General features: G+C 72.8%; 49 protein-coding genes, 1 tRNA gene and 2 pseudogenes (1 of these 52 cut by a window edge). 23 read left to right on the forward strand and 29 right to left on the reverse strand.

Annotated features, from left to right (window positions below; translation table 11 throughout):
* Positions 1–77: 77 nt before the first annotated feature.
* Positions 78–2243, forward strand: coding sequence for a TerD family protein (locus tag IO36_RS11225; protein ID WP_037618902.1), 2166 nt, complete (start codon positions 78–80; stop codon positions 2241–2243).
* Positions 2244–2339: 96 nt separating this feature from the next.
* Here the strand turns inward: IO36_RS11225 and IO36_RS11230 are convergent, their stop codons facing one another.
* The 4 genes from IO36_RS11230 to IO36_RS11235 form a co-directional block, all read right to left on the reverse strand.
* Complete coding sequence (locus tag IO36_RS11230) at positions 2340–2906, reverse strand: DinB family protein (protein ID WP_051900306.1); 567 nt, start codon at positions 2904–2906, stop codon at positions 2340–2342.
* A 185-nt stretch (positions 2907–3091) separates the two neighbouring features.
* Positions 3092–3448, reverse strand: a complete 357-nt coding sequence (locus tag IO36_RS46775) for a hypothetical protein (RefSeq protein ID WP_158997302.1) — start codon at positions 3446–3448, stop codon at positions 3092–3094.
* A 373-nt stretch (positions 3449–3821) separates the two neighbouring features.
* The gene (locus tag IO36_RS49320) at positions 3822–4073 is read right to left on the reverse strand and encodes a DUF6578 domain-containing protein (RefSeq protein WP_425535520.1); all 252 of its coding nucleotides are present in this window, start codon (positions 4071–4073) and stop codon (positions 3822–3824) included.
* 447 nt (positions 4074–4520) lie between these two features.
* Positions 4521–4596 (reverse strand) — tRNA-Arg (locus tag IO36_RS11235).
* 312 nt (positions 4597–4908) lie between these two features.
* Between IO36_RS11235 and IO36_RS11240 the strand changes: the two genes are divergently transcribed.
* The 4 genes from IO36_RS11240 to IO36_RS11255 all read left to right on the forward strand — a co-directional run bounded on the left by IO36_RS11240 (position 4909) and on the right by IO36_RS11255 (position 11070).
* Positions 4909–6516: a dynamin family protein gene (locus tag IO36_RS11240; protein ID WP_037618904.1), complete on the forward strand. Its 1608-nt coding sequence runs from the start codon at positions 4909–4911 to the stop codon at positions 6514–6516.
* 212 nt (positions 6517–6728) lie between these two features.
* Positions 6729–8807, forward strand: coding sequence for a YfjP family GTPase (locus IO36_RS11245; protein WP_051900307.1), 2079 nt, complete (start codon positions 6729–6731; stop codon positions 8805–8807).
* Positions 8808–8940: 133 nt separating this feature from the next.
* Positions 8941–9408 (forward strand): single-stranded DNA-binding protein, encoded by a 468-nt coding sequence (locus IO36_RS11250; protein ID WP_037618906.1) that lies wholly within the window; start codon positions 8941–8943, stop codon positions 9406–9408.
* Positions 9409–9666: 258 nt separating this feature from the next.
* Entirely contained in the window at positions 9667–11070 is a 1404-nt protein-coding gene (locus IO36_RS11255; protein WP_245173213.1) for a Cys-Gln thioester bond-forming surface protein, read from the forward strand.
* 195 nt (positions 11071–11265) lie between these two features.
* On the opposite strand, the gene IO36_RS11260 is transcribed toward IO36_RS11255, so the two are convergent.
* Entirely contained in the window at positions 11266–12057 is a 792-nt protein-coding gene (locus IO36_RS11260; RefSeq protein ID WP_037618909.1) for a YcnI family copper-binding membrane protein, read from the reverse strand.
* Between the two features lie 31 nt (positions 12058–12088).
* On the reverse strand, positions 12089–12685 hold the full coding sequence (locus tag IO36_RS11265; RefSeq protein ID WP_037618910.1) for a hypothetical protein: 597 nt from the start codon (positions 12683–12685) through the stop codon (positions 12089–12091).
* Between the two features lie 128 nt (positions 12686–12813).
* Here IO36_RS11265 and IO36_RS11270 point away from each other — a divergent pair, with 128 nt between their 5' ends.
* Positions 12814–13773, forward strand: a complete 960-nt coding sequence (locus tag IO36_RS11270; protein ID WP_037618914.1) for a D-2-hydroxyacid dehydrogenase family protein — start codon at positions 12814–12816, stop codon at positions 13771–13773.
* A 161-nt stretch (positions 13774–13934) separates the two neighbouring features.
* Positions 13935–14246, forward strand: a complete 312-nt coding sequence (locus IO36_RS11275) for a chaplin (protein ID WP_037618919.1) — start codon at positions 13935–13937, stop codon at positions 14244–14246.
* A 78-nt stretch (positions 14247–14324) separates the two neighbouring features.
* On the opposite strand, the gene IO36_RS11280 is transcribed toward IO36_RS11275, so the two are convergent.
* From IO36_RS11280 to chpG, 8 genes are all read right to left on the reverse strand, one after another.
* Positions 14325–15191, reverse strand: a complete 867-nt coding sequence (locus IO36_RS11280; protein WP_037618920.1) for a tyrosinase family protein — start codon at positions 15189–15191, stop codon at positions 14325–14327.
* Complete coding sequence (locus IO36_RS11285) at positions 15175–15726, reverse strand: tyrosinase family oxidase copper chaperone (RefSeq protein ID WP_387709759.1); 552 nt, start codon at positions 15724–15726, stop codon at positions 15175–15177. The genes IO36_RS11280 and IO36_RS11285 overlap by 17 nt, the downstream gene beginning before the upstream one ends.
* Before the next feature lie 149 nt (positions 15727–15875).
* Positions 15876–16394 (reverse strand): hypothetical protein, encoded by a 519-nt coding sequence (locus tag IO36_RS11290; RefSeq protein ID WP_037618921.1) that lies wholly within the window; start codon positions 16392–16394, stop codon positions 15876–15878.
* A gap of 118 nt (positions 16395–16512) precedes the next feature.
* Entirely contained in the window at positions 16513–17151 is a 639-nt protein-coding gene (locus IO36_RS11295) for a vitamin K epoxide reductase family protein (RefSeq protein ID WP_078943119.1), read from the reverse strand.
* Entirely contained in the window at positions 17151–17648 is a 498-nt protein-coding gene (locus IO36_RS11300) for a DUF5949 family protein (RefSeq protein WP_037618923.1), read from the reverse strand. The genes IO36_RS11295 and IO36_RS11300 overlap by 1 nt, the downstream gene beginning before the upstream one ends.
* A gap of 165 nt (positions 17649–17813) precedes the next feature.
* On the reverse strand, positions 17814–18053 hold the full coding sequence (locus tag IO36_RS11305) for a chaplin (protein WP_037618925.1): 240 nt from the start codon (positions 18051–18053) through the stop codon (positions 17814–17816).
* Positions 18054–18139: 86 nt separating this feature from the next.
* On the reverse strand, positions 18140–18442 hold the full coding sequence (locus tag IO36_RS11310) for a hypothetical protein (protein WP_037618928.1): 303 nt from the start codon (positions 18440–18442) through the stop codon (positions 18140–18142).
* A 195-nt stretch (positions 18443–18637) separates the two neighbouring features.
* Positions 18638–18877 (reverse strand): chaplin ChpG, encoded by a 240-nt coding sequence (gene chpG / locus IO36_RS11315; RefSeq protein ID WP_037618930.1) that lies wholly within the window; start codon positions 18875–18877, stop codon positions 18638–18640.
* Positions 18878–19196: 319 nt separating this feature from the next.
* Here chpG and IO36_RS11320 point away from each other — a divergent pair, with 319 nt between their 5' ends.
* The 9 genes from IO36_RS11320 to IO36_RS11360 all read left to right on the forward strand — a co-directional run bounded on the left by IO36_RS11320 (position 19197) and on the right by IO36_RS11360 (position 30332).
* Positions 19197–20414, forward strand: a complete 1218-nt coding sequence (locus IO36_RS11320) for a hypothetical protein (RefSeq protein WP_037618932.1) — start codon at positions 19197–19199, stop codon at positions 20412–20414.
* 40 nt (positions 20415–20454) lie between these two features.
* Entirely contained in the window at positions 20455–21654 is a 1200-nt protein-coding gene (locus IO36_RS11325) for a glycosyltransferase family 4 protein (RefSeq protein WP_037618934.1), read from the forward strand.
* Positions 21651–23090, forward strand: coding sequence for an exopolysaccharide biosynthesis polyprenyl glycosylphosphotransferase (locus tag IO36_RS11330; protein WP_037618935.1), 1440 nt, complete (start codon positions 21651–21653; stop codon positions 23088–23090). Before IO36_RS11325 ends, IO36_RS11330 begins: the two co-directional genes overlap by 4 nt.
* A 4-nt stretch (positions 23091–23094) precedes the next feature.
* Positions 23095–24525: an O-antigen ligase family protein gene (locus IO36_RS11335; protein ID WP_078943120.1), complete on the forward strand. Its 1431-nt coding sequence runs from the start codon at positions 23095–23097 to the stop codon at positions 24523–24525.
* A 434-nt stretch (positions 24526–24959) separates the two neighbouring features.
* On the forward strand, positions 24960–26675 hold the full coding sequence (murJ, locus tag IO36_RS11340) for a murein biosynthesis integral membrane protein MurJ (RefSeq protein WP_037618938.1): 1716 nt from the start codon (positions 24960–24962) through the stop codon (positions 26673–26675).
* Entirely contained in the window at positions 26659–27423 is a 765-nt protein-coding gene (locus tag IO36_RS11345) for a polysaccharide deacetylase family protein (RefSeq protein WP_245173215.1), read from the forward strand. The genes murJ and IO36_RS11345 overlap by 17 nt, the downstream gene beginning before the upstream one ends.
* Positions 27420–28532, forward strand: coding sequence for a glycosyltransferase (locus IO36_RS11350; protein WP_037618943.1), 1113 nt, complete (start codon positions 27420–27422; stop codon positions 28530–28532). Before IO36_RS11345 ends, IO36_RS11350 begins: the two co-directional genes overlap by 4 nt.
* A 16-nt stretch (positions 28533–28548) precedes the next feature.
* Positions 28549–29205 carry a YveK family protein gene (locus IO36_RS11355; protein WP_037618944.1) on the forward strand — a complete coding sequence of 219 codons (657 nt, stop codon included), beginning with the start codon at positions 28549–28551 and terminating at the stop codon, positions 29203–29205.
* Complete coding sequence (locus IO36_RS11360) at positions 29202–30332, forward strand: GNAT family N-acetyltransferase (RefSeq protein ID WP_037618946.1); 1131 nt, start codon at positions 29202–29204, stop codon at positions 30330–30332. Before IO36_RS11355 ends, IO36_RS11360 begins: the two co-directional genes overlap by 4 nt.
* A 487-nt stretch (positions 30333–30819) precedes the next feature.
* Here the strand turns inward: IO36_RS11360 and IO36_RS49130 are convergent.
* Positions 30820–31911: pseudogene (locus IO36_RS49130) on the reverse strand (glycoside hydrolase family 26 protein); the annotation flags it as partial.
* Positions 31912–32453: 542 nt separating this feature from the next.
* Here IO36_RS49130 and IO36_RS11370 point away from each other — a divergent pair.
* The gene (locus IO36_RS11370) at positions 32454–33848 is read left to right on the forward strand and encodes a carboxylate--amine ligase (protein WP_037618948.1); all 1395 of its coding nucleotides are present in this window, start codon (positions 32454–32456) and stop codon (positions 33846–33848) included.
* Entirely contained in the window at positions 33848–35119 is a 1272-nt protein-coding gene (locus tag IO36_RS11375; protein ID WP_051900312.1) for an FAD-dependent oxidoreductase, read from the forward strand. Before IO36_RS11370 ends, IO36_RS11375 begins: the two co-directional genes overlap by 1 nt.
* Positions 35120–35392: 273 nt before the next feature.
* Here IO36_RS11375 and IO36_RS43015 read toward each other — a convergent pair whose 3' ends face one another.
* From IO36_RS43015 to IO36_RS11390, 3 genes are all read right to left on the reverse strand, one after another.
* Positions 35393–36541, reverse strand: a complete 1149-nt coding sequence (locus tag IO36_RS43015; protein WP_245173217.1) for a chaplin — start codon at positions 36539–36541, stop codon at positions 35393–35395.
* A 106-nt stretch (positions 36542–36647) separates the two neighbouring features.
* Complete coding sequence (locus IO36_RS11385) at positions 36648–36905, reverse strand: chaplin (RefSeq protein ID WP_037618949.1); 258 nt, start codon at positions 36903–36905, stop codon at positions 36648–36650.
* A gap of 313 nt (positions 36906–37218) precedes the next feature.
* Positions 37219–37632 (reverse strand): rodlin, encoded by a 414-nt coding sequence (locus IO36_RS11390; protein ID WP_037618951.1) that lies wholly within the window; start codon positions 37630–37632, stop codon positions 37219–37221.
* Between the two features lie 250 nt (positions 37633–37882).
* Here IO36_RS11390 and IO36_RS11395 point away from each other — a divergent pair.
* Positions 37883–38281, forward strand: a pseudogene (locus IO36_RS11395) (rodlin); the annotation flags it as partial.
* 75 nt (positions 38282–38356) lie between these two features.
* Complete coding sequence (locus IO36_RS11400) at positions 38357–38791, forward strand: rodlin (protein ID WP_037619437.1); 435 nt, start codon at positions 38357–38359, stop codon at positions 38789–38791.
* On the opposite strand, the gene IO36_RS11405 is transcribed toward IO36_RS11400, so the two are convergent.
* From IO36_RS11405 to IO36_RS11415, 3 genes are all read right to left on the reverse strand, one after another.
* The gene (locus tag IO36_RS11405; protein ID WP_051900315.1) at positions 38788–40404 is read right to left on the reverse strand and encodes a vWA domain-containing protein; all 1617 of its coding nucleotides are present in this window, start codon (positions 40402–40404) and stop codon (positions 38788–38790) included. The two genes, IO36_RS11400 and IO36_RS11405, sit on opposite strands and share 4 nt — an antisense overlap.
* Positions 40405–40614: 210 nt before the next feature.
* Entirely contained in the window at positions 40615–41478 is an 864-nt protein-coding gene (locus IO36_RS11410; protein ID WP_037618952.1) for an ABC transporter permease, read from the reverse strand.
* Entirely contained in the window at positions 41475–44159 is a 2685-nt protein-coding gene (locus tag IO36_RS11415) for an alpha/beta fold hydrolase (protein WP_037618953.1), read from the reverse strand. Before IO36_RS11415 ends, IO36_RS11410 begins: the two co-directional genes overlap by 4 nt.
* A 116-nt stretch (positions 44160–44275) precedes the next feature.
* Between IO36_RS11415 and IO36_RS11420 the strand changes: the two genes are divergently transcribed.
* Positions 44276–44710 (forward strand): GNAT family N-acetyltransferase, encoded by a 435-nt coding sequence (locus IO36_RS11420; protein WP_037618955.1) that lies wholly within the window; start codon positions 44276–44278, stop codon positions 44708–44710.
* Between the two features lie 66 nt (positions 44711–44776).
* Here IO36_RS11420 and IO36_RS11425 read toward each other — a convergent pair whose 3' ends face one another.
* The 6 genes from IO36_RS11425 to iolC form a co-directional block, all read right to left on the reverse strand.
* Positions 44777–46186: an APC family permease gene (locus IO36_RS11425; RefSeq protein WP_037618957.1), complete on the reverse strand. Its 1410-nt coding sequence runs from the start codon at positions 46184–46186 to the stop codon at positions 44777–44779.
* Positions 46187–46562: 376 nt separating this feature from the next.
* On the reverse strand, positions 46563–48065 hold the full coding sequence (mmsA, locus tag IO36_RS11430) for a CoA-acylating methylmalonate-semialdehyde dehydrogenase (protein WP_037618959.1): 1503 nt from the start codon (positions 48063–48065) through the stop codon (positions 46563–46565).
* Positions 48066–48079: 14 nt separating this feature from the next.
* Positions 48080–49996: a 3D-(3,5/4)-trihydroxycyclohexane-1,2-dione acylhydrolase (decyclizing) gene (iolD, locus tag IO36_RS11435; RefSeq protein ID WP_037618966.1), complete on the reverse strand. Its 1917-nt coding sequence runs from the start codon at positions 49994–49996 to the stop codon at positions 48080–48082.
* A complete protein-coding gene (iolB, locus tag IO36_RS11440) occupies positions 49993–50835 on the reverse strand; it encodes a 5-deoxy-glucuronate isomerase (RefSeq protein WP_037618969.1) in 843 nt (280 codons plus the stop codon). The genes iolD and iolB overlap by 4 nt, the downstream gene beginning before the upstream one ends.
* 7 nt (positions 50836–50842) lie before the next feature.
* Positions 50843–51700, reverse strand: coding sequence for a Cgl0159 family (beta/alpha)8-fold protein (locus IO36_RS11445; RefSeq protein WP_037619440.1), 858 nt, complete (start codon positions 51698–51700; stop codon positions 50843–50845).
* Positions 51701–51780: 80 nt separating this feature from the next.
* On the reverse strand, positions 51781–52731 hold the full coding sequence (iolC, locus tag IO36_RS11450; protein ID WP_037618970.1) for a 5-dehydro-2-deoxygluconokinase: 951 nt from the start codon (positions 52729–52731) through the stop codon (positions 51781–51783).
* Positions 52732–52861: 130 nt separating this feature from the next.
* On the opposite strand from iolC, the gene IO36_RS11455 reads away from it, so the two are divergent.
* Both IO36_RS11455 and IO36_RS11460 read left to right on the forward strand, forming a co-directional pair.
* Positions 52862–53848, forward strand: a complete 987-nt coding sequence (locus IO36_RS11455) for a sugar phosphate isomerase/epimerase family protein (protein WP_078943121.1) — start codon at positions 52862–52864, stop codon at positions 53846–53848.
* Positions 53849–54204: 356 nt separating this feature from the next.
* Positions 54205–54405, forward strand: coding sequence for a helix-turn-helix transcriptional regulator (locus tag IO36_RS11460; RefSeq protein ID WP_037618973.1), 201 nt, complete (start codon positions 54205–54207; stop codon positions 54403–54405).
* 53 nt (positions 54406–54458) lie between these two features.
* On the opposite strand, the gene IO36_RS11465 is transcribed toward IO36_RS11460, so the two are convergent.
* Positions 54459–55502 carry a zinc-dependent alcohol dehydrogenase family protein gene (locus tag IO36_RS11465; protein WP_037618976.1) on the reverse strand — a complete coding sequence of 348 codons (1044 nt, stop codon included), beginning with the start codon at positions 55500–55502 and terminating at the stop codon, positions 54459–54461.
* 42 nt (positions 55503–55544) lie between these two features.
* Positions 55545–56872, reverse strand: the 3' portion of a protein-coding gene (locus IO36_RS11470; RefSeq protein ID WP_078943122.1) for an MMPL family transporter. 1198 nt of this gene lie beyond the right edge of the window; only the last 1328 of its 2526 coding nucleotides appear in the window; its start codon lies off the right edge, out of view; its stop codon occupies positions 55545–55547.

Genomic DNA, 56872 nt, shown 5'->3' on the forward strand with positions numbered 1-56872 from the left:
CACCGCACAACCCCGAGCACCAGACGGCCGGGTGGAGGTGTCGGAACACCCGAGTCGCATCGTTCTGGGGGGACTTCATGCGCGAAATGATCAAGGGATCGAACGTGTCGCTCGCGGCGTTGAGCGAGAACACCGACGCAGTGATCGTCAGTCTGGGATGGGCGAGCCCGACCGGCGAGGGCGACGCCGACGTGTCCGTCCTCCTGCTGGGCGCGAACGGCAAGGTCCGCGACGACGGTGACTTCTACTTCTACAACAACCCGGTCGCCGCGGACGGAAGCGTGCAGCTGCTGGGCAAGACGCCCGCGGTGGACGGCAACGAGGACCGGATCGGCTTCGACCTGACCGCGGTGCCCTCCGAGGTCGAGCGCATCGTCCTGGCCGCGAGCCGTTACGACGGCGCCTGCTTCGGGGAACTGGAGCGCGTGAGGCTGGCGTTGGCGGACGGCGGGGGCGAGGAGCTCCTCCGCTTCGCCATCGACGACGCCGACACGATGAGCGCGATCATCTTCGGGGAGCTGTACCGGCGTGCGGAGGAATGGAAGTTCCGCGCCGTCGGCCAGGGCTACGCGTCGGGCCTCGCGGGTCTGGCCACGGACTTCGGGGTCGACGTCGACGACGACGCGGCGGCCGAGCACGTACCGGACGAGGCCGCCGAAGACACCCCGACGGACCCGTACCCGAACCCGAGCCCGAACCCTACGGAGGCGGCGCCACCGGCCGACGGCCCAGGACGGCAGGACGGCGGCGACCCCGTACCCCGGAACGGCGGCGTCCCCGTAGCCCAGGACGGCCTGCCGTCGGTCCCCTCCCCGCGCCCCGCTCCCCGTCCAGCCCCGGCCCCAGCCCTGGCCGCCGCCCCGCTCCGGCCCGGCGCCGGGGACCGGCCGGAGAGAGCGGCCGCGCGGCCCCGTACGGCCAAGAAGAAGATCACCCTGCCCAAGGCGGCCAGAAGGACGCTGGCGGAGAACGAGTCGTGGAGGGACGCGCGGCTCTTCCCGGCGTCGGCGCTGAAGAGCGACCGCGAGCGCGAGACGCGGGCGACCTCGGTCCTGCTGTCCGTGATGGCCCAGGTCCCCGAGTTCGGCCGGCGGCTCACGGCCGCGTTCGGCGCCCCGGCCGGCCGCATGGAGACGTTCACCGAGGTCACCCTGCCGCACGGCGACAGCCCGCGGCGCCCCGACGGGGTGATCCGGGTGGAGCGGGCCGGGAAGCTGTGGACGGCGCTCGTCGAGACGAAGACCAACGGCAGCGCGCTCCGGGCCGAACAGGTCCAGGCGTACATGGACATCGCCGCGCGCCGTGGCTACGAGGCCGTGATCACGCTGTCGAACGACGTGGCGCTGGAGGGCAGCCCGCTCGTCGAGGTCAAGATCGACAAGCGGCGCAAGCACAAGGTGGCCCTGTGGCATCTGTCCTGGGCGGAAGTCGCGCACCAGGCGCAGCTGTTGATCCGGCACGAGGGCGTCGGCAACGGGGCGCACGCCTGGCTCCTCCAGGAACTGCTGCACTACCTGCGCCACGAGAACTCCGGCTGCCACGGCTTCCAGAACATGGGGCCGGCCTGGGTGCCGGTGCGCAACGGCATCGACGACGAGACCCTGTGCCAGGGCGACCCGCGGGCGCTGGAGGTCGTGGAGAGCTGGGAGCGTCTCGTCCGCCAGGTCTGTCTGCGCCTCGGCGGCGAACTGGGACAGAAGGTGCTGCCCGTCCAGCGCGCCAGGCGCGGGGTCGACCCGAACGCGCTGCGGGGCCGTCTCGCCGACCGGCTCTGCCTCGACGGGAGGCTGCAGTCGGAGCTGCGCATCGAGGGGACGCCCGGAGTCCTGGCGATCAGCGCGGACCTGCGGACGGGCAAGCTCCGTACGTCGATCGAGATCCCGGCGCCGGAGCAGGGCCAGCCGCTTTCGTGGGCGAAGCGCCTGGTCCGGCGGCTGGACGAGGCCCCGGCGGACCTCCATGTCGAGACGCTCGTCGAAGGGGAGGCGGCCGGCCGCCGCGGAACGCTCGAACGCCTCCGTCCCGAGCCGGCCGACCTGCTGCCCAAGGACCCCGCGTCCCGGATCGCCGGCTTCCGCCTGTCCCTCCTGAAGGGCATGGGCAGCACCCGGGGAAACGCGGAGTCGAGCTTCATCCGCAGTGTCGACGACGCGGCCCATCGCTTCTACAGCACCGTGGTGGTCCACCTGGACGGCACGACACCACGGCGAACACCCGCCAAGGACGGGGCCCGTACGGGTTGAGCCCGCCGGGCTCCCACGAGCTCCCGGATCCCCCTGGCCTGAAAGGGCGCCTCGAAGCCACCCTGGCGCCCCTGGCAGGACTCGCCGTGCCGTCGGCTACCCCATGGACTTGGCGCCGTCCAGGGACTCTCGGATGATGTCGGCGTGCCCGGCGTGCTGGGCGGTCTCGGTGACGATGTGCAGCAGCACCCGGCGGGCACTCCATCGCCCGCCCGGCTCGGACCACGGGGCCTTCGGCAGTGGTTGTGCGGCGTCCAGGTCGGGCAGGGTGACGACCAGTTCGTCGGTCCGACGGGCCACCTCGGCGTAGTCGGCGAGCACGCCGGTCAGCGTCTCGCCCGGCAGCATCCGGAACTCGTCGGCCCGCCGGGCCCAGTCGGCCTCGGTCATCTTGGTGAAGTCGGGCATCGCCGACGGGCCGTCCAGGATGAACCGCACCCAGGTTCGCTCGACCGCAGTGACATGTTTGATCAGGCCGCCCAGACACAACTGACTGGCGGTGGTCCGGCGCCCGGCCTGCTCGTCGGTGAGGTCTCGGGTGGTGAATCGCAGGAAGTGCCGCTGCTTGGCCAGCGCTTCCAGCAAGTCGGCGCGCTCGCCGGTGACCGGCTCACGGGCCGCGTCGTGGGTGGCCGATTCGTCGACAGTCACGGTCTCGCTCATGGTTGCTGCCTTCCGTGGTTCGTGTTCCGCCGGGCAGGAAGGACGCTAGAGCCAGTAGAGGTCAGATCCTGACCTAAATGAACTGAAAGGGTGAAGCAGCGATCCGCTCGTTCTGCGCCCCGGTTTGCCCTGAATTCCCAGTCCGGCCTGGCACGAACGTGGCACAGCGAGGCCACCGGGCATCCCTACGCGTTTCCCTCGCAGTCGGCACTGATCCTGAGTTCATGCAGCATTTTTTCCATTTTGCCGTCTGCGCCGACGAGGGGTGCGCTAATACGTGTGACGAAAACCGCCCAGGTTCCCCGGGTGAGGAGGCTCTCGTCAGTACCTCCGGCGCCGGCCTGCTTCCAACCGTGTGCCCGCAGTGCCGCTGTCACATCCTCGCGGGAACGAAGAGCACTCTTCGTCGACACGAAGCCGTCGAGAGAGACGGAGCAGTAATCTCCGGCGGGTTCCTCTTTACCGGCTCCTCTGAACCCGTCAGGCGCTTTCACGTTAGCCACCGCTTGCAGCAGCTCCGTACGAACGGTCTCGTATTCCATGCGGCGGTGAGCGGCCAAAGGGTCGGCGCTCACCTTTGATCGGCCCGGGGAAGGCTGGGAGGGCTGGGAAGTCTGAGTGGTCCCGCATCCTGCGATCAGTCCGATGAGTCCGATCAGTGGAAGAAGGCAGACGAGGCGGGGTATGGCATGACGCATGCCCGCGATCATAAGCTGCTGGTCAGGGCACCGAGGGGCATCAAATGCGAGACAAGGATCATGAAGGGTTCAACCGTGTTGAAGCCGCCGCCAGTTGCCCCTTCACGGAGAGCGAATATGCACCGCGACCTCGGCACGCTTTGAGGTGTACCCGCATCTTCATCAGGTCGATCGAGGCACCCTCACGGCCACGACGAGCCTCCGCTGAACCCGCTCGTCACCGATCCCGGGAAACTGGGCCTCCCTGCTCCTCTGCGGTCCGCTCAGCCGCCACGATGCAGCCGCTGAATTCGACGTGCGGGCGAGTCACCGCCCATCCATCCGCTTCTCGGACCGGCACCAATTCGATTGCGCCGGGCACCGAATGCCGCACGTTCGACGTCCTGTCGGGAGAAACTTCGTACCGGCAGTGCACTTCCGTGTCGGTGAGCACCCGCAACCGGGTCGACGCATGCGCATTCCCGGCCATGATGCTCCTCGCGGAAAGCAATCTCCGCAGCACTGGATCTGCCAGTCATCGACCCACCCGCCGGTTCCGTCATCCGGCCGGCCTGGCGCGGCGCGCGGAAGGCCGTTTCCGCCCCCGCACGTCCTCGCCCCGCCCAGGTGGCCTGCTTGGCCGGCAACAGCGTCCCGGTGCTTCTGGCGACCTACGCGCGGTGCGACGGAGGCAGCCACCTGACTTGAAAACGCGCCTCGAAGCCGCCGGAGGCCGTCCCGACCCGCCCGACGCGGGCTGAGGCTCCCCGGCGAAAATTTCGCCACGTATACGGCAGAGCCGCCCGCGAGAACCCGGTGACAGCCGGACGGCCCCGGGCCTCTCCCTTGATCATCGGGAGGGCGTTCGGGACATAGCTGCATCGAGTGAAACCTGCTCCGACCAGCAAAAAGCCCTCCCATGAGGGAGGGCGGAGACTGGCGCCCCCGGCAGGACTCGAACCTGCGGCCAAGCGCTTAGAAGGCGCCTGCTCTATCCACTGAGCTACGGGGGCCGGGTGTGTCGGCCTGTGTGTCGTGGTGCCCGGGTGTGGGCGGATCCGTGACCTTGCCGGGGACAAGGATAGGGGTCCCGCATCCCTGCCCCTCCTACTGCGCCTCCGTGGCTCGATGTGGAGGTTCAGTGAAGCGGTCCTGATAATCGCAGGCGGGTACGAATCGTGCACCGCTTTTGGCGTCCTGAGCATCGGGTGTTGTGCACTCGTTATGCCTGCGCCCCAGTCATCCCTTCCGCCCCGTCTGTCCTGTCGGCGCGCAGACATACCCATATGCTTCAGAAAGACTCCAAAATTGGGCATTCTTCGCATGTGGTGACCTTGGACGTACGGCCCCAGCTGCTCGACGCACTCTCCGCCCTGCGCGAGCGTGTCGCCGCCGCACGCTTTCCGCTGCCCCTGGCCGGGGCTCCACGCGCGCGTGCCAACCGCGACGAACTGCTCGCACAGCTCGACGACTATTTGGTGCCCCGGTTGAGGGAACCCGAAGCGCCGCTTCTCGCCGTCATCGGCGGGTCCACCGGCGCCGGCAAGTCGACCCTCGTCAACTCCCTTGTGGGACGTCGGGTCAGCGAAGCGGGCGTCCTGCGCCCGACGACCCGTACCCCGGTGCTGGTGTGCCATCCGGAGGACCATCACTGGTTCAGCGGCATGCGCGTGCTGCCCCAGCTCACGCGTGTGTGGACGCCCCATCAGGAGTCCGGCGACGATCTTCCGGCCGTCACCGGGCGCGGTGAGCGGGTGCTGCGCATCGAGACCGCCGACACGCTCCCGCGCGGCCTCGCCCTCCTCGACGCGCCCGACGTCGACTCCCTGGTGGCCGACAACCGGGTGCTGGCCGCCGAGCTGATCTGCGCGGCCGACATCTGGGTGATGGTGACGACGGCCGCGCGGTACGCCGACGCCGTGCCGTGGCATCTGCTGCGGACCGCCAAGGAGCAGAAGGCGACCCTGGTGACGGTCCTGGACCGGGTGCCGCATCAGGTGGTGTCCGAGGTCTCGCGGCAGTACGGCGCTCTGCTCGCCAAGGCGGGACTCGGCGAGGCTCCCCGCTTCACGGTGCCGGAACTGCCCGAGTCCGCGTGGGGCGGCGGCCTGCTGCCCGCCACGGCCGTCGCACCGCTGCGTACGTGGCTCACGCACCAGATCCAGGACCCAGGGGCCCGCCACGGCGCCATGGCCCGTACGGCACACGGTGTACTGGACTCCCTGAAGGCGCGGATGCCGGAGCTGGCCAGTGCCACCGCCGCGCAGTACGCCGCCGCGACCCGGCTCACGGCGGCCGTCGACGGGGCGTACGACAGCGAGTACACCCGGGTACGCGGGCGTCTCCAGGCCGGGGCGGTGCTCTCCGGGGACGCGCTCAAGCGCTGGCGCGCCTACCCCCTCGACTGCACCGCCGAGGAGCTCTTGGACGCGCTCGTGGAGAGCCTGTCCGCGCTGCTGCTGTGCTCCGTCGCGGCGGCCGACGAGCGGGTGGACGACGCCTGGCGCCGTGAACCCGCCTCGGGCGCGCCGGAGCTGACGGGCCGTGATCCGGCCCTGGAGAGCGCCGAGCACCGGATCGGCCTGGCGGTGCGGCGCTGGCGGCGCGTCCTGGAGGAGTACGCCGAGGACGAGGTGCGCGACCTCGACAAGAGCGTCGCCCCCGACTCCTCGGTGGTGGCCGCGCTGGTCGCCACCGCGCTCCTGGGCGGCCGCAGGGCGCGCAACGCGGGCGAGCGGCTGGCCGAGCGGATCGGGGCGCACGGCGCGCTGCGGCTGCGCGACAAGGCCGGCCGGCTGCTCACGGAGCTCGTCGACACGGCCCTGCAAGCCGAACGCGAGCGTCGTCTCGCGCCGCTCGAAGCGCTCGAAGTCCATCCGGAACCCCAGGCCGAGCTGATCGCCGCGCTGTCCGTACTGCAGAAGGAGAGGTGACCGCGGTGACTGCCGTCACTGACCACACGGATCAAGCCGACCGTCCTGGAGACGGACGTTCTGGAGACGGACGCTCCGGAGAGGGGCGCTCCGGGAACGGACGTTCTGGAGACGGGCGCAACGGAGAGGGGCGCTCCGGGGACGGATGCTCTGGCGACGGGCACGCCGAGGGCACGCCTCCCGGGGACGGGCGTCCCGGGGACGGTCGCCGCGTGCCCGAGCACTCCGACGACGGCGCCCGCGATAACGCCTCTTCGGGTGCGGCCGCCTCGGGCGCCGAGAGCGAGGGGACCGCCGGCGTCGACGCGGCCGCCAGGAGCGCCCGGGACGCCCGCGCGGAGGGCGGACCGCCCGGCGGTACGGCACGGAGCGGCACCCGGCCCCAGGACGGCACGGAAGGCGCCGACGGCACGGGCGGAGCCCGAGGAGGCGGCAAGGAGGGCGGTACCGGCAAGACCGGGCGGAGCGACGGCGCCGCCGGACAGGGCGCCGCGCGGAACACCTCGGGAGCCGAGCCGCACGCGCGCGGGGAGGCCGAGGACTCCGCGCGCGCGGAGGACGGCCCCGTCTGGGACGACGGCCTCATCGCGCGCCGGGTGACCGAGACGGCCGCCGCCCGCTACCAGACGCCGCAGGCGGAGACGAAGGCCGCCGTCGCGTCGGTCCCGGCCCCCCTCGCGTACGACGCTCCGCTGGGCTCACGCCTGGACGCGCTCCGCGAACTGGTGGGCCTCTCCCGGGCGCGCCTCGACAGCGGCACCCTCGCCGAGGCGGGCCGGGTCCTGGACGAGGCGGCGGCCCGGCGCAAGCTGTCCGGGGAGCACACCGTCGTCGCCATCGCCGGGGCCACGGGCAGCGGCAAGTCGCAGCTCTTCAACGCGCTCGCGGGCGTGGCGATCTCCGAGACCGGCGTCCGCAGACCGACGACGTCGGCGCCGATCGCCTGCACCTGGAGCGACGGCGCGGCCACCCTCATCGACCGGCTCGGCATCCCCGGACGGCTGCGCAGACGCCCGCTGCAGAGCGCGGAGGCGGAGTCCCAGCTGCGCGGCCTGGTCCTGGTCGACCTGCCCGACCACGACTCGGCGGCCGTCCAGCACCGCGCGCAGGTGGACCGTGTCCTCGGGCTGGTCGACGCGGTCATCTGGGTGGTCGATCCGGAGAAGTACGCGGACGCCGTCCTCCACGAGCGCTATCTGCGGCCGCTGGCCGGGCACGCGGAAGTCACGTTCGTGGTGCTCAACCAGGTGGACCGGCTCCCCGGCGACGCCGCCGACCAGGTGCTCGACGATCTGCGGCGGCTGCTCGACGAGGACGGCATCGCGCTCGGCGAGTACGGCGAACCGGGCGCGACCGTCCTCTCGCTGTCCGCGCTCACCGGTGCCGGTGTCCCCGAACTGCGCGAGTGCCTGAGCCAGTTCGTGGCCGAACGCGGGGCGGCGGCGCGGCGGATCTCCGCCGATCTCGACCTGGCCGCCGCGCGGCTCCGGCCCGTCTACGCGACGGGGCGGCGGGTCGGGCTCAGCGAGGAGGCGCGGGACGAGTTCTCCGACCGGCTCGCGGACGCGGTCGGCGCCGTGGCGACCGGGGAGGCCGCCGAGCGGTCCTGGCGCCGCAACGCCAACCGGGCCTGCGGCACGCCCTGGCTGCGGCTGTGGCGCTGGTACCTGGAGCGGCGCGAGCCTCCGACCGGGCGGCTGCCGGTGCGCGCTCCCGTGGACGAGGAGGCCACCGCACGCCAGCGGGTCGAGCAGGCCGTGCGCACGGTGGCCGACCGGGCCGCGTACGGGCTTCCGGCGCCCTGGGCGCAGGCGGTGCGCGAGGCGGCCGTGCGGGGCGCGCAGGGGCTGCCCGAGGCGCTGGACGACATGGCGGCGCGTGCCACAGCGCCGGCGGGAAGGCCGCCACGGCCGGGCTGGTGGCCCGTCGCGGTGCTGGCACAGGCCGCGATGACGATCGTGCAGGTCGTCGGCGGGCTCTGGCTGGTGGGCCAGATCATCGGGGTCATGTCCCCGAACCTCGGGGTTCCGGTGCTGCTGATGCTGTCCGGCATCATCGGCGGCCCGGCCGTCGAATGGGCCAGCAGAATGGCGGCCCGCGGCCCGGCCAGGCGCTACGGCCTGGAGGCGGAGAGACGGTTGCGTGAGGCGGCCGCCGCGTGCGGCAGGGCCCGGGTGCTGGATCCGGTGGCCGCGGAGCTGCTGCGGTACCGCGAGGTGCGGGAGCAGTACGGGCGGGTCATCGGGGTGGCGACGGCGGGGACAGCGACAGCGGGTACCCCGGTCGGGTGACGCGGATTTCCACAACTGCCCGGCGGCCCACAGCGCCGAGCGGGTCCGGCCCGGCGGCGGCAGTCTGAATTCCGCGGCGGTCGCAGCGCATGCGACCGCCGCGGCAGACGTATCCGCACGGGAGGGATTCACGATGAACGAGACGATGGTGTGCGCGGTGGGCAACGTGGCGACACGGCCCGTGTACCGGGACTTGGCGAACGGCGCGTCGGCGCGGTTCCGGCTGGCGGTGACCTCTCGGTACTGGGACCGCGAGAAGAACGGATGGACGGACGGGCACACCAACTTCTTCACGGTGTGGGCCAATCGCGCGCTCGCCACGAACGTGGGCGCCTCGGTGTCGGTGGGCGATCCCGTCATCGTGCAGGGCAGGCTGAAGGTGCGCACGGAGACCCGCGACGGACAGAGCTGGACGTCGGCGGACATCGACGCGGTGGCGATCGGCCACGACCTCTCTCGCGGCACGTCGGCCTTCCGGCGCCCGTCCAAGGAGGGCGAGCCGGCTCCGGACCGGCGCCCCGAGCCCAGTTGGGAGACCGACCCGGATGCCGAGCTCGGAGGTGTGTCCCAACCGCTGCCCGAACCGGCCGGGGTGACGTGATGTCAGAGAGTGCCGTGATCTGACCGAACTGCGGCTTATCGACAAATAAACGGCGAACAGCTCTCGTGGATTTGTCGATAGGCGCAGCTCACGGACGTGATCGCGATAACGATTCCGAGTCAGATCGGTTATCGGATGACATGACTGGGGGGAGCGATGCGGGGCTTCCTTAGGATGCCGAACACAGCTTTCGGGGCTTCTGATTCTGCTGGCGGGACCGTCCCCCATGTCAAAGGGTCCTGCGTGAAGGGGAATTCTGTGTCTTCTGCGTTCTCTGTGTCGTCCGCACGAGGGCGAGGAGCAGCGCGTCTCGCCGCCGCGGCCCTGGTGTGGGGGCTCGCCGCCGCGGGGACGCTCGTCGGCGCCGGCCCGGCCGCCGCCGACCAGATACCGCAGAGCCAGGGCGGAGCGACCGCGACCATAGGGGACCTGAAGACGTACGGGTCGGCGGTCATCCACGAGAACGGCGAGGACTCCTGGGTCTCGGCAGGTCTGTTCGAGATGACCGTCGAGAACGGCGGCATGCTGCAGACGTATTGCATCGACCTGCACAATCCGACGCAGCGGGACGCCCGGTATCAGGAGACCTCCTGGAGCGGCACCTCGCTGAGCGGCAACAAGGACGCGGGCAAGATCCGCTGGATCCTCGAGAACTCCTATCCGCAGGTGAACGACCTGGCGGCGCTGGCCGAGAAGGCCGGTGTCTCCGGCCTCACCGAGCAGGACGCGGCGGCCGGCACCCAGGTGGCGATCTGGCGGTACTCGGACGGCGCCGACGTGGACGCCGCGGACCCGCGGGCCGAGAAGCTCGCGGACTACCTGCAGAAGAACGCACGGGACCTGGCGGAGCCCGAGGCCTCGCTGACGCTCTCCCCGGCCGCGGTGTCCGGCCACCCCGGTGAGCGGCTGGGCCCGGTCACCGTGCGCACCAACGCGAACAGCGTGACGGTGACCCCGCCCACGGACATCGCCGCGGGCGGAGTGAAGGTCGTCGACCAGCACGGCAAGCCGGTCACCTCCGCGACGAACGGCAGCCGCCTCTTCTTCGACGTGCCGAACGACGGCGCGGACGGCTCCACCTCGCTCACCGTGCAGGCATCCACGACCGTTCCGGTCGGCCGCGCCTTCACCTCGGAGACCCGCAGCCAGACCCAGATCCTCGCCGGCTCCAGCGAGTCCACCGTCTCCGCCGTGGCGAGCGCGGACTGGGCGGCGAAGGGCCCGATACCCGCGCTGTCGGCCCAGAAGGACTGCGCCAAGGGAGGTGTGGACATCACGGCCGCGAACAAGGGTGACCAGGCGTTCACGTTCGAGCTGATGGGCGTCGAGCACACCGTCGCGGCGGGCATATCCGAGACCCTCACCATCCCGCTGCAGGAGGACCAGGCCTACGACTTCACGGTCGGCGGCTCGGACGGCGGGAAGCGGTTCAAGGGAGTCCTCGACTGCAAGACTCAGGGCGGCGCGAGCGGCATCTCGGCCCAGACGTTCAGCGAGCCGAGCCCGGCCTCGGTGGGCGGCACCGGCGCGGGTACCGACCTCGCCGAGACCGGCGGCACCTCGCTGACGCCGATCATCGCGGGCGCGGCCATCGCCCTCGTCCTGATCGGCGGGGCCGTGGTGGTCCTCTTCGGGCGGAAGCAGACGCCGCCTCAGATCTGACGGCACGACACCGGGTCACCGGGTCACCGGGTCACCGGGTCACCGGGTCACCGGGTCACCGGGTCACCGGGTCACCGGGGAGGGTCCAGGCGTGCGCCTCGTGAAGTGAGCCGGTGAGTGCCCGGGGAAGCGTAAAAGCCGACCGCCCCGACGACTTGAGTCGACGGGGCGGCGGGACAACGGCGGTGACGGCGGCTAGGAGCGGGTGCTCCGGACGCGGACGACGGCGAAGGCCGCCGCGATCAGGCCGAGCACACCGACGATCAGGCCCGCGGTGCCCAGAGCACGGGCGGTCGAGTCGCTGCTGTCGGCACTCGCGGTCGACTTCGCCTCGGCCGAGCCGGAGCCCGAGTCCGAGTTCGAATTCGAGGACGAGTTCGAGGACGAGTCCGAGTCCGAGCCGGACGCCCCGGTCGCGGACGAGCCGGGCTCCTCTCCCGAGCCCTTGGCCGTGAGGGCCAGCACCGGCGCCGGGCTCTCCGGCTCCTCCTCGCCCTTCTGCGGCTGCTCGATCCAGCGGGCCACCTTGCCGTCCGAGTAGGTCTGGAGGGTCTTGAAGGTCAACTGGTCGACGTCGTCGGGGAGCTGGCCGAAGGCGACCTGGAAGTCCTGGAACTCGCCGTGGCGGATGCGGCCCCCGGTCCAGGTGATCTCGGAGACGGTGTCGGTGATCGTGCCGTCGTCCGTCTTGACGGGCTTCTTCAGCTTGACGGTCGTCGCCTTCGCGGTCCAGCCCGCCTGCGGGGTGACCAGAACACCCAGGAGGGGGTGGTCGGTGGGAAGGAAGATCTGCACCTTGGTGGTGCTGGCGGTGTCCTCCTCGTTGGGGACGCGGAAGCTCAGGAGACCGTCCGTGGCTCCCTTGGCGTAGCTCTCGGGGTGGACCGTGACGTGCGCGAAGGCCGCGCCGGAGGCGGCCAGGACGCCCGCGGTGGCGAGGGCGAGGGCGGTACCGGTGCGGCGCAGGGTGGTGCTGATCGGGGACATCCGGGGAACTCCGTACTGAGGCGGGAAGTGGTCAGGGCGCGGGAGCGAGCCCTGCCGGCGGTCCCCGGCGCGAGACGGCGTGGCGGAGCAGTGTCCGGCCGAGCGGCCAGGGCTCGGCGGGGGTCCGGCCCCCGGCGTCCGCGGACGGCCGTACCGGAAGGAGCCCCGTGCGGGTCCTCCACCACGCGGCGAGTCCCGGTACGAACGTCACGGCCCGGCGCAGCAGGGACCACAGGGCGGCCTCGCCGCGTCGCAGCCACCAGGTCGCGAGCACGGCGGCGGCGACATGCGCGGCCGTGGCGTGCGGGGTGAGGGCGTGGACGGAGGACTGCGCCATGTGCATTCCGTGCATTCCGTGCATGGTCATCGTCATGCGGGGCCGGGCCGCCTCGAAGCCGAGGTGGAGTCCGGCCTGGGCGACCAGCATGGCGGCGCCTATGCCGGACAGGGAGCGTTCGCGGCCGCCGAGCGGGCAGGACGCGGCGAAGACGGCGAGGAGTCCGGCGCCCTCCGCCCAGAGCGGCGGCGCCTGTCCGGTGGCGAGCAGATGCCCTCCGGCGGCCAGCAGGACGCACAGGACGGCGAACACCGCCGCGCGCAGGGTCCGTACCGCCGGCGACGCATTCATGGTGCCCAGATACTGCCATGGGCGGTGGGCGGCCGTCGCGGCTTCCCCCTGCGGTCCGCGTCACGCCCGCCCGGCCGGGCCGGCCGCCGCTCGGGTAGGGTCCGGATGAGCCTGGAAGGAACCCGTACATGCGCCTGCGTTGTGCCGTGCTGGACGACTATCAGAGTGTCGCGACGGAGATCGCCGACTGGTCACCGCTCGCGGACGCCGTGGAAGTCACCGGTTTCGACCGGCACTTCGAGGACGTGGACACGCTGGCCGCCGCGCTGGCGGACTTCGACATCGTGGTCACCCTCCGCGAACGTGTGGCGTTCCCGGCGTCGTTGCTGGCCCGGCTGCCCCGGCTGAGGCTGCTGATCGCCTCCGGGATGCGCAACTCGGCGATCGACTACGCCGCCGCCGAGGCGCACGGGGTGACGGTGTGCGGCACGCCGAGTTCGGCCACGCCCCCGGTCGAGCTGACCTGGGCCCTGCTGCTCGGCCTCGCGCGGGGCATCGTCACCGAGAGCAACGCCCTGCGGGAGAACGGACCCTGGCAGAGCACCGTGGGCGCCGATCTGCACGGCCGTCGGCTCGGCCTGCTCGGGCTGGGCCGGATCGGCGGCCGGGTGGCGCAGGTGGGCCTCGCCTTCGGTATGCAGGTCGGTGCGTGGAGCCAGAACCTCACCGTGGAACGGGCCGAGGAGGTGGGGGTGGAGCTCGCGGCCTCCAAGGAGGAACTGCTGGCGGAGAGCGACTTCGTCTCCGTGCATCTCGCGCTCGGCGACCGCACCCGGGGACTCGTGGGCGCCGCCGAACTGGCCCTGCTCAAACCGACCGCCTTCCTCGTCAACACCTCGCGCTCGGCGATCGTCGACCAGGAGGCACTGCTGGCCGCGCTGCGCGAGGGGCGCATCGCCGGGGCGGGCGTCGACGTGTTCGACTCCGAGCCGCTGCCCCCGGACCACCCGATGCGCTCGGCTCCCCGGCTGCTGGCCACCCCGCACCTCGGGTACGTGTCCCGGTCCAACTACGAGGCCTATTACGGGGCGGCCGTCGAGAACATCCAGGCGTTCCTGGACGGCAAGCCCTTGCGCCGTCTCGGCTGACCTGCCGCCCCCGGCAGCCGTACGAACGGCCGCTCGTGGGGCCCCTGTTCGAAGAGTGATCCCCTGGCGGAACGCCCGTGACCAGGGGTGGACGGACGCGTTGAACGGGAAGTGCGGTCGCGTCCGAGCCATCGCACTCGTCGAGTCTTAAGGAGAACGTGATGTCTCGCATCGCGAAGGCCGCCGCAGTCGTCGTGGGCACGGGTGCCGTGGCCCTGAGCGGGGCCGGCATGGCCATGGCGGACGCCGGCGCCCAGGGCGGGGCCGTGGGTTCCCCCGGTGTGCTGTCGGGCAACGTCATCCAGGCCCCGATCAACGTGCCGGTCAACGTGTGCGGCAACACGATCAACGTCGTCGGCCTGCTGAACCCCGCCTTCGGCAACACCTGCGTCAACGGCGGTGGCCACCTGAAGCACCACCACGCCAAGCCCACCCACACCACGCAGCACAGCACGCACGGCTACGGCAACTGAGCCAGCGGAAGCGAGGCCCCCGGCGGAAAGTCGCTGCCGGGGGCCTCGTCGTGTCCGGTACGCCGGTGGTGGACGGGGCTACGCGTACCGGTAGATGTGGCTGTGGTCCTCCATCGACGCGGGCGTCACGCCCCACGGCGGCATCTTCTCGCGCCGGGCGACGATGCGCCGGTACTGGGAGTCGCGAGGCCCGGGCGCGCGTTCGGGCAGATAGCGGCCGCCCGGGTGCCGCTTCTGCCAGCGGGACCACTGGAGATCGACGAAGGCGTGGTGCAGCCAGAAGACGGGATCGTTGACGGAGGCTCCGCCCAGCATGTGGCCGCCGACCCAGCGGTGGACGCGGTTGTGGTTCTCCCAGGTGGCGTTGCCCGTCCCGTGCCCCCAGCCCTCGAGACGGTTGCGGAAGCCGCGGGTGACCGTCGAGTCGTAGGGGGCGGTGTCGTAGACGGGGTCGGCCAGGGCGGCGTTCAGCGCGGTCCGGGTGGGCAGCTGGATCGGCTTGCGGGGGCGGCCGAACTCGCGCATGAGGAAGGCGCCGTCGGTCACCCCCTCCTTGATCGTCCACTTGCCCTGCGCGTAGGCGAAGGGCCCGGTCATCACCTGCCGGTCCGAGCTCCGCCCGTTGCCGCCCAGCAGGTCCTTGGTCCAGGGGGCGGAGGTCGGCGTGCGGTCCCGGGTCCAGTCCCAGTACGGCACGCTCACCCCGGAGTCCACGCGCTGCAGCGCCTGTTCCAGGTCCAGCAGGAAGCACCGGTGCCAGGGCAGGAACGAGGGCGCCATATGGGCCGCGCGCAGTCCGCCGTCGCCGTCGGAGACGTAGTAGTCGATGTGCCGGCGCACGAACTCGTCGTACTCCCCGCGCCGTTTGACCTCCAGCATGGCGACGACGAAGCGGCGCCGCTCACTGCTGGTGAGGGCGCTGACGTTCTTACGCGTGTACACCATGGTGGTGGCCGCCCCCCTCCGTACCGAGTCCGCGGGAACCGGTCCCCCGCCCGCCGCCCGTGCCGCCCGCCTTGTCGTCCATGCCTCTGAGCTGCTCGGCGGGGCCGAGTTGGTCGACGGCCGCGCGGGCCGCCGCCAGCGGTGTCGGGTACGACTCGTAGTGGTCCACCATGCTGAGATAGCTGCCGTCCGCGCGGCGCATCAGATGCAGCGGCCTGCCGTCCACCGTTACCTGCCACTCCCCGCCCGCGTACGCGGCGCGGCCGTCCGAGCCGCCCCGTGTGCCGAGGATGTGCCGGCCGCGGTACACCTCGTCGAAGGAGAGGTCCCGGGGGCGGCGCGGCGGCCGGGAGGCCGCGACGACGGGGGCCAGCGCCGCGCCGACGGCCGACACGAGTAGTCCCCGCATCGCGCCACGCCGGGTCAGGGCAAGTCCGCCCGCCACGCGCCCCGCCGTCCGGCCGCCCGCCGGGGCGGCGGGCACCCGTTCCCGCCCGCGCCTCGGTACTCTGCCCGACATCCAGCTGGCGAACATGCTTCTCTCCTCCACGGGTTCAGGCTGCTTCGGTCTGCTTCATCCGACGTGCGACTGCGTCAAGGGCGTGACGGTCCAGGCGACGAATGTCCGGAGGCGTGGGCCCGGTCCGGACTCCCGGGCCCACGCCTCCGACGGGTGGGGGACGGCTAGGAGCCGGCGCCCATCTCCAGGTTCGCCACCGGCACGGTCTCCAGCAGCGGTGTGAGCACGGCGGCCTGAGGCGTCTTCAGCCCGGGCAGGCCGAAGCGGTGCGGGTCCGGCGCGCCGAGCGGGCTGTCCAGGGACACGCCGGGGGTCCGCGTCCGCAGGCCGGCCGCGGGCGCGTTGAGTCCGAGGTGGTCGGCTCCTTCGCCGAGAAGGTGCGGCAGCGGCGTACGGACGTCGGCGCCCGGGAGTCCGCCGCTCAGCGGCAGCTGCGGAACGATCCGTTCGGGGAGCATCCGGCCCTCGACGTACCGCGGCCCGTCCAGCCGGCCCGGCAGGGGCAGCGGCAGCTGACCCGCGATGCTGGGCGTCCTGAGGCCGAGGGACTGCTCGACCCCGTTCAGCGGCACCGGGATGGGGACCGTGTCGGCCGCGACGGCCGGGGCAGCGGCGGCGGCGCCCGTCGCCGCCGCCACACCGGTCAGAACGGCGGCGAGGGTTCCTCGTGTGGTCGGCTTCATCTCAGGTACGGTCCCTTTCGCAATGCCGATGGCTCGGCTTCCGTACCGGGTAACGACTCGGGAACGTCATCAGCTCAAGATTCCCTCGACGGATTCATTAGTCGTTCCATAGGGAGAATCAGCTCGTCCAGAAATCCCACCAGCGGGTCAGGATGAGCATGCCGACGATGCCGATGTGCAGGACCGGCAGAACCCAGGTGAACTCCGCGAAGAATGTCCTGAGCCAGTCCGGGGCGGGCAGGAACGCGTTGCGCACGGTGAACGACGTGACGTACCAGAACATGATGATCGTGGCGACCCAGGCCAGACAGCACCACAGGCACAACGCGTTGATCCGGTACAGCGACTGGAACTGGAGCCAGCTGACGAATCCGACGCCGAACAACGTGCCCGCGTCGAAGACCAGCCAGTACCAGCCCGGGAATTCGGCCCGCGCGAGCAGGCTCATGCCGACGCAGATCACCACGCTGTACGTCACCAGGCCGAGCATCGGGTTGGGGAACCCGAAGACCGAGGCCTGTTCGCTCTTCATGACGCTGCCGCAGGAGACGACCGGGTTGAGGCTGCACCCCGGGACGAAGTTCGGGTTCTCCAGCAGCTTGAACTTGTCGATGGTGATGACCCACGCGGCGAGCAGCCCGGCCGCTCCCGTGATCACCAGCATCAATGCGAAGGCGCGGCCGCTGCCCGCGGTGTGCCCGCGGCCGCCCGTCCCCGCTCCCGCGCCGCCCGTCCCCCGTTCCGCGGCGGCCGTCATCAGGCCCGCAGGCTGCGTGCGGGCAGCAGCACGTGGGCCGCGCTGAGCAGGGTCTCCTCGTCGCCCGCGAAGGCCGTCAGGTCCTCGGGCGCGACGGGCTTGCCGGGCTGGGCCACGGGCCAGGCGCGGGTGGCGAACAGGAAGTAGGCGTAGCCACGCTCCCCCACCGCCTCGAGCCACTCCGGCGGGGCGATGCACTGGGCGTTGAGGTACGGCATGTTGACGACGGCCTGGCCGGCCTCGACGAGCAGCGTGAGCGGCAGGCGCGGCTGCTGCGATCCGTCGACGAGCGTGTCGCCCACGGGAATCCCGTTCTCGGCCAGCAGCTGCCGGATGGCGGCCGCGGACCCTTCGGGACCCCCTTCGCCGTCCCCCAGCGAGTAGGCGAGGAGATAGGGCATGTCGCCGTCGGGGGTTTCTCCGCTGAATGCCATGACGGCGAGCGTGCCGAGATCGGCGACCCGCAGAGGGCGCATTTCGCTTGAGGTTGAGGTCACCGCGGAACCTTATCGATGCGCCCGTTCGGGTTCCGCGCGGAAATCACCCGACCGGGCGACGTCCGAGAGCGTGACCACACGAACGAGGTACCCGGCTCGAACAGCGGGAAGGGCCGATTCCGTACCTTCGGAATCGGCCCTTCCCGGCACGTCGGCGGTATCGCGTCAGTGGTTGGCGCAGACGTTGCCGAACGTCGGGTTCAGCAGGCCGACGATGTTGACCGTGTTGCCGCAGACATTGACCGGGATGTGGACCGGAATCTGCACGACGTTGCCCGAGAGGACACCCGGGGAATTGAACGCGGCACCCTCGGCGCCGGAGTCGGCCACGGCACTGCCCGCGGCGGCACCCGCGGCCATTCCGGCGGTGGCGAGAATGAGAGCGGCCTTCTTGGCGGTGTTCATGGTGAACCCTTTCATCGGAGATCTGTTTCAGAGCCTAGGGAAATGCCCGCGGGCCTCATGGAAGGACACGCGCGGAATGCGCACGACTAATGCTGCAGGGGAAGTCCGCCGAGGAGCTGGGCGGGAGCGGCCGCGGAGTTGAGCGTCTTCGTCGCGCCGTTCACACCGCTCAGCACGGAGCCCTTCTTCTCGGTGTCGAGCGCGTCCGACTGGTGCTGGAGCGGAAGAACGTCCTGCACACTGAGCGAATGCTGGCTGGTGACGGTCTCCAGGGCGCCGTTGAGGCTGGACGGCGTGAGGCCCGAGGTTCCGGCGGCGAACGCGGGCGCGGCGGCTCCGGCGACGACCAGGGACCCGGCGACTACGGCGGCGGCCTTGAGGGACTTCATCGTGTTCCTTTCTTCGGCGACCGATGTCACCGGAGGGAATTCCTCTTTGCGCTGCCTAACGAGCCCCGAACGCGACGGAAACTCCGCGTGCAGGAAATTTCTGCACGCGGAGCCCCGGCTCCGCAGGACCGTTCACATGCGGACCGGCCGCCCCCCGTTGCGGAGGACGGCCGGCCGGAAGGGTCCGCGATGACGTCAGTGGTTGACGCAGGTGTTGCCGAACGCGGGGTTCAGCAGGGCGATGACGTTGACGGTGTTGCCGCAGAGGTTCACCGGAACGTGGACCGGAACCTGCAGGACGTTGCCCGACAGCACGCCGGGGGAGTGGGCGGCCGCGCCCTGCGCGCCGCTGTCGGCGGCGGCGATACCGGCGGTGCCGGCAACGGCGGCAGCGGCAACGGAGGTCAGGGCCAGGCCCTTCGCGATACGCGACATGGAGAACTGCTCCTTGGAATTCGACACAACATCCGGGCGGGATGCCCGGCTCCGGGTTCAACGCGCGGCGCGCACGCGGGTTCTGCCTCCAAAGGAGTGATGTCTCGACCGGTCCGGCTTCACCATTCCGACACACATCACAGCTTTCGGTGACAAAGCGGGACAACGGCTAGAGTCGGGCTCTCCGAGGACGTCTGGAAGCGGGCGTCGAGGGACGCCGGGGCTCGCGGGGAGCCGACGCGCACACGTCTGATTCGTCTGATTCTCGGATGTTCGTTCGCTGGTCCAGAACGTTTTCCCCGAAAGGGCACCGCCGGTCATGCGTACTTCCCCGACCTTGCTGCTGCGCCGTGCGATCGTGGGCTGCTCGGCCCTCGCCGTCCTCTGGGCGCCGGCCGATCCCGCGTCCGCCCGCACCCCCGCCGACGCGGCGCACACCGCCCGCACCCCCGCGCAGGAAGCGCACTTCGCGTACGCCGCGCACACCGGCGGAACGCCCGTGGCGCAGGCGGAGACGCTCGCGTTCACACAGCGGTACCGGGCGCTCCAGCACGGCGGCATCGTGCGGGCCGCCAACTCCTCGATCAGCTGCGCCGGTTCGGCCCGGACGGCACTGCCCCGCGGCTCGGTGAGAACGGCCGGGCCCGCCCGCGCCGCGGCACCCACCTGCGCCTCGGTCCGCCGGGGCGCCACGGCCGCGAACGGCGACTTCGACATGGCGTACATCGACGTCGACCACGACCCGAACACCTACAACTCCAGTCGCGCGGAGGTCCGTCTGCCCAAGGGCGCGCACGTCACGTACGCGCGGCTGTACTGGGGCGGCAACCTCCGGGTCGGCGAGCAGAAGCCGCCGCGGGACAACGGGCGCGTGCTGATCGCCGAACCCGGCGGCGCGTACAAGGACCTGCGCGCGGACCGCGTGGTCGGACACCGGGTGGCCCGCGGCGCGGACGCGTTCCAGGCGTCGGCGGACGTCACCCGGCTGGTGCGGGCGAGCGGTTCGGGGCTCTACACAGTGGCCCAGGTCAACGTGGCGAAGGGCCGGTCCGCCGCCGGCGCCTGGGGCGGCTGGACGCTGATGGTGGCGTACGAGAAGAGGACGGAGCCGCTGCGGCGGCTGACGGTGTGGGACGGCTTCGGGCTGCTCGGCCCGGGTGAGGAGCGGGTGATCCCGCTGCGGGGGCAGGGACTTCCCGAGGTCCTGCGGGGCCGGGTGGGCCTGGTCGCGTACAACGGCGACCGCGGCCGCCGCGGCGACTCGCTGTCCGTGTCGACCGGCCGCGGTGCCCCGACGGCACTGGGTGACGCCGCCAACCCCCGTGACGACGTGCTGAATTCGACCATCAGCGAGCCCGGGACCGCCGCCGTGCGGCGGGTGCCCGCGTACGCCAACACCCTCGGCTACGACTCGGACGTCCTCGAACTCGGCAAGGGGATCCGCCGCGGGGGTGACCAGTTGGCCTTCCGGATCGTTTCGCAGCGGGACGCGGCCTGGGTCGGAGCACTGTTCGCCGCCGTCGACGCGAAGCAGTGACGCGCGCCCCGGCGCGCCGCCCGTCAGCGAGGAACCGCGCATGCATCAGCCAACAGGGACTCCGCCGCGGGTCCTTCATGTCACGCAGCCGGTCGACGGGGGCGTGGCCCGGGTGGTCGCCGACCTCGTCGGGGCGCAGCTCGCCGCCGGAACACGGGTGAGCGTCGCCTGCCCGGACGGCAACGGCTTCGCCCGGGAGGTACGGGCGCTCGGCGCGGACGTACGGCCCTGGCACGCCACGCGGGCGCCCGGGCCGCAGCTGGCCCAGGAGGTCCGGCGGCTCGGCCGGGTGCTGGCGCGGGTGCGGCCCGACGTGGTGCACGCGCACAGCGCCAAGGCGGGGCTCGCGGCCCGGCTCGCGCTGCGGGGACGGATCCCCACCGTGTTCCAGCCGCACGCCTGGTCGTTCGAGGCCGTCGACGGTGCCGCCGCGGCCCTCGCGCTGCGCTGGGAGCGGTGGGGCGCGCGCTGGGCGTCCCAGGTGGTGTGCGTCAGCGAGGCGGAGCGCGCGACGGGCGTACGAGCCGGGGTGCGCGCCCCCTGGACGGTGATCCCGAACGGCGTCGACCCCGAGCGCTTCCACCCCGCGGCCGTGGACGCCGTGAGAGCCGGGCTGCCGCTGCTCGCGGGGATCGATCCGGCGGCTCCGCTGGTGGTGTGCGTGGGACGGCTGTGCCGGCAGAAGGGGCAGGACATCCTGCTGGAGGCCTGGCCCTCGGTGCTGCGGCGGATGCCCGCGGCACGCCTCGTGCTCGTCGGGGACGGGCCGGACGCCGCCCGGCTGCGCGCCGGGGCTCCGCGCGGTGTGCTGTTCGCCGGCGCCACGGCCGACGCGGTGCCCTGGTACCAGGCCGCCGACCTCGTGGTGCTGCCGTCCCGCTGGGAAGGCATGGCGCTGGCCCCGTTGGAGGCCATGGCCTGCGGGCGCCCGGTCGTCATGACGGACGTGGACGGCGCCCGCGAGAGCCTGCCGCCCGGACACGACACCCGCGCTCTGGTGGCCTCGCCGGAACCGGCGCCGCTGGCCGAGTCGATCGGCGCGCTGCTGTCCGATCCCCTGCTGCGTGAATCACTCGGCCACCAGGGCCGCCGCCACGTACTGACCACGCACGACGTACGCCGCACGGCCGACGCGGTCGCGCGGGTGTACCGCGAACTACTGACCGGGCGACAGCCGCAGCACGCCGGGGGTGTCATGTGCGCGGACCACACCGAGTGCAGGGAGTCCATCCACTCGTGACTGCGGAAAGCACCGTTCCCTCCCCCGGCGGCCAGCCCCGGGAGTACGGATCCTCGTCCGTCTCGGTCATGTCGTCGCGCGAGACCGAGGGCGGTTTCAGATTCCCGGCCGGACAGCGGCGGCCCACGGCCCGGCGTGCCTCCTGGCTGCCGCTGGCCGCCGCGGACGCCGTCGCCGCCCTGCTGGCCGGACAGACGCTCACGGAGGTCCAGCGGCATCCGCTGCTCCTCGTCGCCCTGCTCCTCGGCGTGCTCGCCCTGAACGCGCGGGCGTCCCTGTACCGGCCGGTGCCGCTGCCCTCGCTCCTCGACGAACTGCCGGCCGTGTGCGGGCGGATCGCGGTCGTCTGGTGCGCGCTGGCCGCCGCCTGCGCCGCGTTCGCCGCGGACGGAGCGCTGTCGGCCCGGACCCTGGCTCTCGGCTGCGCCGTCCAGTCGCTGGTCGGCTGCGCGGGCCGCGGGGCGGTGCACTGGCGCCGCCGCCGGGCCCTCGCCCGGCACCCCGGAGCCGCCCTGGTGGTCGGTCCCGCCGGGACGGCCCAGCGGGTGGCCGCGGCCTTCCTGCGCCACCCGAACTGCGGTGTCAGGCCGGTCGGTGTCGTCTCCGACCTGCCGGCCGGCCTCGGCGGGCTGCCCGTGCTCACCTCCGGCGAGGAGGTGCAGCGGGCGCTCATCCAGAACGGGGTGCGGGCCGTGCTGCTGGTCGAGCCGCCGAGCCGGCGCGGACCGATGCTGCGGGCCCTGGCCCACGCGGGCTGCGAGCTGTGGGAGGTCGACCCGGACTCCCCGTCGTACGACCGCGAGGGCGGGCACACGCTGGCCGGATTCGCCTGCCGTCCGCTCTCGGTCGGCCCCCGGCGCGCCGGGCTCGGCAAGCGGCTCCTCGATGTCGCCGTCTCCGGCACGCTGCTGCTGCTGGTCAGTCCGCTGCTGCTGGTGTTCGCCGCCGTCCTGCGGCTGACCGACGGGCCCGGTGTGGTGTTCCGGCAGGAGCGCATCGGCAAGGACGGACGGCCGTTCACGCTGCTGAAGTTCCGCACCCACCGCCCGGTCGACGCGCACGAGGCCGCGACCCGCTGGAGCGTGGCCGGCGAGCAGGAGATGAGCCGCTTCTGCCACTTCCTGCGGCGCACCTCGCTCGACGAGCTGCTCCAGCTCCTGAACGTCCTGTGGGGCGACATGAGCCTGGTCGGCCCCCGCCCCGAACGCCCCTACTTCGTGGCCAAGTTCAGCCAGACCTACCCCGGATACGCGGCCCGCCACCGGATGCAGACCGGCATCACCGGACTCGCCCAGGTGCACGGGCTGCGCGGCGACACCTCGATCGAGGACCGCTGCCGGTTCGACAACGCGTACATCGACAACTGGTCGATGTGGCAGGACATCTGCATCCTGCTGCGCACGGCCGCGGCGCTGGTGCGCCCGACGGGGAGCTGAGCCCGTGAGCCACGCCCTGCCCGTCACTCCCCTGGACACGCTGACCGCGGCGCTGCGGCGCGCGCTGCCGGTGCTGCCCGTCATCGCGGTGATCGCGCTGCTCGGACTGCCGATCGCGCCGAGCGGCGAGGGCGGCGCGAACATCGCGGACGCGGTGTCCGGCCTCGTGGTGCTCTGCTGCGCGGTCCACCTCCTGCGGACCCGCCGCCGCCCGCTGTCCGCGACCGCCGCCGTGGTCCTCGGGCTCCCGGTGGTGGGCATCTCGGTCGCCGCGGCCGGAGCCGCGGACGTGGGGGCGGGGATCACCGGCCTCACCCGCTATCTGCAGGTCTTCGTGCTGGTGCCGGCCGCGGTCCTGCTGCTGGTCCGCGACCGGCGCGATCTGCGGCTGCTGGCCTGGTCGTTCGTCGCGCTGGCGCTGTGGCAGGGGGCGGTCGGGGTACATCAGTACGTCACCGGGACCGGGGCCTCTTACCAGGGCGAGGACGTCCGCGCGGTCGGGACCTTCGGGCCGACCGACGTGATGGGCATGGCGACGGTGGTCGCGTTCGGGGTGGTGTGCGCGGTGGCGCTGGCCCTCGGCGCCGCGGAGCCGCGACGGCGCACGATCGCCGTGCTGTGCGCGCTGGTCCTGCTGGGGCCGCTGGCCCTCTCCTTCAGCCGGGGCGCGTGGATCGCCACCGCCGTGGCGTGCGGAGCGCAGCTGGTGCTGGCGGGTGTGCGGCGCGCGGTGAAGGTGGTCGCCGTGCTGGTCGCGACCGGGACGATCCTGGTGGGCGGCCTCGGTGTCGGCAGCAGCATGCTCCAGGAGCGGCTCACCAGCATCACGCAGGTCGCCGACGCGCCGGACCAGTCGGTGACCGACCGGTACACGATGTGGGCGGCGGCCACCGGCATGTGGCGCGAGCACCCCCTGACGGGCGTCGGGCTCAAGGGCTTCCCCGACTACCGCGACTCCCACGCCTCGCTCGCCCTCTCCTCGGGCAGCGACATCGCGGGCGCGGGCGCCGCCTATCACAAGCAGGCGCTGCTCTCCCCGCACAACATGTACCTCCTGGTGCTGAGCGAGCAGGGCCTCGTCGGACTGCTCGCCCTGGCGGGCAGCTGGCTCGCCCTGCTGGTGGGCGCGCTGCGCGGGCTGGTCAGGTCCCGCCGCCCGGCACAGGGCGCAGGCAACAGCGCCAACACCGGCCCCGACACCAACACCGGCAGCGGCAGCGGCAGCGGCACGGACTGCGCGCTCGTCGCGTGCGGGCTGCTCGTCTGGCAGCTGGTCGACTTCGTGTACGCGGACATCGGCGGCCCCTCCACGGTCCTGACGGGCGTGGTCTTCGGCGTCGTCGGCTGGTGGGCGCTGATGGACCCCTCGGCGACGCCCGCCGCACGGGAGGCGGTCCCGGCCGCGGCCGTACGGAAGGAGGCCGCGGCGCGATGACCATGACGCCGCCCAGGGCGGGGGAAGGCCGGGACGAGGCCCCGGGCTCCGGGCCGGACACGTCCGACGCGACCGGCAGCACCGGAACAGCCGGTGGCGGAGCCGGGGCAGGTGCCGGGACAGTTGGCTGCGCAGGCGCTGAGGCCGGGGCAAGGGCAGGCGCCGGGGCAGGTGGCGCCGCAGGTGCCGGGGCCGGGGCCGGGACAGTTGGCGCCGCAGGTGCCGGGGCAGGTGCCCGGACAGTTGGCGGCGCAGGCGCTGGGGCCGGGGCAAGGGCAGGCGCCGGGGCAGGTGGCGCCGCAGGTGCCGGGGCCGGGGCCGGGACAGTTGGCGGCGCAGGCGCTGAGGCCGGGGCAAGGGCAGGCGCCGGGGCAGTTGGCGCCGCAGGTGCCGGGGTCGGGGCCGGTGGTGCCGCAGCCGGGTCCTCGCTCCCGTTGCCCTCCGCCCGCGCCTCCACACCCACCCCCGCACCCACCTCCGCCCGCGCCTCCGCACCCACCCCCGCCCGTACCGCACGAACCTCCGCACGCACCGCCGCCGACACCCCCGGACCACGCGGGAGTTCACGCGAAAGCTCTACCTCCGGAGGATCCGAGGGCTCCTCCGGCCGGTTCCTCGCCCGGGCCGCCCTCGTCACCGTCGCCCTCTCGATCGCCGGAGCCCTGCTGGGCCTCGGCCGGGACCAGGCGCTCGCGCATCTCTTCGGGGCGGGCTCGGACACGGACGCGTTCCTCGTCGCCTGGACGGTGCCGGAGTTCGCGGCGACGCTGCTGATCGAGGACGGGCTGGCCTTCGTGCTGATCCCGGCGTTCAGCGTGGCCGTGACCCGGCGTGCCCGGGGAGCGGCCGGTGACCCCGTGCGCGCGCTGGTCGCCGCGACCCTGCCCCGGCTGGCGCTGGCCTGCGCCGCCGTCGGCGCGCTGCTGATCGCGGGGGCGCCGTACCTGGTCGAGGCGCTCGCGCCCGGGCTGCCCGACCCCCGGCTCGCGGTGGACTGCACCCGGCTGACCGCGACCTGCGTGTTCTCCTTCGGTCTCGCCGGCTACTGCAGCGCGGCCCTGCGGGCGCACCGGCGCTTCGTGGCACCGGCGGCGATCTACATGGCGTACAACGCGGGGATCATCGCGGTGATGTTCGTCCTCGGCGCGCGCTGGGGCGTTCGGTCGGCGGCCCTCGGCGTCGCGGTCGGCGGGGCGCTCATGGTGGTGGCGCAGGCCCCCTCGCTGTGGCGGCAGCTACGGCGCGGGCCGTCGGCGGCCGGGTCCCCTGAGGGCGAGCCGGCCCGACCGATGGATCTGACCCTCGTCTCCACGGTCCTGCTCTTCGCGCTGTGCCGGCAGTCGCAGGTCCTGGTCGAACGTTTCCTGGCCTCCTCGCTGCCGGCCGGGGCCATCTCGCATCTGAACTACGCCCAGAAGGTGGCGCAGATGCCGATGGTCCTCTCGCTGATGCTCTGCACGGTCACCTTCCCGGTGGTCGCGCAGGCGATCGCCGAGGGCGACACCGAGCGGGCCCGCGACCGGGTGGAGCGCGATCTGACGCTGGTGGCCTGCACGGTCCTGCTCGGCACGGCGGCGGTCGTGGCCTGCGCCCCGCAGATCGTCCAACTACTCTTCCAGCGCGGCGCGTTCACGGCCCAGGACACGGCGGCGACAGCGGCCGTCATGCGGGTGTACGCCCTCGGGCTGCTCGGCCACACCCTGGTCGGCGCGCTCGTGCGCTCGTACTTCTCCTCGAACCGGCCGACCTGGTACCCGCTGTTCGCGATGACCGCCGGGATCGTCGCGACCGTCGGCGCCGGGGTCGTGGCCGTCGGCCGCTGGGGGGTCTGCGGGATCGCCGCCGCCAACGCGGCCGGCATCACCCTCACCGCCGTGCTGCTGCTGTACGGCATGGGACCGCGCAGTGTCCCGATCCGCACCCGCAAGGTGGTGGCCGAGATCGGCAAGCCGCTGCGGGCCGCCCTGACCGCGGCGGTGACCGGCGGTCTGTGCGCGAGCGGCGTGGACTCCCCGCTGCTCGGACTCGTCGTCGGCGGCACGGTCGTGACCGTCGTCTTCGCCCTGCTGGCCTGGGCCTTCCGGGTCGAGGGGTTCGCCTCCGCACTCCGTTCCGTCACACGAAGGGTTCCGCATGCCCGTTTCCGCTGACAGCAGCAGGCGTACCGGTACGAGTTCCCTCGACGCGCCGCCCTGGGTGGCGATGTACCACTCGGTCGGGGACTGCTCCGACGATCCGTACCGGATCACGGTCTCCCCGGAGCGGCTCGACCAGCAGCTGGCCTGGCTGCGACGGCGGGGTCTGCGCGGGGTGTGCGTGCGGGACCTGCTCGCGGCCCGCGCCCGCGGCCAGGGGCAGGACCTGGTGGGCCTGACCTTCGACGACGGGTACGCGGACTTCGTCGAGGCCGCGCTGCCGCTGCTGCAGCGTCATGGCTGCGGCGCCACCCTCTTCGTCCTGCCGGGCCGGCTCGGCGGCGACAACGCCTGGGACCCGATGGGCCCCCGCAAGCCGCTGCTGGACAAGCAGGGCATCCGGCTCGCCGCCGCCTGCGAGGGCATGGAGGTCGGCTCGCACGGGCTCACCCACGTCGATCTGACGCAGGCCGACGACAGCGTGCTCCGTTCCGAGATCGCGGGGAGCAGAGCGGCGCTCTCTGAGGTGATCGGTGCTCACGTCGACGGCTTCTGCTATCCGTACGGGACCCTCGACCGCCGGGTCGTCGACGCCGTCCGCGACGCCGGGTACGGCTACGGCTGCGCGATCGATCCCGGTCAGCTGACCGGCCCGTACGCCCTGCCCCGCGTCCACATCGGCGAGAACGACACCGCGCTGCGCCTGTTGCTGAAGCACAAGCTGCACCGGCTGCGCCGGCGCCCGGTCGGGGCGGCCCGGTGAGGGCGCTGCACATCATCACCGGCCTCGGCGTCGGCGGCGCCGAGCAGCAGCTGCGGCTGCTGCTGCGCCACCTGCCGGTCCGCTGCGACGTCGTGACGCTCACCGACCCGGGGCCGGTCGCCGCGGGGCTCGCCGCCGACGGGGTCCGCGTGGTCCACCTCGGCATGTCGGGCAACCGCGACCTCACCGCGCTGCCCCGCCTGGTGCGGGTGATCCGCGCGGGCCGCTACGACCTCGTGCACACCCACCTCTACCGGGCCTGCCTGTACGGACGGCTCGCCGCCCGGCTGGCCGGGGTGAGGGCGGTGGTGGCCACCGAACACTCGCTGGGCGACTCGCAGATGGAGGGGCGCCGGCTCGGTCCCGGGGTACGGGCCCTGTATCTGGCCGGTGAGCGGCTCGGCCGCTCCACGGTCGCCGTCTCCCCCACCGTCGCCGACCGGCTGCGCCGCTGGGGTGTGCCCGGGCCTCGCATCGCCGTCGTGCCGAACGGCGTCGACATCGCCCGGTTCCGCTTCGACCCGGGCCTGCGCGAACTCACCCGCCGCCGGCTCGGCCTCCCGGCGGACGCCTATGTCGTCGGCGGCGTCGGCCGGCTCGCGCCGGGCAAGCGGTTCGACGTCCTGATCCGCGCGCTGGCCGGGCTGCCGGGCGACTGCCGGCTGCTGCTGGTCGGCGGCGGGATGGAGGAGACGGCACTGCGGCGCGCGGCGCACGACGCCGGGGTCGCGGACCGGATCCTGTTCACCGGCGAACGCCCCGCCGCCGGTTCCCCCGGCGCGGATCTGCCGTCGCTGATGGCGGCCATGGACGTCCTCGCCTCGCCCAGCCCCGAGGAGGCGTTCGGGCTGGCCGTCGTGGAGGCGCTGGCGGCCGGACTGCCGGTGCTGTACGCCTCCTGCCCCGCCGTCGAGGACCTGCCGCCCGGGGCCGAGCACGGCGCTGTCCGGGTGGAGGGCGGCGTGGACGCCTTCGCCCGCGCGCTGGCCGGCGTCCGGGCCCGGGGTCCCGCCCCCCGCTCGGCCCCCGAGGCGGCCCACCACTACTGCATCACCCGCAGCGCCGCACAGCTCATGGACGTGTACGCGGCCGCGGTCTCGCGCACCTGACTGGAGTGAGTTCCCCATGTCCGAAAACCTCAGCAAGGGCCGCCGGTCCTCGGGTTCGGCCCTTTCCCGGGCGCGGACCATGCCCCCGTGGGCGCTGCTCGGTGCCACGGCCGTCCTCGGCGGCGTGCTCGGCGGCGCGTACGGCGTGGTGAAGCCCCCGGCCTACACGGCCACCAGCTATGTCATCGCCGTGCCGACGGACAAGGGCGATCCCTCGGCCGCGCTCGGCTTCGCCCAGGCCTACGGCCGGGTCGCCACCCAGCTCGCGGTGCTCGGGGACGCCCAGGTGTGGGCCGGGGTACCGGTGAAGACACTGCAGTCGAGCGTGCGGACGGCCACCTCCCCGGACGCCCCGATGGTCGCCGTCTCGGCCACCTCCACCCGGGCCGACCGGGCCGCCGACATGGCCAACGCGGTCACCCGTTCGCTGACCCAGCACGCCAACGAGAGCAAGGCGAGCACCCACGTCGAACTCCTCTCCTTCTCCCGGGCGCTGAAGCCCACCTCGGCGTCCTCGCCCTCCCCGGCGGTGACGGGGCTGGTCGGCGCGAGCGCGGGCGGGCTGCTCGGTGCCCTCTCGCTGCTGGTCCGGCCCCGGCGGTCCGCCGACCCGGCCCTCACCGCCTCGGTGCCGAGCCCGGCCACGGCCGCCGATGTGCACGGCCAGCGGTGAGCGCGACGCTCCAGACCCGGGTACGCACCGGCACTCCGCGCGCCGAACTCGTCACCGACGAGCGGGAGTTCGCCGATCTGGCGGAACCCTGGGGGCGCCTGTACCGGCGGTGCGCCACCGCCACCGCGTTCCAGAGCCACACCTGGCTGCACTCCTGGTGGCAGTCGTACGGGACGCCGGGACGGCTGCGTCTGGTGGTCGTGCGCGAGGGCGGTGAACTGCTCGCGGTCGCGCCGTTGATGCGGGCCCGGCACCGGCTGCCGACGCTCGTACCGCTCGGCGGCCCGATCTCCGACTACGCGGACGTGCTCCTCGACGACGAGCACGCCGACCGCGCGGCGGCGGCCCTCGCCGAGGGGCTGGCGGCCGCGGCCCGCACCGCGCTGATCGACTTCCGCGAGGTCCGTCCGGGCGGCGCGGTGGAACGGGTCTACGAGCACTGGCGCGGGCCGCGCCGCCGGGTCGGGGACTCGCTGTGCCTGGAACTGCCGGCCGCCTCGATGGAGGAGCTGGTCGGCCGGCTCCCCTCGTCCAAGGCCCAGCGCGTCCGGGCCAAGCTGCGCAAGCTCACCGCGCTCGGGGTCGAACGCCGGGTGGTGGGCCACGACGAGGTGGACGCGGCGCTCGGCCGACTGCTCGAACTGCACCGGCTGCAGTGGGAGGGCCGGAAGGTGACGTCCGAGCACCTCCACGAACGGTTCTCGGAGCACCTGGTCCGTTCGGTGGGCCCGATGGTGCGGTCCGGGGACGCGGTGGTCACCGAGTTCCGGCTCGACGGGACCGTGCTGGCGGTGGACCTCACCCTGCTGTCACGGCGGCTGGCGGGCGGCTATCTGTACGGGGCCCATCCGCGGCTGCGCGAGCTGAAGGCGGACGTGGCGGTGATACTGCTCGACGCGTGCTCCCGGCACACCGAGGGCGGTGAGCGCGGGACGCTGAGCCTGCTGCGCGGCGACGAACCGTACAAGCACCACTGGCGCCCGGACCCGGTCGTCAACCGGCGACTGCTCCTGGCCCGCCGGCGTACGGCGCCGCTGATGTCGGCGGTCGTCTGCGACGTCGCCGCGCGCCGGCGGGGCAAGGAGCTGCTGCGGAGCTGGAGGGAACGCGGTGGCGGCAGGCCCTGACCGACCCGCCGCCACCCGGGGGTCACCAGTCCCTCGGCCACCAGTCGCCGGACCACCACGTCTCGGGCGACCAGGTGTCGGGCACGCACACCTTCCCGCCGAACCAGGACTCCACCCAGTCGCCCAGGTCGACGGGGGTGCAGCCGACCGGGTCCGGCGCCGCCGTCTGCGGCGCGGGCTCGGGCGTCTCGGTCTTGACCGGCGTCTGCACCGGCTCGGACACGGGCGTCTTCACGGGGGTCGGCACCGGCTCGGGCCTGTCGACCGGCTTGGGCTTGTCGACCGGCTTGGGCGTCGGCGTCGGCGTGGAGAGCGGCTCCGGGGCCTCGGACTTCACCGGCGTCGGCACCGGCTCGGGCTTGTCGACCGGCTTCGGCGTCTCGACCGGCTTGGGTGTCTCGACCGGCTTGGGCGTCTCGACCGGCTCCGGGACCGGCGTGGGCGTCGGAGTCGGCGTGGTGACCGGTTCGGGCGTCTCGGTCTTCACCGGCGTCGGCACCGGTTCGGGGGTCGAGGCCGGTTCCGTGGCCGGGGCCGGCTCGGGTGCCGGGGGCGGCTCGGTGGCGGGCGTCGGCTCGGGTGCCGGAGCGGTGGGCGCCGGATCGGTGATGTGGGACAGCGCGGCCCGGTAGGCCTGGGCCGCCAGCGGGTTGTCCTGGCACTGCCAGACGCCGTGCGGGCAGTAGTCGGTGAGCGTGTTGTACAGCGGCTTGTGCTCGTTCATCCAGGCGAGCATGTCCCGCATGTACGTCGGGTTGTCGCCGTTGCGGTACAGGCCCCACTCCGGATAGGAGATCGACTTGCCGTGGGCCTTCGCGAAGTCCACCTGCTCCTGGAGCCCGTACGGCTCCTTCACCTGCTCCTCGAACGACAGCCCCGAGGGCTGGTCGTACGCGTCCATGCCGATGATGTCGACCGTGTCGTCCCCCGGATAGCACTCGGTCCAGGGAACGGCGTCCCGGCCGCGGCTCGGGGCGAAGTCGAACCGGAACCGCTGGCCCGGCACCGACCGCATGGCGGTGACGATCCTGTTCCAGTACGCCTTCCAGGCCTCGGGGTCGGGGCCGCAGCGGTGGGTGTAGGTGATCCCGTTCATCTCCCACCCGAGCACGATGACGGTGTCGGGCACCTTCAGCTCGACGAGGTGTTCGGCCAGCGCGCGGAAGTGCTGGTCGAAGGCCCCGGTCCCGGCCTCCCGCAGCAGGTTGCGGACCTGCGCGTCCGAGAGTCCCTCCTCGTTGCGCTCCATCATCGGGACGTTGAGGACGAGCATCCGGTCGGCCTGGCGGCGGCGCCAGTCCGCCCAGGCGTCCAGGAATCCCGGTGCGCCCTCGATGTTGCTCCAGCGGTCGCCGGGCAGGTACGTGTGACCGACCCGCAGTTCGGTACCGCCCAGCCACCGGCTGAGCTGATCGATCCGGGCGATGCCCTCGGGGCCGTAGTCGAGGTAGGCGCCGAAGGCCGGCGGAACGGCGGTGCCCCGGCCGACGGGCGGGGCGGACTCCACACCCCCGGCTCCGGGCGCCGCCGGTGCGGCGGCCGGCGCGCCCGGCTGCGCGGTGGGCGGCGCGGTGGGCACGGGCGCCGGCTTCCCGGCCGGTCGCGCGGCCGTGGTCCCGAAGCCGCCCGTGGTCCCGGCACCACCGGCGCCCGGAACACCGCCCGTGGCCCGGGCACCACCTGCGGCCGAGGCACCACCCGCGGTGCGACCACCACCGGCCCCGGTGCCGGCATCGGCTCGGGCGCCGCTCGTGGCCCGGACCGTGCCGGTGGCCGAGGAGCTCGGGGGCCGTTTCGCCGCCGTGGGTGTCGGAGGCTGCGGGTCGCCTGCCGTCCGCACCGCCCCGGCGCCCACGGCGTACACCGGTCCGGACGCGAGGGCGACCGACGTGACGATGCCGGCCGCGATGAACGCCAGCCTTCCGCTCCGGGGCCGCTGCTGCTGTGGGGCCATGCCTGCTCCTCTCCATCTCGATCATCGGATGTTCCGCTCCGATGACTGACACCCAGTCACATGAAGCCCGGGTCGGCCAACCGAGCTTCCGCCCTCCCGTTCTGATGATCACTCGCACGGGTGACACCCCCGGTCGCCCCGCCCGTCCCGATCCGAAGGAGAACCCCGTGCCACGACTCGACGACCGGGTCCCCGCCGTTCTGCTGCGCGTCGACCGGAACCCCTTCCACCACGGAACGCTGGGAGCCGTGCGCTCACTCGGCCGGGCCGGTGTGGAGGTGCACCTGGTCGCCGACTCCACGGGAAGTCCCGTCCGCGGCTCGCGTTTCGTGAGCGCGACGCACCCTCCGCCGCCGCCCGGCGCGCCCCTCGCGGACATCGCCGCGGTGTTGCGCCAAGTGGCCGCCCGGGTTTCCCGGCCCGCCGTACTGGTCCCGTTGGATGACGTCAGCGCCCTCGCGGTGAGCGCGCTCGGCGAGGAACTGGCCCCCGGATTCCTGCTGCCACGTCAGCCCCGCGCTCTCCTCGAACGCGTCGCCGACAAGGCCGAACTCGCCGCCGTCTGCGCGAGCGTGGGCGTTCCGCACCCGGTGACCCTGATGCCGGGGAGCCCCGCACAGGCGGCCGCCGCGGCCTGGCAACTGGGGCTGCCGCTGATGGCCAAGTGGAGCCGGCCCTGGCTGATCCCGGCCGGCCGGGGGCTGCGCAGCACGGTGGTGGTCCGCTCCGCCCGGGAGGCCGAGTCCCTGTACCGGCGCACCGCGGAGGCGGGCAGCCAACTGCTGCTCCAGACCCGTCTGCCGCCGGGGCCCGACCGCGACTGGTTCGTCCACGGTTACGTCGACCGGGCCGGAGTGACGCGGGGCGGCGGTGCGGGGCGCAAGCACCAGGCATGGCCGCGGGGCGCGGGCCTGACCACGGCGGGCCGCTGGACCCCGGACCCGGGACTGACGGAGCTCGTCGAGCGGCTGACCCGGGCGCTCGGCTACCGGGGCATCTTCGACCTGGACTTCCGCAGGGACGACACGACGGGCCGCTTCCACCTCCTCGACTTCAACCCGCGTCCCGGCGCCCAGTTCCGGCTGTTCGAGGACGGGGCGGGCCTCGACGTCGTCCGCGCCCTGCATCTGGACCTGACCCACCGTCCGCTGCCCGAGCCGGTTCCGCTTCCGGGACGCGCGTTCGTGGTGGAGAACTACGCGCCGTTCCGGGCCCTGCGCGGACGTGGCCGGGAGCGCGAACTGGCCTGGCACGCGGCGGACGACCGCGCGCCCGGACGGGAACTGTGGGGTCTGTGGGCCCGCCATGTGTCCCTGTCCTTGGCGCGACGCGCCGGCCGGCTCCTGCACGCGACCCTCGTCTCGGCGAGGACGAACGCGATAGCCGACGACACCCCTACGGCGGATACGGACAGCCGGTGGTCCGGCCCGGTGTCCGCCGGGCCGGGAGCCGGGGACCGCCTCCGCGCCGGTCCGCGCGTCCCCGGAGCCCCCGTGTCCACCCCGGCCGCGGGCCTCCCCGCCCGTACCCGTGCCGACGACGAGAGAGCGAGCAGCCGCTGATGTACGACCTCCTGGTGGTGGGAGCGGGTCCCTACGGCCTGTCCATCGCCTCCCACGCGGCGGCGGCCGGCCTCGACCTGCGCGTCCTCGGCCGTCCGATGGCCTCCTGGCGCGACCACATGCCCCCGGGGATGTTCCTGAAGTCGGAGCCGTGGGCGTCCAGCCTCTCCGACCCCGGGGGCCGTCTGCGTCTGGAGACGTACTGCGCGGGCCTCGGCGTCGGGGCCCGGCACGGCGAACCGGTCCCGGTCCCGGTGTTCGCCTCGTACGGACTGTGGTTCGCCCGCTGTGCCGTGCCGGGCGTCGACGAACGCATGGCCGTGCGGCTGGGGGCGTGCGCGGGGGGATTCGAGGCGGTGCTCGACGACGGCGAGGTGCTGCGCGCCCGGACGGTCGCCCTGGCCGTCGGCGTGATGCCCTTCGTCGAGATGCCGGACGTGCTGGGCGGGCTGGGTCCCGAGCGGGTGTCGCACAGCAGCCGTCACGGCGACCTCGGCCGCTTCCGGGGCCGGGACGTCACGGTGGTCGGCGGTGGTCAGGCCGCGCTGGAGACGGCGGCCCTGCTCGCCGAACAGGGCACCAGGACACGGGTCCTGGCCCGCGCGGAGCGGCTGTCCTGGAACGACCTGCCGCCCGCCTGGGAACGGCCGTGGTGGCGGTCGGCCCGCGCTCCGCACACCGGTCTCGGCTGCGGCTGGCGCAACTGGTTCTACGCCGAGCGCCCCGGTGCCTTCCGCGCGCTCCCGGAGGCCACCCGACTGCGGATCACTGCGGGCGCGCTGGGTCCGGCGGGTGCGTGGTGGGTGCGCGACCGCGTGGAAGGAACCGTCGAGGTGATGACGGGGACCACGGTCACCTCGGCCCGGCGATCGGGCGCCGGGGTGCGGCTGGAGACGGTGGACCGGGACGGCGGGACGGTCCGTCTGGAGACGGACCACGTCATCGCGGCCACGGGGTTCAGGGCCCGGCGCGAGCGGCTCGGGCTGCTGGACGACGAGGTGCGTGCGCAGTTGGCGGCGCTGCCGGACGGTTCCCCGTGGACCGGGCGGGACTTCGAGTCGTCGGTGCCGGGCCTGTTCCTGGCGGGCCTGGTCACCGCCTCCGCGTTCGGCCCGGCCATGCGGTTCGTGCACGGCGCCGGTTTCACGGCGGGCACGCTGGTGCGCGGGGTGCGACGGCGGCTGCGGGCGGGTCCGGCCGACGGCCGGATCCCGGCGCCCGCGGACGCCCGCCGACGGGACTCCGGCCTCGGACTCGGCACCGGGCCCTGACCCGGGCGGAGCACCGGTTGGACCCGACCGGGGCCTGACCCGGGCGGAGCACCGGTCGCACCCGCTCGGAGCCGAGCCCGGACGCACCCGGTCGAGGCCGGGCCCGGACGGACACGGACCGGGCCGAGGGTCGAACGGGTGAACAGGCGAACGGCCGGCCCGGGGCCCGGCCGGCGCGAGGCCGGGCGGTCCGGGTCGGCCGTGGTGCCGCGCGAGCGGCGGGCCGGCTCCGGGTGCCGGGCGTGGGGACGCCGACGGCACCCGGAGCGGGTGTCACGGACGGGACGCGGCCCGGCTCCGCCGGTAGAGCAGGGTGCCGCCCGCGAGCAGGACGGCGCTGATCGCGGCGTTGGCGATCATTCCCTCGCTGCCGGTCTCCGCCAGGGACGGCGGGGTGTGCACGGTGGGCGGGGCCGGAGGCTGCTCGTGGACCTTCGGCGGGGTGTGCACGACGGGGGTGTGCGGGGTGTGCGACTTCGGCGGCTGCGGGACCGTCCGCGGGGGTGTCCGCGGAGGGGTGGCCGGCGGAGTGCAGTGGTGGTGCGGGGCCGGGTGCGCCTGCGGCGCGTGGTGGTGGCCGCACTGGTTGCCGAACACGGGGTTCAGCAGACCGACCACGTCCAGGGTGTTGCCGCAGGCCTCGACCGGGACGTCCACCGGGACACCGGCCTGGTCGCCGGACAGGACACCCGGGGAGCCCTGCGTCCGGCCGACCGCCGAGGAGCCGCTCCAGCCGCCGTGGTGGCCGCGCGCGTCGTCGTGCCGCGCGCCCGCGTGACCGGGGTGGGTGTGCCGGGAGTCGTCGCCGTAGCCGCCGTGCTCGTCGCCGTAGCCGGAGGGGCCGTGGCCCCGGTGCTCACCGCCGTAGCCGCCGTGCTCGTCGCCGTACCCGCCCTGACCGCCACCGCGGTGACCGCCGCCGTGCCGGCCGCCGTGCTCGGCGCCGTAGCCGCCCCGGCCGCCGTGCTCACCGCCGTAGCCGCCCTGGCCGCCGTGCTCGGTGCCGTGGCCGCCGTGACCGCGACCGTGGTCGGGGCCCTGCCCCGGGTGGTGCGCGGATCCGGGACCCTGCTGGCCGGGGTGGTGGGCGGAGCCGGGTCCGTGCTGGACCGGGTGGTGCGCGGAGCCGGGACCCTGCTGGGCGGGGTGGTGCGGCGCCGCGTGCCGGCCCTGCGAAACCGGGCCGTTGGCACAGGAGTTGCCGAACGCCGGGTTGAGGGCGGCGACGACGTCGACCGTGTTGCCGCAGACGTTCAGCGGCACGTTCACCGGAACCTGGACGTTGTTTCCCGACGCCACGCCGGGCGAGTCCGAAGCGGTCGAGGTCGCGTTCGAGTCCGCGAAGGCCGGACTGGCGTACAGGGACATGATGCCTGTCGCAGCCGCGGCCAGGACCACTCCCCTACTCAGGTTCTGTCGCACTCTTGTCTGTCTTCCTGCTGGGAGAAGTGAGGAGCCGGCCCTGGGGTCCGCGAGGCGGTCCAAGGCCGGCCTTGGCACAGCCGGAGGCGGCTGAGGTGCCGGAACGTCAGTGGTTGGCGCAGCCGTTGCCGATCGCCGGGTTCAGCAGGGCGATCACGTTGACCGTGTTGCCGCACACGTTGACGGGGATGTGGATCGGGACCTGGATCACGTTGCCCGACAGGACACCGGGGGAGTTGGCGGCGACGCCCTCGGCACCCGAGTCCGCGAAGGCCGGGGCGGCCATGCCCAGAGCCATGATCGCGCCGACGACGACGGAAGTGCTCTTCCTGAGCTTCACGTGCTTTCCCTTCTCTGCGGTCATGCCCGTTTGTCGGCCGAGACCGAGCGAGCGCGACTTGGACGGCTCGCATCATGACCTGCGCGCTGTAAACGAGGGACGGGCCGCCGAAGAAACTGCGAAACGTACGCCCATTGGGAATTCACTCGAATCGCCCTGCCGGGAATCCGCACGGAAGCTCCACAACAGGAGAAACGCTCCTTCCGAAGAAGAAGCGTTTCACCCTGAACAGGAACGTCAACACGACAGAAATTGAATTCATATATACGACGGGAACGAGCTCCGGGGCCCGGACCGCACGCGTGGGGACGACGTGCGACCGGGCCCCGGGCGGGGATCAGCTGCCGACCGAACCGTTGCCCGACAGGACCGGGATGTTGTCCAGGATGTGCGAGGCCGGCTCGTCACCCTTGGCCTGGGTGGAGTTCTCGGCGCACTGCTGGTTCTGCGGGGCCGACAGGATCGGCACGTCCTGCGCACCGATCTGCGCCAGCAGACCGATCACGTTCTGGGCGTTGACCTTGGCCGGAAGTCCGACGCACAGCTTGTTCAGCGAACCCTGGACGGCCGAGAGCTGGGGGCTCATGTCGCCCTTCGTGACGGCGTTGCCGTACGCCTGCTTGGCACCGTTCCCGTTCACCGTGGTGACGCCGTGGTCGTTGCCGATGGCCAGCGCCTGCGGGGCGGCCGCCGCCGAGACACCGGCGACGGAAGCCGCGACCGCTGCCACGGCCATTGCCTTCTTGAACATTTCTCCGGGTTCCTTTTCTGCCTGTGACGCATATTCCTGCCGCCACTTCAACCGGGACCGCCAGGATAGGTTGCGTGGGATCACTCGATCGGGCTGCCCCGTCCTCCCGAATTAACGGAACCTCTGGCCCGAGGATTTGGCCGTCTCGCGTTTAAATGGGCCATTGGGGTGAATCGCAGCAACCATGCGGGCCGGGGTCAGTTGTCCAGGTCGCTCCGGTGGACGGGGTTACTCCAGAAGGGATCAGCAAGTGATCAAGAAGATTATGGCTGCTGCGGCGATCGCCGCTTCCGTCGTCGGAGCCAGTGCTGCCGCCGCGCCCCAGGCGCTGGCCATCGGCAACGACGACGGCGTCACCACGGTGAACGGCAACGCCGCCTCGCAGATCTACGGCAACCAGGCCACCTACGGCAACATGAGCCCGCAGATGGCGCTCATCCAGGGCTCGCTGAACAAGCCCTGCATCGGCCTGCCGGCCAAGATCAACGCGCAGAACGTGCTCGGCGCCGCGCAGATCGGCCTCCAGGACGTGCCGATCCTCTCCGCGCCGCAGAACCAGCAGTGCACCGAGAACTCCACCCAGGCCAAGGGCGACGAGCCGCTCTCGCACATCCTGGACAACATCCCGGTCCTCTCGGGCAACGGCGCGACCACACCATCCGCAGCACTGTTGAACAAGACGCGGCTCCGCTCGGAGTCCGCTCTCCGAAAGGGCACAACGAACATGAAGAAGCTCTGGGCGACCGCGGTCATCGCCGCCTCCCTCGCCGGTGTCTCCGCCGCCACCGCGCCGTCGGCGCTGGCCATCGGCAACGACGACGGTGTCACCACCGTCAACGGCAACGGAGCCGTCCAGAAGTACGGCAACCAGGCCACGTTCGGCGACATGAGCCCCCAGCTCTCGCTGGTCCAGGGCTCGCTGAACAAGCCCTGCATCGGTCTGCCGGCCAAGCTCAACGTCCAGAACATCGCCGGTCTGGCGCAGGTCGGCCTCCAGGACGTCCCGGTCCTGTCCGCCCCGCAGAACCAGCAGTGCACCGAGAACTCCACCCAGGCCAAGGGCGACGAGCCGCTCTCGCACATCCTGGACAACATCCCGGTCCTCTCGGGCAACGGCGGTCCGGCGGCGGGCGGACGGGAATTGTCAGACAGGCCCTAGCGCGGGCAGTCCTCGGCGCAGGGGTCGAGGTCACGGGCCTGGCCGATCGCGGTGGCGAGCGCGGAGACGTCCTCGTCCTCGGTCACGTTCGCCAGGGTCCGGGCCCGCGAGGTGAGTTCGTCCAGCGAGGGGACCCCGGGCAGCGGGCGCCGGCGGGCGTCGCCGGAGCGCAGGGTGTCGGCGAAGTAGGCGGCCACCGCGGTGACCTGGAAGGAGTACGCCGAGGTCCACACCCCCTCGCGCAGGTCTCCGGTCTCCAGGCCCTGGGACTCCTCGTGCGGGGCGCGCGAGGACGGGTCGAGCCAGCGGACGGTCGCGGTGGCCAGATGACCCGAGGCGCCGGGGCGGGTGCGGACGGCGTAGAGGGCGGTGACCGTGTGGCCGGGGCCGACCTCGCCGCCGTCCACCCGGTCGTCGCGGAAGTCCTCGTCGGCGACCTTCCGGTCGTCGTAGCCGATCAGCCGGAACTGTTCGACCGTCTCGGGGTCGAAGGCGACCTGTGCCTTGGCGTCGCGCGCGGTGAGGTCGATGTTCTGCGGGAGCTGGTCGCAGAAGACGGTGAGGGCGTCGTCGCGCCCGGCGACGTACGTCGTGTGGCCGTCGCCCTTGTCGGCGAGGCGCTCCATGAGGGCGTCGCCGTAGTCGCTGCCGACACCCACGCCGAACAGGGTGATGCCGTGCCGGCGGCGGGCGGAGGAGATCCGTTCGAGGATGGTGTCCGCGTCCGTGTCACCGGTGTTGGCGAGGCCGTCGGAGATGAGCACGACCCGGTTGGTGGCCCCCTCGCGCAGCCCGTGGACGGCGGTCGCGTACCCGGTGCGCACACCCGCGCCGAGGTTGGTCGAGTCGGTCGGCTCCAGGCTCGCCACCGCCCGGTGGACACGGGCCCGGTGGCCGCCGAGCCGGGTCATGGGCAGGACGGTCTCGGCCTCGTCGCTGAAGGTGACCAGGGCGACCGAGTCGTCGTCGCGCAGCCGGTCGGTCATCGTGTCGAGGGACTCCCGGGCCAGGTCGAGGCGGCCGGGCTCGGCCATGGAACCGGAGATGTCGATGACGAAGGTGAGGGCGGCGGGCGGGCGTTCGCGCTCGCTGTCGGCGGGCCGGGTGGCGAGGCCGACCCGGACGAGGGACCAGCGTCCGTCGTCCGTGCGGGCTCCGTCGACGGACACCGAGAAGCCGTTGCCGTCGGGGCGCGGGTAGTCCTGGCGGAAGCTGTTGACGAACTCCTCGGGGCGGACCGTCGAGGGATCGGGGAGACGACCGCCCGCGAGGGTGCGGCGGGCGTACCCGTACGAGGCGGTGTCGACGTCGAGGGCGAAGGTGGAGAGGTAGTCGGCCGACGGCGTGGCCTCGGGCGCGTCCGACTGTTCGCCCTGCTCGTCGCCCCGGGCCGTGCCACCCGTCGGCTGCCGGGGGGCCGGCAGCGGGAGGTTGCGGCCGCCGGACTTGTCCGAGTCCTGGGAGGAGTTGCTGCCGTCCCCGGCTCCGCATCCGGTGAGCAGCACCGCGCCGGCCACGGTGAGCGCGAGCAGCGAGGCGCCGAGTCCCCGGCGCCTCGCCGTCCGCGCGCCGCAGCCCGCCCGGACCACCGTCCGCTTGTGGTTCTTCCCCATCGCTACCCCCCTCGGCGTACGGCCCTCCGGTGGGCCGCCCTGTGTGACTGTGACGCCCGAGGGGGCCGGGACGTGCGCTCGGACGGGTTGCGGAAGGATTGCGAAGCGGCCACGACGACGGCTCGCCGAGACCGGTGGGTGATCTTCCGGAGACCTGGGCGGGAGCGGTGCGGACCGGTCCGGGATCCGCACCGGTCCGCACGGCATCCCCTACGACACGATGTCCTTGCGCCGGAAGCCGCGGAAGGCCAGGGCGAACAGGACGAGCGCGTACGTCACCGAGATCGCGGCGCCCTGGATCATCCCGCCCCATTCCGGGGTCGGCTGGATGGCGTCGGCCCAGGCGAACTGCCAGTGCGCGGGCAGGAAGTCGCGCCAGTGGCCCAGCGCGGTGACCGCGTCCAGGACGTTGCCGACGATGGTCAGGCCGACCGCGCCGCCGACCGCGCCGAGCGGCGCGTCCGTCTTCGTCGACAGCCAGAACGCGAGCCCCGCGGTGACCAGTTGGGACACGAAGATGTACGCGATCACGGCGAGCAGCCGCTGGGCCGCGGTCGCGGCGGGGAGCGCGCCGCCGGTGGGGATCTCCAGGGGGCCCCAGCCGTAGGCGGCGGTGCCGACGGCGAGTGCGACGACCGGCAGCAGGACCATGGCCGCGAGGCTGAGCCCGAGCGCGACGGTGAGCTTGGACCACAGCAGCCGGGCCCGGGGCACGGGCGCGGCCAGCAGATAGCGCAGCGAGGACCAGCTCGCCTCGGAGGCCACGGTGTCGCCGCAGAACAGCGCGACCGGGATCACCAGCAGGAAGCCCGCCGACACGAACAGGTTCACCGCGGCGAAGTTGGCGCCGGACGCGGTGGCCGTGTCCATGAGGGTGATGCGGTCGTTGCGTCCGCCGGGCTGTCCGCCGATCGCGAAGGCGACGAGCAGGACGAACGGCAGGGCCGCGAGGACCGCCCCCATCACCAGGGTGCGGCGGCGCTTCAGCTGGCGGACGAGCTCGACGCGCAGCGGCAGGGTGCGGCGCGCCCGGTACCCGTCGGCCGTCTCGGTCCGCTCCAGGAGCGTGCTCATGCGGAGCCTCCGATCAGGGTGAGGAACGCGTCTTCCAGCCGGCGGTGGGGCCCGACGGACGCCACCGGTACTTCGAGGCGTACGAGTTCCACCACCAGGCGTTGGGCACTGCCGCCGGGGTCGAGGCGGACCAGCAGTCCGTCCTCGGTGGCGACGGCCGAGAGGACGCCGGGCAGGGCGCCGACCTTCTCCACGGCCGGCGCCTCGACGGGAGCCCCGGTGCCGACGAGCAGGGTGTCGCCGGAGCCGATGATCTCGGACACCGGTCCGGCCTGGACGAGCCGGCCGCGGTCCATGACCACGAGATGGGTGCAGGTCTGCTCGACCTCGGCGAGGAGATGGCTGGAGACGATGACCGTGCGGCCGGCGGCGGCGTAGCGGATCATCACCTCGCGCATCTCGCGGATCTGCGGCGGGTCGAGTCCGTTGGTCGGTTCGTCCAGGATCAGCAGGTCCGGGAGGCCGAGCATGGCCTGGGCGATGGCGAGGCGCTGGCGCATGCCCTGGGAGTAGGTGCGCACCGCGCGGGCCAGGGCGTCGCCGAGTCCGGCGATCTCCAGGGCCTCCTCCATGTGGGCGTCCTCGGCGGGACGGCCGGTGGCCTGCCAGTACAGCTCGAGGTTCTCGCGGCCGGACAGGTGCGGCAGGAAGCCGGCGCCCTCGACGAACGCTCCGACGCGGGAGAGGACGGGCGCGCCGGGGCGGATGGCGTGCCCGAAGACGTGGATCTCGCCGTCGTCGGGCTTGATGAGGCCCATGAGCATGCGCAGGGTGGTGGTCTTGCCCGCGCCGTTCGGTCCGAGCAGTCCGAGGACCTGGCCCTTCTCCACGCGGAACGACAGGTCCCGTACCGCGTACCGGTCGGCGGACTTCGCGTAGCGCTTGGCGAGGCCGGTGATCTGGAGGGGGACCTCGGCGAGCGCGGGGTCGGGCGCCGGGGCGGCGGTGCGGCGGCGGCCGGTCGCGAGCAGGGCCAGGGCGGCGAGCGCTCCGGCGAGCGGGAGCCACCACACCCAGGAGGGCAGCGGCGCGGCGGCGGTCTTCACCGCGGGTGCCGTGGGCACCTGGAGGGCGCTCTTGAGAGACACGGTGTACGTGGCCGGGGCCGTCGGGGAGGCGTAGCCGAGGTCGGTCGAGGAGAGGACCAGGCGCAGCCGGTGTCCCTTCTGGACGGCGTGGTCGACCGCGGGCAGGGTGAGGGTCACGTCCCGGCCGTTCTTCGCGCCCTGGACGCGGAGGGGGGTGACCAGCTGCGAGGGCAGCACCTGCTGGGTGCCGCCGGGGCCGACGTCGTAGACCTTCGCGAAGAGGACGGCGTCGTCGGTGGTGGAGCGGACGTGCACGGTGACGGTCGGCGAGCCGGTGATCCGCAGGTCGTCCCGCAGGGGCGCGGACTCGAAGCGGGCGAACTGGCCGGGGAAGTCCAGGGAGATCCCGACGCCGAGGCTGGAGAGCTGGGAGAGGCCGCCGGAGCCGCCGAGTCCGGGCAGGGCCGAGACGGAGGGCGGGCTGGCGCCGGCCGGGTTGTCGAAGCGCTGCTCGCGGCCGGTCAGTGCGACGGCGTGCCGGCCGCTGTCCAGACCGGGGTAGGTGTCCGAGCTCGCGCCGCGCAGCAGGGCGGCGCCGTCGGTGGAGTCGACGCCTCCGGTGCGGGTGACGCGGAAGGCGGGCCCGGTGGCGGTGTCCTTGTCGTCCTTCAGATAGCGGTCGAACCAGGAGACGACCCGGGAGGTGACACGGTCGCCCTCCAGGTCGCCGCCGTCGTGTCCGCCCGCGATCCAGTCGACGTCGACGGGGGCGCCGTTGGCCTTGATCGCCTTGGCCATGGCGTCGGCCTGGCCGAGGGTGAACAGGGAGTCGGACTGGCCCTGGGTGATGAGCGTGGGCACCTTGATGCGGTCGCCGACGGCGGAGGGGCTGCGTTCCTGGAGCAGTTTCACCGCCGCCGCGTCGGGCCTGCCGGACTCGGCGACCCGGTCGTACATCGCGCACAGCTCGGGTTCGAAGGCCGCGCAGCCGCCGCCGGAGTTGAGGAAGATGCCCGCCCAGAGCTTCTTGAACACGCCGTTGGGGAAGAGGGCGTCGGCGAGGTTCCAGTAGGTGATCGAGGGGGCGATGGCGTCGACGCGGGGGTCGTTCGCGGCGGCCAGCAGGGAGATCGCCCCGCCGTAGGAGGCGCCGGCGACGCCCACGCGGGGGTCGCCGCCCTTGTCGAGCCGGACCTCGGGGCGCCGGGCGAGCCAGTCGACGAGCCGGGAGACGTCGGCGACCTCGGCCTTCGGGTCGTTCAGCCCGATCTTTCCGGTGGACCGGCCGAAGCCGCGGGCGGACCAGGTCAGCACCGCGTACCCGTCGCGTGCGAGCCGCTCGGCCTCGCCGCGGACGTCGGCCTTGCTGCCGCCGAAGCCGTGCGCGAGGAGGACCGCGGGGCGGCGCCGCGAGGCGGGGCCCGTGGTGAAGTACGAGGTGTCGAGCCGCACTCCGCCGTCCATCGTCATGACCTGGTCGGCGCGGTGCACGGCGGGCGGGTCGTCGGAGGCGACGGCCGTCCAGGTGCCGGCTCCGGCGAGCACCACGAGGGCCGCGGCGGCGGCCGTCCATCTCCCGCGGGCCCGTGGTGTCGCGCCGGCGGCGGATTGCCCCCGGCGCGGCCCGCGCGGCCGGGGCAGTCGAAGATCCATGGCTCAACGGTACGGGCGCCCGCCGGCGGCGGGGACAGCCACCGGTCTGAAACGGCACCCCTCCCGGGGAAGTACGGGAGGGGTGCCGTGTACAGCGTCCGTGGTACGAACGGGCCATGGAGCTGCGCCGCGCCGCCACCGTCCTGGAACTGACCGCCGCCGAGTACCTCTTCGACGGTCCCGTGCGTCCCGAGTGGGCCCGGCGGTTCCTGGAGGCCGGGGGTCATCACCTTTTCCTGGCCTACATGGGCGAGGTACCGGTCGGATTCGTGAGCGGTGTCGAGACGGTCCACCCGGACAAGGGCACCGAGATGTTCCTGTACGAGCTGGGGGTGGCGGAGCCGTTCCGGCGGCGGGGCGTCGGACGGGCGCTGGTCCGCGAACTCGCGGCGCTGGCCAGGCAGCGCGGCTGCCACGGGATGTGGGTGGGGGTGGACGCGGGAAACGACGTCGCCCTTGCCACGTACCGCGGCGCGGGTGGCAAGGACGACGGGAGGTGCGCGGTGGTGACGTGGGAGTTCGGCCCGGGCTCCGCGGAGGGCGGCGGCTGAACCGGCCGGGCGTGATCCCGGGGGTTCGGCCCGGTGGGAGGGTCCCGGCCGGGCGGGCCGCCGCGGTTACGCCTGCGCGTCCTCGGGGATCGACACCAGCCAGCGGGTGTCGCGGCGCGGGCGCAGGTAGAAGGCCCAGTACAGGGTGGCGACGGCGGTGATGCCGCCGGTCCACAGCAGGTACTGCGTCTCCTGCTGGGTGAGGACGTAGGCGAGGACGACGATCAGCAGGATCGGCATCGCGGGCCAGAGCGGCATCCGCCAGGCGGGGGTGTGGCGGTGCTGTCCGCGCCGGGCGAGCAGGGCGGCGACGGCGACGAGCAGGTACATCGCGGTCACCGACACGCCGGTCACGCCGTACAGGGTGTCGAGGTTGACGAAGCACAGGGCCGCGCCGGGGACGCCCACCAGGAGGGTGGCGACCCAGGGGGAGCCGAAGCGGCCGAGCCGGGACAGACCGTTGTTGACGGGCTCGGGCCAGGCCTTGTCACGGGCCGAGGCGAACAGGACGCGCGAGTTCTGGATGACCATGACGATGCCCGCGTTGATGATCGCGAGGGCGACGCAGAGGCTGACGAAGGTGCCGACGGCCGAGTTGGACCAGGCGGTGACCATGCCGCTGATGTCGCCGCTGGTCAGCTGCTGGATGTCCGAGGCGCCCATGGTGATGGCGACGACCGGGACCAGGATGACGACCGTGGAGATGGCGAGGGTGGCCAGCACCGTGCGGGCGACGTTGCGCCGCGGGTTCTCCAGCTCCTCGGAGAGGTAGACCGCGGTCGAGAAGCCCTGGGTGGCGAAGAGGGCGATGGCGAGCCCGGAGATGACGAGCATGGCCGTGACGGCGTCGGTGTGGCCGCCGGTCCCGGCGACCTGCATCGAGGTGAGGCTGCCGAGTCCGCGGTGGCTGTGGGTGAAGCCGAGCAGGGCCACCACGCCGGCGGCGACGACCTCCAGGACCAGGAAGATGCCGGTGATCCAGGCGTTGGCGCGCAGGTCGAGCAGGCCCGCGAGGGTGGCGAGCAGCATCACGCCGGCGCCGGTCATCGCCGGGTCGAGGTGGACCACGGGGGCGAGGTAGTCGGCGGTGCCGATGGCGATCACCGGCGGGACGATCATGACCACCAGCAGGGACATCACGAAGACGAGCCAGCCCGCGAGCCGTCCGGCCATCGTCGAGACCATGGCGTACTCGCCGCCCGCGCTGGGGATGAGGGTGCCCAGCTCCGAGTAGCAGAACGCCACGGCGATACAGAGGAGCGAGCCGATCGCGATGGTCAGCGCGGTCGCCGTGCCGAGCGAGGAGAAGAGGTCCGGTATGACCACGAACAGGGTGGACGCCGGTGTCACGCACGAGAGGGTGAGCAGGGTGCCGCCGACGACACCGATGGAACGCTTGAGCGTCTTTGGGTTCCCGGTCTCCGTGGGGGCGGCGTCCAGGACGGCGGTCTCTACGGGGCGGAGCGTGTCGGTCATCAAGCGGTTCCGATCGACTCGTGCGTCAGGTGGTTCGGGCGGGAGCGATATCGCCTCCGGCGGATCGCGTCGTACTTCGTTCTCGTCCGCTCCCGGGCCGATGGAACCTTGACGGAAACCGTTGCGTCAATAGCCGTTTACCTACGGAATCCGCAAGAGCGGAGCGACGCACATCACATTGGTTTCCCAGGCGTATAAGTCACTCTGTTGCAATCGTCAGGATGAAGTGTGTATCGACCTTGCTTTCAAAGGGCAGTCTTGCAACTGGCCTGCGTCACCCGGTTGATCCCTCTGAACGGGAATCGTTGTGAGGGCATCAAAAAAACGTCAAGCCGTCCGCTATGCGGACGGCTTGACGGGGTGGTTCCGGAGGGCCTCAGTGGTTGCGCGGGAAGCCCAGGTCGACGCCTGCGGGCGCGTCGGAGGGGTCCGGCCAGCGGGTGGTGACGACCTTGCCGCGGGTGTAGAAGTGCGTGCCGTCGTTGCCGTAGATGTGGTGGTCCCCGAAGAGGGAGTCCTTCCAGCCGCCGAAGGAGTGGTAGCCGACGGGCACCGGGATCGGCACGTTCACGCCGACCATGCCCGCCTCGATCTCCAGCTGGAAGCGGCGGGCGGCGCCGCCGTCCCGGGTGAAGATCGCGGTGCCGTTGCCGAAGGGGGACGCGTTGATCAGCGCCACGCCCTCCTCGTAGGTGTCCACGCGCAGCACGCACAGCACCGGGCCGAAGATCTCGTCCTTGTAGGCGTCGGCCGTCACCGGCACCCGGTCCAGGAGCGAGAGGCCGATCCAGTGCCCGTCCTCGTAGCCGTCGACCGTGTAGCCCGTGCCGTCGAGGACGACCTCGCAGCCCTGGTCGGCGGCGCCCTTCACGTAGGAGGCCACCTTGTCGCGGTGCACGGCCGTGATGAGCGGGCCCATCTCGGAGGCCGGGTCGTCGCCGGGACCGATCTTGATCTTCTCGGCACGCTCACGGATCTTGGCCACCAGTTCGTCGCCGACGGAGCCGACCGCCACGACGGCGGAGATCGCCATGCACCGCTCGCCGGCCGAGCCGTACGCGGCCGAGACGGCGGCGTCGGCCGCGGCGTCCAGGTCGGCGTCCGGCAGCACCAGCATGTGGTTCTTGGCGCCGCCGAGCGCCTGGACCCGCTTGTGGTTCGCGGAGGCGGTGGTGTGGATGTACCGGGCGATCGGCGTCGAGCCCACGAAGGACACCGCGGCGACGTCCGGGTGCTCCAGGAGTCGGTCGACGGCCACCTTGTCACCGTGCACGACGTTGAAGACACCGTCGGGCAGTCCGGCCTCGGCCAGCAGCTCGGCGAGCTTCATGGCGGCGGACGGGTCCTTCTCCGAGGGCTTGAGGACGAAGGTGTTGCCGCACGCGATGGCGATCGGGAACATCCACATCGGGACCATCGCCGGGAAGTTGAACGGGGTGATGCCCGCGACGACGCCCAGCGGCTGGCGGATCGAGGACACGTCGACGCGGGAGGCGACCTCGGTCGACAGCTCCCCCTTGAGCTGCGTCGTGATCCCGCAGGCCAGCTCGACGATCTCCAGACCACGGGCGACCTCGCCGAGCGCGTCGGAGTGCACCTTGCCGTGCTCGGCGGTGATCAGGGCGGCGATGTCGTCGCGGTGGGCGTCGAGCAGGGCGCGGAACTTGAAGAGGATCGTGGTCCTGCGGGCCAGCGAGGACTGGCCCCAGGTCGCGTAGGCGTCCTTCGCCGCGGCGACGGCGGCGTCGACCTCGTCGACGGTCGCGAACGCGACGCGCGTGGTCACGGCGCCGGTCGCCGGGTCGGTGACCGGCCCGTACGTACCCGACGCACCCTCGACGGACTTGCCACCGATCCAGTGGTCGACGGTCTTCGTCATGGCCAATTACTCCTTCACAGATGGCGTCGTCGGGCGGCGACGTGCCGGTCGTACTCCTCGCGGGCCTTGACCGCCGACGGTCGTGTCGCGGTCTCGGCCACGGGTACATCCCACCAGGCCTGCGCCGGGGGCGGGCCCGACACTGTGTCTGCCGTTTCGGTCTCCACGTAGACACAAGTGGGAGTGTCCGCCCCGCGCGCCTCGGCCAGCGCCGCCCGCAGGTCGCGCACGGTCCGTGCCCGCAGGACCCGCATACCCAGACTGGCTGCGTTGGCCGCGAGATCCAACGGCAGCGGCACCCCCGTGTAGGTACGGTCCGCGGCCAGACGGCGGTACGCCGTGCCGTAGCGCTCTGCGCCCACGGACTCCGAGAGCCCGCCGATCGAGGCGTACCCGTGGTTCTGGAGGAGGATCACCTTGATCGCGACGCCCTCCTGGACGGCGGTGACGATCTCGGTCGGCATCATCAGATACGTGCCGTCGCCGACCAGCGCCCACACCGGCCGGTCCGGGGCCGCCATCCGGACGCCGATCGCGGCCGGGATCTCGTAGCCCATGCACGAATAGCCGTACTCGACGTGGTACTGGTCCCGCGACCGCGCCCGCCACAGTTTGTGCAGGTCGCCGGGGAGCGAGCCGGCCGCGTTGATCAGGATGTCGTCCTCGGTGACCAGCTCGTCGAGGACGCCGAGGACCTGCGCCTGGGTGGGCCGGACGTCGGCGTCCTCCGCCTCGTAGGCCGCGTCGACGCGGTGCTCCCAGCGCTCCTTGCCGTCCGTGTACTCGGTGACGTACGCGGGCTCCGCGCGGTGGCGGTGCGCCGGCAGCGCCTCGGCGAGCGCTTCGAGACCGGCGCGGGCGTCGGCGATCAGCGGCAGGCCGGCGAGCTTGTGGCCGTCGTACGGGGCGACGTTGAGGCTGAGGAAACGGACGCCCGGGGCCGCGAACAGGGTGCCCGAGGCGGTGGTGAAGTCGGTGTAGCGGGTGCCGACGCCGATCACCAGGTCGGCGGTGCGGGCGAGCGCGTCGGCGGTCGCGGTGCCGGTGTGGCCGATGCCGCCGACGTCCTGCGGGTGGTCCCAGCGCAGCGAGCCCTTGCCCGCCTGGGTGGACGCGACCGGGATCCCGGTGGCCGAGGCGAACGCGGCGAGCGCCTCCTCGGCACGGCTGTGGTGCACACCGCCGCCCGCGACGATCAGCGGACGCCGGGCCGCGCGGACCGCCTCGACGGCCCGCGCCAGCTCGCCCGCGTCGGGCGCCTGGCGGCGCACGGTCCAGATCCGCTCGGCGAAGAACTCCTCGGGCCAGTCGTACGCCTCCGCCTGGACGTCCTGGGGCAGCGCGAGGGTGACGGCGCCGGTGTCGACGGGGTCGGTGAGCACGCGCATCGCCTGGAGGGCGGCGGGGATCAGGGCCTCGGGGCGGGTGATCCGGTCGAAGTACCGCGACACCGGGCGCAGACAGTCGTTGACCGAGACGTCCCCGGCGAAGGGGACCTCCAGCTGCTGGAGCACCGGGTCGGCTGGGCGGGCCGCGAAGACGTCACCGGGCAGGAGCAGCACCGGCAGACGGTTGACGGTGGCGAGCGCGGCGCCGGTGACGAGGTTGGTGGCGCCGGGCCCGATCGAGGTGGTCACGGCGTGCGTGGAGAGCCGGCCGCACTGGCGGGCGTGGCCGACGGCCGCGTGCACCATGGCCTGTTCGTTGCGCCCCTGGTGGAACGGCATCGACGGGACCCCGGGCGAGGTCTCCCCGCCGGGCACCGTGGCGTGCTCCACCAGTGCCTGGCCGATGCCGGCGACGTTCCCGTGGCCGAAGATGCCCCAGACGGCGCCGATCAGCCGGCGGCGCTCCCCGTCCCGTTCCGTGTACTGCGCGGTCAGGAACCGCACCAGGGCCTGCGCGACCGTCAGCCGCGTCGTCGAGGTCATCGGTATCCCCCTGTGCTCCTCGCGTGCTCCGGGTGGAAGCGGATCCGCCACTCCCGCTCCGCGCCGGGCCCCGCCATGACGTTGAGGTAGTACATGGCGTGGCCGGGCTGGGCGATGGACGGACCGTGCCAGCCGTCGGGGACGAGGACGGCGTCGCCGGTGCGGACCTCGGCGAGGACGTCCGAGCCGCCCTCGCGGGAGGGGAACACGCGCTGGTAGCCGAACCCGTCCGGTCCCTCGATCTCGAAGTAGTAGATCTCCTCCAGCAGCGACTCGACGCCGGGCAGGTGCTCGTCGTGCTTGTGCGGCGGATACGAGGACCAGTTGCCGCCGGGGGTGATCACCTCCACGGCGATGAGCCGGTCGCACGCGAAGACGTCCGCGGCGGCGAAGTTGCGCACCTGCCGTGCGCAGTTTCCGCTGCCGCGGGCTTCGACGGGAACCTCCGGCGCGGGGCCGTAGCGGGCGGGGAGTCGGCGCTCGCACTTCGCTCCTGCCAGGGCGAAGCGGCCTCCCGCGCCGGAGGCGATCTGGGCCCGGGCCTCACGGGGAACGTACGCGAAGTCGGAGACCGCGTCGAACACCCCACGTCGGCCCAGGAGTTGGAACTCCTCTTCTTCGATGCCGTCCTTGGTGCGCACCGTGCAGCCGCCGGCGAGCGGGAGCACGATCCATTCGCTGTCCCCGGTGGTGAACGTGTGGGTGCCACCGGGTGCCAGTTCCACGACGCGCAGGCTGCAGTGGGTCCAGCCGGCCCGTTCGGGGTCGATGTCGAGGGCGTAGTGGGCGTCGGCCGCGGTGCCCCTCGGCACGTGCAGCCCGTTGTCCGGACGTCTCATGCGGCCCTCACAGGAGTCCTACGGCGGTGTCCACGGCCGCGGCGACGTCGCCGTCCGCGGGGTACAGCAGCGAACGGCCCACCACCAGGCCCTGCACGGTGGGGAGTCGGAGCGCCCCGCGCCATTTCTCGTACGCACCCTCCTGGTCCTCGCCGACATCGCCGCCGAGCAGCACGGCGGGCAGCGTGGAGGTCTCCATCACCCGGGCCATGTCGTCGGGGTTCTCGGTGACAGGGACCTTCAGCCAGGTGTACGCCGAACTGCCGCCCAGACCGCCGGCGACGGCGAGGGACGTGGTGACGGCCTCGGCGCTCAGATCGTTGCGCAGGGTGCCGTCGGCCCGGCGACGGCAGAGGAACGGTTCGACGAAGACCGGGAGTCGGCGTCCGGCCATGTCGTCGATCACCCGGGCGGCGGACTCCAGGGTGCGCAGGGAGCCGGGGTCGTCGTAGTCGATGCGCAGCAGCAGTTTGCCGGCGTCGAAGCCGAGCCGTTCGATGTCCTCGGGGCGGTGGCCCGTGAAGCGGTCGTCGAGCTCGAACGCGGAGCCCGCGAGTCCGCCCCGGTTCATGGAGCCGATGACCACCTTGCGGTCGAGCACACCGAGCAGGAGCAGGTCGTCGAGTATGTCGGCGGTGGCGAGCACACCGTCGACGCCGGGGCGGGAGAGCGCGACGCACAGGCGCTCCAGCAGACCGGCGCGGTCGGCCATGGCGAGCCTGCGGTCGCCGACGGCCAGCATGCCGCGGGCCGGGTGGTCCGCGGCGACGATCATCAGCCGCCCGGAGCCGTCGAGCAGCGGCCGTCGCGCCCGGCGGGCGGCGGCCTCCGCGACCGCCTCGGGGTGACGGGCGCGGGTGCGCACGAGGGCGGGGACGTCGACGCGGAACGCCGCGGCCGCCTCGCCGCCCTGCTCGGGACGGGCTCCGCCGACGTGGCCCGCCCTCACCGCACCGCTCCGGCGGCGAGGGCCTCCTCGATCTCGCGCGGGGTCGGCATCGCGGAGGAGCACTCCAGCCGGGAGGCGACGATGGCGCCGGCCGCGTTCGCGTGCCGCACGGTCGTCTCCAGGTCCCGGCCGGCGAGCAGTCCGTGGCACAGGGAGCCGCCGAACGCGTCGCCCGCGCCGAGGCCGTTGAGTACCTCGACCGGCAGGGGCGGGACCTCGGCGGTGGTGCCGTCGCGGTGGACGGCGAGGACGCCCTTGGGTCCCTGTTTCACCACGGCGAGCTCGACACCGGCCTCGAGGAGCGCGGCGGCCGCGGCGTGCGGCTCGCGTTCCCCGGTGGCGATCTCGACCTCGTCGACGTTGCCGACGGCCACGGTGGCGTGGCTCAGGGCCTCCGTGTAGAAGGGGCGGGCGGCGGCGGGGTCGTCCCAGAACATGGGCCGCCAGTCGAGGTCGAAGACTGTCGTGCCGGAGCGGGCCCGGTGGGCCAGGGCCGCGAGGGTGGCCGTGCGGCTGGGTTCCGCGCACAGTCCGGTGCCCGTCGTCCAGAAGACGCCGGCCTCGCGCACCGCGTCGAGGTCGATCTCGCCGAGGGCGATCTCCAGGTCGGGGGCCTTGGGCTCCCGGTAGAAGTACAGCGGGAAGTCGTCCGGCGGGAAGATCTCGCAGAACGTGACCGGGGTCGGCAGTCCGGGGACCGCGGTGACCCAGCGGTCGTCGACCCCGAAGCCGCGCAACGCCTCGTGCAGATAGGTTCCGAAGGGATCCGCACCCGTTCGGGTGATGACCGCCGTGCGCCGTCCGAGCCGCGCGGCCGCCACCGCGACATTGGTCGCCGACCCGCCGAGGAACTTGCCGAAGGAGGTCACCCGGGACAGCGGGACTCCCGTCTGCAACGGGTAGAGGTCCACACCGATCCGCCCCATGGTGATCAGCTCGTACGCCATCGAGTTCCCTTCCGCGCGGTCCCTGCGGCTGCCCCCAGGTCTAGTGCCGTCGGGGGTGCCTGTCAACGTTTTGTCCAGACATTCGGACCAGGGCTTGACACCTTCGGACGGCCGCCGGAAGCTGGCGCCCATGACGTCGTTGCCGCCGCAGTCATCGCAGTCGTCGCCGCAGTCGTCACCCGCGCCCTCGCCGGCCTCCTCACCGCCGTCGTCGCCTCCGTCCTCACTGTCCCGCATCCGGATCGGTTCGGCTCCCGACTCCTGGGGGGTCTGGTTCCCCGACGATCCCCGGCAGGTCCCCTGGCGGCGCTTCCTCGACGAGGTCTCCGAGTCCGGCTACGCGTGGATCGAACTCGGCCCGTACGGCTATCTGCCCACCGATCCGGACGTCCTGCTGGAGGAGACCGGCCGGCGCGGGCTCGGCGTCTCGGCGGGCACGGTCTTCACCGGGCTGCACCGGGGTCCCGAGGTGTGGGAGTCCACCTGGGCGCACGTCGCGGACGTGGCGGCGCTCGCCCGGGCCGCGGGCGCCGGGCATCTCGTGGTCATCCCGGCGTTCTGGCGGGACGACAAGACCGGCGCGGTACTGGAGGACAGCGTGCTGACGCCGGCCCAGTGGCGCGATCTGGCCACCCAGACCGAGCGGCTCGCCCACGAGGTGCGCGAGCGCTTCGGACTCAAGGTCGTCGTCCACCCGCACGCCGACACGCACATCGACAGCGAGGAGAACGTCGCCCGGTTCCTCGACGCGACCGACCCCTCCCTGGTGTCGCTGTGCCTGGACACGGGCCACTACGCCTACTGCGGCGGGGACAGCGTCAAGCTCATCGAGACCTACGGCGAACGCATCGGCTACCTCCACCTCAAGCAGGTGGACCCGGAGGTGCTGGCCGCCGTACGGACCGAGGAGCTGCCGTTCGGCCCCGCCGTCGCGCGCGGCGTGATGTGCGAACCGCCCGGCGGCGTACCGGCGCTGGAACCCGTCCTCGCCGCCGCGCAGGACCTCGGCGTCGAGCTGTTCGCCATCGTCGAGCAGGACATGTACCCGTGCCCTCCGGACCGGCCGCTGCCGATCGCCCGCCGCACCCGGGCCTTCCTGAGGTCCTGCGGAGCCTGACCCGCCGTGCGGAGCCCGACCTGCGCCGCGGAGCCCGACCCGCCCTGCGAGGGCCGGCCCGCCCCGTGGAACCTGACCTGCGCCGCGGAGCCCGACCTGCCCTGCTCAGGCCGGCCCGCGGAGCGTGCCCCTCTCGCCCCACCGTTTCCATGCGTCACCCGTGTCACAAAAAACACCGCCGTGTCACCGATGTCGCGTTTACGCGGGTCTTGTGTCACGCGCGGTCAACAGCCACGGCCCGGCCCTCACACTCCGTCGCGCACCGGGCACAGGCTTGGTGATCACCAGCGCAGCGCCCGGCTCCCCCGACGACCGTCCCAGGCCGCCGCCGCGGCGCGCGCGGGGAGGTGCCGTTCATGACCGACCGCCGGCTCTGGTCGTACAAGGAGATCGCCGCGCACATCAAGGTGCAGGTGGACACGGTCCGGTCCTACCGCAAACACGGGCTGCTGCCGCCGCCCGACCACGTCGAGTCCGGAAAGCCCTACTGGTACGCCGACACCGTCCGCGCGTGGGTGGCCGCGCGCCCGGGCAACCGGGGCCGCAACAACGGCTGACCGCGGCGCCTCCGGCCGGGGGTGCGTCCCCCGGCCGGAGGTGGCCGTGGTCCTCAGGCCCAGGGTTCGACGACCGTCACCCCCGCCCCCGGGGCCGACCCCATGGCGGCGAGGGCGGACGGTGCCCGGTCCAGCGTGATCGCGGAGGTCACGAGGAGGTCGGGACGCAGCAGTCCGGAGCGGACCAGTTCCAGCAGGGGCGGATAGGCGTGGGCCGCCATGCCGTGGCTGCCGAGGAGTTCCAGTTCGAGCCCGATCACCCGGGCCATCGGGACCGGCGTGAGACCGTCGGGCGCGGGCAGCAGACCGACCTGGACGTGCCGGCCGCGCCGGCGCAGCCCCTCGACCGAGGCCGCGCAGGTGCCGGGCGACCCGAGGGCGTCCAGCGACAGATGCGCCCCGCCGCCGGTCAGTTCACGGACCGCCTGCGCCGGGTCCGCCACGGCGGAGGCGTCCACGCACTCCGCCGCCCCGAACCTCCGGGCCAGGTCGAGCGCCGCCGGCGACACGTCCACGGCCACGACCCGCGCTCCGCAGGCCGCCGCGATCATCACCGCCGAGAGGCCGACGCCTCCGCAGCCGTGCACGGCGACCCACTCCCCCGGCGCCGCCCTCCCCTGCGCGACCACCGCCCGGAAGGCGGTGGCGAACCGGCAGCCGAGGGAGGCCGCCGTCGCGAACGACAGCTCCGGCGGCACCGGGATCAGGTTCACGTCGGCGTGGTCCAGCGCCACGTACTGGGCGAAGGAGCCCCAGTGCGTGAACCCCGGCTGGGTCTGCCGCTCGCACACCTGCTGGTCGCCGGCGGCGCAGGCGGGACAGCGTCCGCAGGCGCAGACGAACGGCACGGTGACCCGGTCGCCGGGGCGGTGCCCGCTCACCCGGGCGCCCACCGCCTCGATCACTCCGGCGAGTTCATGGCCCGGCACGTGCGGCAGCGTGATGTCCGGGTCGTGGCCCATCCAGCCGTGCCAGTCGCTCCGGCACAGCCCGGTGGCCTCGACCCGCACCACCACCCCGTGCTCGGGCGGCACCGGGTCCGGCACCTCCCGTACCTCGGCCGGCTCCCCGTACCGCTCGAACACCACTGCCCGCATCGGCTCCCGCCCTCCGCTCGGAGATCAGCTTCCGCGGAAACGCTAGCCGCGCGCCTCGGCCCTGTCCCGGCCGGCCGACACGGCGTCCGACTCGGCGTCAGGTTCGGCGTCCGGCTCGGTGTCCGTTTCTTTGTCCGGCTCGGCGGCGTCCGGTGATGACACGGCGTCGGAGTCCGTGACCGCCTCCGGTGCCGGGGCGGCATCGGAGCTCGAAGCCGCTGCCGGCGTCACGCCGGACACCTGCCCGGCGTCCGCGACCGGCCCACCGTCGGAGCCTCCGTCCGGGCCTCCATCCGGTCCTCCGTCCGGACCGCCGCCCGGGGCGGCCTGCGGTGACTCGCCCTCGCTCAGACCGAACCGGTCGTGGAAGCGCCGCAGCGGGCCGGGCGCCCACCAGGTGGCCCTGCCCGTCAGCCGCATGACCGCCGGGACCAGCAGGCTGCGGACGACCATCGCGTCCATCAGGACCGCGAGCGCGACGCCCAGTCCGAGCATCTTGGTGTTGGCCACCCGGGAGGTGCCGATGGCGACCATCACCACCGCGAGGATGACCGCGGCCGCGGTGATCAGACCGCCGGTGCGCTGGAGCCCGAAGCGGACCGCCTCCCGGTGGTCGCCGGTGTGGTCGTACTCCTCCTTGATACGGGACAGGAGGAAGACCCCGTAGTCCATGGAGAGACCGAAGGCCACGCAGAACATCAGGACGGGGAGGGTCGTCTCGATGGAGCCCGAGCTGGTGAAGTCGAGGAGGCCGGAGAGATGGCCGTCCTGGAAGACCCAGACCACCGCGCCGAACATGGCGGTCAGGCTGAGCGCGTTGAGCAGGACCGCCTGGAGCGGGATCAGCACGCTGCCGGTCAGCAGGAACACCAGGAACAGGGTGACGATCGCGATGAAGGCGGCCGCCCACGGCAGCTTCTCGGCTATCGCGTGCTTGGAGTCGACCAGCACGGCCGCCGTGCCGGTCACCGAGGTGTCGAACGGGGCTTTCTCCGCGCGCAGTTCGCCCACCAGGCGCTGCGCCCCCTCGTCCACGGCCTCACCCTTGGGCAGCACCGAGAAGTAGGCGGAGTCGCCCTTCACCAGGGGCCCGTCCACCCGCAGCACCTCGGGCAGGGCCTCGATCCGCTCCTTGTACCCGGCGTACTGGGCCGGGGTGGCGGAGCCCTCGGCCAGAACCTCCAAGGCGCCACCCGGACTGCCCGGGAAGCCGTCGCGGATGTGCTGCTGGACGACGTGCGACTCGGCGCCCGAGGGCAGCTGCCGGTCGTCGGCGGTGCCGAACTTCACCCCCATGAAGGGCAGTCCGAGGACGACGAGGCCGGCGGTGGTGGCCACCGCGAAGAGCGGTGCCCTGCGCATGACGAGGG

The organism is Streptomyces aureus, from assembly GCF_000725495.1.
GTDB lineage: Bacteria > Actinomycetota > Actinomycetes > Streptomycetales > Streptomycetaceae > Streptomyces > Streptomyces aureus_B.

What these genes read in the sequence shown, in the direction of transcription:
- IO36_RS11225 (WP_037618902.1), top strand. Translation starts at nt 78, where the DNA reads ATGCGCGAAATGATCAAGGGATCGAACGTGTCGCTCGCGGCGTTGAGC.
- IO36_RS11230 (WP_051900306.1), bottom strand. Translation starts at nt 2,906, where the DNA reads ATGAGCGAGACCGTGACTGTCGACGAATCGGCCACCCACGACGCGGCC.
- IO36_RS46775 (WP_158997302.1), bottom strand. Translation starts at nt 3,448, where the DNA reads ATGGAATACGAGACCGTTCGTACGGAGCTGCTGCAAGCGGTGGCTAAC.
- IO36_RS49320 (WP_425535520.1), bottom strand. Translation starts at nt 4,073, where the DNA reads ATGGCCGGGAATGCGCATGCGTCGACCCGGTTGCGGGTGCTCACCGAC.
- IO36_RS11250 (WP_037618906.1), top strand. Translation starts at nt 8,941, where the DNA reads ATGAACGAGACGATGGTGTGCGCGGTGGGCAACGTGGCGACACGGCCC.
- IO36_RS11260 (WP_037618909.1), bottom strand. Translation starts at nt 12,057, where the DNA reads ATGTCCCCGATCAGCACCACCCTGCGCCGCACCGGTACCGCCCTCGCC.
- IO36_RS11265 (WP_037618910.1), bottom strand. Translation starts at nt 12,685, where the DNA reads ATGAATGCGTCGCCGGCGGTACGGACCCTGCGCGCGGCGGTGTTCGCC.
- IO36_RS11270 (WP_037618914.1), top strand. Translation starts at nt 12,814, where the DNA reads ATGCGCCTGCGTTGTGCCGTGCTGGACGACTATCAGAGTGTCGCGACG.
- IO36_RS11275 (WP_037618919.1), top strand. Translation starts at nt 13,935, where the DNA reads ATGTCTCGCATCGCGAAGGCCGCCGCAGTCGTCGTGGGCACGGGTGCC.
- IO36_RS11280 (WP_037618920.1), bottom strand. Translation starts at nt 15,191, where the DNA reads ATGGTGTACACGCGTAAGAACGTCAGCGCCCTCACCAGCAGTGAGCGG.
- IO36_RS11285 (WP_387709759.1), bottom strand. Translation starts at nt 15,726, where the DNA reads ATGTTCGCCAGCTGGATGTCGGGCAGAGTACCGAGGCGCGGGCGGGAA.
- IO36_RS11290 (WP_037618921.1), bottom strand. Translation starts at nt 16,394, where the DNA reads ATGAAGCCGACCACACGAGGAACCCTCGCCGCCGTTCTGACCGGTGTG.
- IO36_RS11295 (WP_078943119.1), bottom strand. Translation starts at nt 17,151, where the DNA reads ATGACGGCCGCCGCGGAACGGGGGACGGGCGGCGCGGGAGCGGGGACG.
- IO36_RS11305 (WP_037618925.1), bottom strand. Translation starts at nt 18,053, where the DNA reads ATGAACACCGCCAAGAAGGCCGCTCTCATTCTCGCCACCGCCGGAATG.
- IO36_RS11310 (WP_037618928.1), bottom strand. Translation starts at nt 18,442, where the DNA reads ATGAAGTCCCTCAAGGCCGCCGCCGTAGTCGCCGGGTCCCTGGTCGTC.
- chpG (WP_037618930.1), bottom strand. Translation starts at nt 18,877, where the DNA reads ATGTCGCGTATCGCGAAGGGCCTGGCCCTGACCTCCGTTGCCGCTGCC.
- IO36_RS11320 (WP_037618932.1), top strand. Translation starts at nt 19,197, where the DNA reads ATGCGTACTTCCCCGACCTTGCTGCTGCGCCGTGCGATCGTGGGCTGC.
- IO36_RS11325 (WP_037618934.1), top strand. Translation starts at nt 20,455, where the DNA reads ATGCATCAGCCAACAGGGACTCCGCCGCGGGTCCTTCATGTCACGCAG.
- IO36_RS11345 (WP_245173215.1), top strand. Translation starts at nt 26,659, where the DNA reads ATGCCCGTTTCCGCTGACAGCAGCAGGCGTACCGGTACGAGTTCCCTC.
- IO36_RS11355 (WP_037618944.1), top strand. Translation starts at nt 28,549, where the DNA reads ATGTCCGAAAACCTCAGCAAGGGCCGCCGGTCCTCGGGTTCGGCCCTT.
- IO36_RS11375 (WP_051900312.1), top strand. Translation starts at nt 33,848, where the DNA reads ATGTACGACCTCCTGGTGGTGGGAGCGGGTCCCTACGGCCTGTCCATC.
- IO36_RS11385 (WP_037618949.1), bottom strand. Translation starts at nt 36,905, where the DNA reads ATGACCGCAGAGAAGGGAAAGCACGTGAAGCTCAGGAAGAGCACTTCC.
- IO36_RS11390 (WP_037618951.1), bottom strand. Translation starts at nt 37,632, where the DNA reads ATGTTCAAGAAGGCAATGGCCGTGGCAGCGGTCGCGGCTTCCGTCGCC.
- IO36_RS11400 (WP_037619437.1), top strand. Translation starts at nt 38,357, where the DNA reads ATGAAGAAGCTCTGGGCGACCGCGGTCATCGCCGCCTCCCTCGCCGGT.
- IO36_RS11405 (WP_051900315.1), bottom strand. Translation starts at nt 40,404, where the DNA reads ATGGGGAAGAACCACAAGCGGACGGTGGTCCGGGCGGGCTGCGGCGCG.
- IO36_RS11410 (WP_037618952.1), bottom strand. Translation starts at nt 41,478, where the DNA reads ATGAGCACGCTCCTGGAGCGGACCGAGACGGCCGACGGGTACCGGGCG.
- IO36_RS11415 (WP_037618953.1), bottom strand. Translation starts at nt 44,159, where the DNA reads ATGGATCTTCGACTGCCCCGGCCGCGCGGGCCGCGCCGGGGGCAATCC.
- IO36_RS11420 (WP_037618955.1), top strand. Translation starts at nt 44,276, where the DNA reads ATGGAGCTGCGCCGCGCCGCCACCGTCCTGGAACTGACCGCCGCCGAG.
- IO36_RS11425 (WP_037618957.1), bottom strand. Translation starts at nt 46,186, where the DNA reads ATGACCGACACGCTCCGCCCCGTAGAGACCGCCGTCCTGGACGCCGCC.
- mmsA (WP_037618959.1), bottom strand. Translation starts at nt 48,065, where the DNA reads ATGACGAAGACCGTCGACCACTGGATCGGTGGCAAGTCCGTCGAGGGT.
- iolD (WP_037618966.1), bottom strand. Translation starts at nt 49,996, where the DNA reads ATGACCTCGACGACGCGGCTGACGGTCGCGCAGGCCCTGGTGCGGTTC.
- iolB (WP_037618969.1), bottom strand. Translation starts at nt 50,835, where the DNA reads ATGAGACGTCCGGACAACGGGCTGCACGTGCCGAGGGGCACCGCGGCC.
- iolC (WP_037618970.1), bottom strand. Translation starts at nt 52,731, where the DNA reads ATGGCGTACGAGCTGATCACCATGGGGCGGATCGGTGTGGACCTCTAC.
- IO36_RS11455 (WP_078943121.1), top strand. Translation starts at nt 52,862, where the DNA reads ATGACGTCGTTGCCGCCGCAGTCATCGCAGTCGTCGCCGCAGTCGTCA.
- IO36_RS11460 (WP_037618973.1), top strand. Translation starts at nt 54,205, where the DNA reads ATGACCGACCGCCGGCTCTGGTCGTACAAGGAGATCGCCGCGCACATC.
- IO36_RS11465 (WP_037618976.1), bottom strand. Translation starts at nt 55,502, where the DNA reads ATGCGGGCAGTGGTGTTCGAGCGGTACGGGGAGCCGGCCGAGGTACGG.